60 protein-coding genes and 5 tRNA genes (1 of these 65 running past the window's edge) are annotated in these 57,671 nt (G+C 31.6%); 17 read left to right on the top strand and 48 right to left on the bottom strand.

What is annotated here, in order from left to right; all coding sequences use genetic code 11:
• The 13 genes from ACYQ19_RS07745 to flgB form a co-directional block, all read right to left on the bottom strand.
• On the bottom strand, window positions 1–698 hold the 5' portion of the coding sequence (locus ACYQ19_RS07745; RefSeq protein ID WP_459978859.1) for a DNA-directed RNA polymerase subunit alpha. The gene continues 295 nt to the left of window position 1, outside the view; the window shows 698 of its 993 coding nt (coding positions 1–698); the start codon lies at window positions 696–698; the stop codon falls past the left edge of the window.
• Between the two features lie 13 nt (window positions 699–711).
• Window positions 712–1,338 carry a 30S ribosomal protein S4 gene (gene rpsD / locus ACYQ19_RS07740; RefSeq protein ID WP_459978858.1) on the bottom strand — a complete coding sequence of 209 codons (627 nt, stop codon included), beginning with the start codon at window positions 1,336–1,338 and terminating at the stop codon, window positions 712–714.
• Between the two features lie 2 nt (window positions 1,339–1,340).
• Window positions 1,341–1,733, bottom strand: a complete 393-nt coding sequence (gene rpsK, locus ACYQ19_RS07735; RefSeq protein ID WP_459978857.1) for a 30S ribosomal protein S11 — start codon at window positions 1,731–1,733, stop codon at window positions 1,341–1,343.
• A gap of 10 nt (window positions 1,734–1,743) precedes the next feature.
• Window positions 1,744–2,112 carry a 30S ribosomal protein S13 gene (gene rpsM / locus ACYQ19_RS07730; protein WP_459978856.1) on the bottom strand — a complete coding sequence of 123 codons (369 nt, stop codon included), beginning with the start codon at window positions 2,110–2,112 and terminating at the stop codon, window positions 1,744–1,746.
• A 3-nt stretch (window positions 2,113–2,115) separates the two neighbouring features.
• Window positions 2,116–2,229, bottom strand: coding sequence for a 50S ribosomal protein L36 (gene rpmJ, locus ACYQ19_RS07725; RefSeq protein WP_041361679.1), 114 nt, complete (start codon window positions 2,227–2,229; stop codon window positions 2,116–2,118).
• A gap of 357 nt (window positions 2,230–2,586) precedes the next feature.
• The gene (locus tag ACYQ19_RS07720) at window positions 2,587–3,873 is read right to left on the bottom strand and encodes an NCS2 family permease (RefSeq protein ID WP_459978855.1); all 1,287 of its coding nucleotides are present in this window, start codon (window positions 3,871–3,873) and stop codon (window positions 2,587–2,589) included.
• 122 nt (window positions 3,874–3,995) lie between these two features.
• Window positions 3,996–4,418 carry an Hsp20/alpha crystallin family protein gene (locus ACYQ19_RS07715; protein WP_459978854.1) on the bottom strand — a complete coding sequence of 141 codons (423 nt, stop codon included), beginning with the start codon at window positions 4,416–4,418 and terminating at the stop codon, window positions 3,996–3,998.
• Between the two features lie 79 nt (window positions 4,419–4,497).
• Window positions 4,498–5,838 carry a hypothetical protein gene (locus ACYQ19_RS07710; protein ID WP_459978853.1) on the bottom strand — a complete coding sequence of 447 codons (1,341 nt, stop codon included), beginning with the start codon at window positions 5,836–5,838 and terminating at the stop codon, window positions 4,498–4,500.
• Window positions 5,831–6,922: a mechanosensitive ion channel family protein gene (locus tag ACYQ19_RS07705; RefSeq protein WP_459978852.1), complete on the bottom strand. Its 1,092-nt coding sequence runs from the start codon at window positions 6,920–6,922 to the stop codon at window positions 5,831–5,833. The genes ACYQ19_RS07710 and ACYQ19_RS07705 overlap by 8 nt, the downstream gene beginning before the upstream one ends.
• A 1-nt stretch (window position 6,923) precedes the next feature.
• On the bottom strand, window positions 6,924–8,630 hold the full coding sequence (locus ACYQ19_RS07700; protein ID WP_459978851.1) for a peptidoglycan D,D-transpeptidase FtsI family protein: 1,707 nt from the start codon (window positions 8,628–8,630) through the stop codon (window positions 6,924–6,926).
• On the bottom strand, window positions 8,630–8,920 hold the full coding sequence (gene fliE / locus ACYQ19_RS07695; RefSeq protein WP_459978850.1) for a flagellar hook-basal body complex protein FliE: 291 nt from the start codon (window positions 8,918–8,920) through the stop codon (window positions 8,630–8,632). The genes ACYQ19_RS07700 and fliE overlap by 1 nt, the downstream gene beginning before the upstream one ends.
• Before the next feature lie 10 nt (window positions 8,921–8,930).
• Window positions 8,931–9,428 carry a flagellar basal body rod protein FlgC gene (gene flgC / locus ACYQ19_RS07690; protein WP_459978849.1) on the bottom strand — a complete coding sequence of 166 codons (498 nt, stop codon included), beginning with the start codon at window positions 9,426–9,428 and terminating at the stop codon, window positions 8,931–8,933.
• A 9-nt stretch (window positions 9,429–9,437) separates the two neighbouring features.
• Window positions 9,438–9,869: a flagellar basal body rod protein FlgB gene (gene flgB / locus ACYQ19_RS07685; protein WP_459978848.1), complete on the bottom strand. Its 432-nt coding sequence runs from the start codon at window positions 9,867–9,869 to the stop codon at window positions 9,438–9,440.
• A gap of 133 nt (window positions 9,870–10,002) precedes the next feature.
• Between flgB and ACYQ19_RS07680 the strand changes: the two genes are divergently transcribed.
• Both ACYQ19_RS07680 and murG read left to right on the top strand, forming a co-directional pair.
• A complete protein-coding gene (locus ACYQ19_RS07680; protein ID WP_015902605.1) occupies window positions 10,003–11,142 on the top strand; it encodes an FtsW/RodA/SpoVE family cell cycle protein in 1,140 nt (379 codons plus the stop codon).
• 23 nt (window positions 11,143–11,165) lie between these two features.
• A complete protein-coding gene (gene murG, locus ACYQ19_RS07675) occupies window positions 11,166–12,185 on the top strand; it encodes an undecaprenyldiphospho-muramoylpentapeptide beta-N-acetylglucosaminyltransferase (protein WP_459978923.1) in 1,020 nt (339 codons plus the stop codon).
• Here murG and gmhA read toward each other — a convergent pair.
• From gmhA to waaC, 21 genes are all read right to left on the bottom strand, one after another.
• The gene (gene gmhA, locus ACYQ19_RS07670) at window positions 12,165–12,722 is read right to left on the bottom strand and encodes a D-sedoheptulose 7-phosphate isomerase (protein ID WP_459978847.1); all 558 of its coding nucleotides are present in this window, start codon (window positions 12,720–12,722) and stop codon (window positions 12,165–12,167) included. The two genes, murG and gmhA, sit on opposite strands and share 21 nt — an antisense overlap.
• A 71-nt stretch (window positions 12,723–12,793) precedes the next feature.
• A complete protein-coding gene (gene rfaE1 / locus ACYQ19_RS07665; protein WP_459978846.1) occupies window positions 12,794–14,218 on the bottom strand; it encodes a D-glycero-beta-D-manno-heptose-7-phosphate kinase in 1,425 nt (474 codons plus the stop codon).
• Window positions 14,211–14,579 carry a four helix bundle protein gene (locus ACYQ19_RS07660; RefSeq protein ID WP_459978845.1) on the bottom strand — a complete coding sequence of 123 codons (369 nt, stop codon included), beginning with the start codon at window positions 14,577–14,579 and terminating at the stop codon, window positions 14,211–14,213. Before ACYQ19_RS07660 ends, rfaE1 begins: the two co-directional genes overlap by 8 nt.
• A gap of 19 nt (window positions 14,580–14,598) precedes the next feature.
• Entirely contained in the window at window positions 14,599–15,594 is a 996-nt protein-coding gene (gene rfaD / locus ACYQ19_RS07655; protein ID WP_459978844.1) for an ADP-glyceromanno-heptose 6-epimerase, read from the bottom strand.
• The gene (gmhB, locus tag ACYQ19_RS07650; RefSeq protein WP_459978843.1) at window positions 15,591–16,079 is read right to left on the bottom strand and encodes a D-glycero-beta-D-manno-heptose 1,7-bisphosphate 7-phosphatase; all 489 of its coding nucleotides are present in this window, start codon (window positions 16,077–16,079) and stop codon (window positions 15,591–15,593) included. The genes rfaD and gmhB overlap by 4 nt, the downstream gene beginning before the upstream one ends.
• Complete coding sequence (waaF, locus tag ACYQ19_RS07645) at window positions 16,076–16,957, bottom strand: lipopolysaccharide heptosyltransferase II (RefSeq protein ID WP_459978842.1); 882 nt, start codon at window positions 16,955–16,957, stop codon at window positions 16,076–16,078. Before waaF ends, gmhB begins: the two co-directional genes overlap by 4 nt.
• On the bottom strand, window positions 16,941–17,948 hold the full coding sequence (locus ACYQ19_RS07640) for a glycosyltransferase family 4 protein (protein WP_459978922.1): 1,008 nt from the start codon (window positions 17,946–17,948) through the stop codon (window positions 16,941–16,943). Before ACYQ19_RS07640 ends, waaF begins: the two co-directional genes overlap by 17 nt.
• The gene (gene tviB / locus ACYQ19_RS07635; protein ID WP_459978841.1) at window positions 17,945–19,219 is read right to left on the bottom strand and encodes a Vi polysaccharide biosynthesis UDP-N-acetylglucosamine C-6 dehydrogenase TviB; all 1,275 of its coding nucleotides are present in this window, start codon (window positions 19,217–19,219) and stop codon (window positions 17,945–17,947) included. Before tviB ends, ACYQ19_RS07640 begins: the two co-directional genes overlap by 4 nt.
• Window positions 19,216–20,292 (bottom strand): glycosyltransferase, encoded by a 1,077-nt coding sequence (locus tag ACYQ19_RS07630; protein ID WP_459978840.1) that lies wholly within the window; start codon window positions 20,290–20,292, stop codon window positions 19,216–19,218. Before ACYQ19_RS07630 ends, tviB begins: the two co-directional genes overlap by 4 nt.
• Window positions 20,267–21,376 carry a hypothetical protein gene (locus tag ACYQ19_RS07625; RefSeq protein WP_459978839.1) on the bottom strand — a complete coding sequence of 370 codons (1,110 nt, stop codon included), beginning with the start codon at window positions 21,374–21,376 and terminating at the stop codon, window positions 20,267–20,269. Before ACYQ19_RS07625 ends, ACYQ19_RS07630 begins: the two co-directional genes overlap by 26 nt.
• Window positions 21,377–21,480: 104 nt before the next feature.
• Window positions 21,481–22,554, bottom strand: a complete 1,074-nt coding sequence (locus ACYQ19_RS07620) for a glycosyltransferase family 4 protein (protein WP_459978838.1) — start codon at window positions 22,552–22,554, stop codon at window positions 21,481–21,483.
• Complete coding sequence (locus ACYQ19_RS07615; protein WP_459978837.1) at window positions 22,551–23,111, bottom strand: acyltransferase; 561 nt, start codon at window positions 23,109–23,111, stop codon at window positions 22,551–22,553. The genes ACYQ19_RS07620 and ACYQ19_RS07615 overlap by 4 nt, the downstream gene beginning before the upstream one ends.
• Entirely contained in the window at window positions 23,098–24,138 is a 1,041-nt protein-coding gene (locus ACYQ19_RS07610) for a glycosyltransferase family 9 protein (RefSeq protein ID WP_459978836.1), read from the bottom strand. Before ACYQ19_RS07610 ends, ACYQ19_RS07615 begins: the two co-directional genes overlap by 14 nt.
• On the bottom strand, window positions 24,122–24,832 hold the full coding sequence (locus ACYQ19_RS07605) for a glycosyltransferase family 9 protein (protein ID WP_459978835.1): 711 nt from the start codon (window positions 24,830–24,832) through the stop codon (window positions 24,122–24,124). Before ACYQ19_RS07605 ends, ACYQ19_RS07610 begins: the two co-directional genes overlap by 17 nt.
• Before the next feature lie 284 nt (window positions 24,833–25,116).
• Window positions 25,117–26,052: a glycosyltransferase family 9 protein gene (locus ACYQ19_RS07600; RefSeq protein WP_459978834.1), complete on the bottom strand. Its 936-nt coding sequence runs from the start codon at window positions 26,050–26,052 to the stop codon at window positions 25,117–25,119.
• Window positions 26,049–26,804: a polysaccharide deacetylase family protein gene (locus ACYQ19_RS07595; RefSeq protein ID WP_459978833.1), complete on the bottom strand. Its 756-nt coding sequence runs from the start codon at window positions 26,802–26,804 to the stop codon at window positions 26,049–26,051. The genes ACYQ19_RS07600 and ACYQ19_RS07595 overlap by 4 nt, the downstream gene beginning before the upstream one ends.
• On the bottom strand, window positions 26,801–27,856 hold the full coding sequence (locus tag ACYQ19_RS07590; protein WP_459978832.1) for a glycosyltransferase family 4 protein: 1,056 nt from the start codon (window positions 27,854–27,856) through the stop codon (window positions 26,801–26,803). Before ACYQ19_RS07590 ends, ACYQ19_RS07595 begins: the two co-directional genes overlap by 4 nt.
• Window positions 27,853–28,914 (bottom strand): putative lipopolysaccharide heptosyltransferase III, encoded by a 1,062-nt coding sequence (rfaQ, locus tag ACYQ19_RS07585; RefSeq protein ID WP_459978831.1) that lies wholly within the window; start codon window positions 28,912–28,914, stop codon window positions 27,853–27,855. Before rfaQ ends, ACYQ19_RS07590 begins: the two co-directional genes overlap by 4 nt.
• The gene (locus tag ACYQ19_RS07580; RefSeq protein ID WP_459978830.1) at window positions 28,911–29,618 is read right to left on the bottom strand and encodes a glycosyltransferase family 2 protein; all 708 of its coding nucleotides are present in this window, start codon (window positions 29,616–29,618) and stop codon (window positions 28,911–28,913) included. Before ACYQ19_RS07580 ends, rfaQ begins: the two co-directional genes overlap by 4 nt.
• On the bottom strand, window positions 29,611–30,441 hold the full coding sequence (locus ACYQ19_RS07575) for a lipid A biosynthesis lauroyl acyltransferase (protein ID WP_459978829.1): 831 nt from the start codon (window positions 30,439–30,441) through the stop codon (window positions 29,611–29,613). The genes ACYQ19_RS07580 and ACYQ19_RS07575 overlap by 8 nt, the downstream gene beginning before the upstream one ends.
• A 28-nt stretch (window positions 30,442–30,469) precedes the next feature.
• Window positions 30,470–31,417, bottom strand: a complete 948-nt coding sequence (gene waaC / locus ACYQ19_RS07570; RefSeq protein ID WP_459978828.1) for a lipopolysaccharide heptosyltransferase I — start codon at window positions 31,415–31,417, stop codon at window positions 30,470–30,472.
• 75 nt (window positions 31,418–31,492) lie between these two features.
• Between waaC and ACYQ19_RS07565 the strand changes: the two genes are divergently transcribed.
• Window positions 31,493–33,193: an ABC transporter ATP-binding protein gene (locus ACYQ19_RS07565; RefSeq protein WP_459978827.1), complete on the top strand. Its 1,701-nt coding sequence runs from the start codon at window positions 31,493–31,495 to the stop codon at window positions 33,191–33,193.
• On the opposite strand, the gene ACYQ19_RS07560 is transcribed toward ACYQ19_RS07565, so the two are convergent.
• The 7 genes from ACYQ19_RS07560 to tig all read right to left on the bottom strand — a co-directional run bounded on the left by ACYQ19_RS07560 (window position 33,185) and on the right by tig (window position 40,127).
• A complete protein-coding gene (locus ACYQ19_RS07560) occupies window positions 33,185–34,564 on the bottom strand; it encodes an NAD(P)H-hydrate dehydratase (protein ID WP_459978826.1) in 1,380 nt (459 codons plus the stop codon). The genes ACYQ19_RS07565 and ACYQ19_RS07560 overlap by 9 nt on opposite strands.
• A 77-nt stretch (window positions 34,565–34,641) precedes the next feature.
• Window positions 34,642–35,268, bottom strand: a complete 627-nt coding sequence (locus ACYQ19_RS07555) for a metallophosphoesterase family protein (protein ID WP_459978825.1) — start codon at window positions 35,266–35,268, stop codon at window positions 34,642–34,644.
• The gene (locus ACYQ19_RS07550; RefSeq protein WP_459978824.1) at window positions 35,269–36,744 is read right to left on the bottom strand and encodes a YifB family Mg chelatase-like AAA ATPase; all 1,476 of its coding nucleotides are present in this window, start codon (window positions 36,742–36,744) and stop codon (window positions 35,269–35,271) included. It abuts the gene before it with no gap.
• Entirely contained in the window at window positions 36,708–37,232 is a 525-nt protein-coding gene (gene def, locus ACYQ19_RS07545) for a peptide deformylase (RefSeq protein WP_459978823.1), read from the bottom strand. The genes ACYQ19_RS07550 and def overlap by 37 nt, the downstream gene beginning before the upstream one ends.
• A complete protein-coding gene (locus tag ACYQ19_RS07540) occupies window positions 37,232–38,248 on the bottom strand; it encodes a GGDEF domain-containing protein (protein ID WP_459978822.1) in 1,017 nt (338 codons plus the stop codon). The genes def and ACYQ19_RS07540 overlap by 1 nt, the downstream gene beginning before the upstream one ends.
• Complete coding sequence (gene clpP, locus ACYQ19_RS07535) at window positions 38,248–38,838, bottom strand: ATP-dependent Clp endopeptidase proteolytic subunit ClpP (RefSeq protein WP_459978821.1); 591 nt, start codon at window positions 38,836–38,838, stop codon at window positions 38,248–38,250. The genes ACYQ19_RS07540 and clpP overlap by 1 nt, the downstream gene beginning before the upstream one ends.
• Complete coding sequence (tig, locus tag ACYQ19_RS07530) at window positions 38,838–40,127, bottom strand: trigger factor (RefSeq protein ID WP_459978820.1); 1,290 nt, start codon at window positions 40,125–40,127, stop codon at window positions 38,838–38,840. Before tig ends, clpP begins: the two co-directional genes overlap by 1 nt.
• A 50-nt stretch (window positions 40,128–40,177) precedes the next feature.
• Between tig and folE the strand changes: the two genes are divergently transcribed.
• The 9 genes from folE to ACYQ19_RS07485 all read left to right on the top strand — a co-directional run bounded on the left by folE (window position 40,178) and on the right by ACYQ19_RS07485 (window position 46,962).
• Complete coding sequence (gene folE / locus ACYQ19_RS07525) at window positions 40,178–40,756, top strand: GTP cyclohydrolase I FolE (RefSeq protein ID WP_459978819.1); 579 nt, start codon at window positions 40,178–40,180, stop codon at window positions 40,754–40,756.
• Window positions 40,757–40,820: 64 nt separating this feature from the next.
• Window positions 40,821–42,119, top strand: coding sequence for a flagellar protein export ATPase FliI (gene fliI / locus ACYQ19_RS07520; protein WP_459978818.1), 1,299 nt, complete (start codon window positions 40,821–40,823; stop codon window positions 42,117–42,119).
• Window positions 42,120–42,151: 32 nt separating this feature from the next.
• The gene (locus tag ACYQ19_RS07515; RefSeq protein ID WP_459978817.1) at window positions 42,152–44,632 is read left to right on the top strand and encodes an EAL domain-containing protein; all 2,481 of its coding nucleotides are present in this window, start codon (window positions 42,152–42,154) and stop codon (window positions 44,630–44,632) included.
• Between the two features lie 43 nt (window positions 44,633–44,675).
• Window positions 44,676–44,753 (top strand) — tRNA-Pro (locus ACYQ19_RS07510).
• 44 nt (window positions 44,754–44,797) lie between these two features.
• Window positions 44,798–44,874: transfer RNA gene (locus tag ACYQ19_RS07505), tRNA-His, on the top strand.
• 17 nt (window positions 44,875–44,891) lie between these two features.
• Window positions 44,892–44,968, top strand: a tRNA-Arg gene (locus ACYQ19_RS07500).
• 22 nt (window positions 44,969–44,990) lie between these two features.
• Window positions 44,991–45,067, top strand: a tRNA-Arg gene (locus tag ACYQ19_RS07495).
• A 10-nt stretch (window positions 45,068–45,077) separates the two neighbouring features.
• Window positions 45,078–45,162 (top strand) — tRNA-Leu (locus tag ACYQ19_RS07490).
• A gap of 96 nt (window positions 45,163–45,258) precedes the next feature.
• Window positions 45,259–46,962 carry an ABC transporter ATP-binding protein gene (locus ACYQ19_RS07485; protein WP_459978816.1) on the top strand — a complete coding sequence of 568 codons (1,704 nt, stop codon included), beginning with the start codon at window positions 45,259–45,261 and terminating at the stop codon, window positions 46,960–46,962.
• Here the strand turns inward: ACYQ19_RS07485 and ACYQ19_RS07480 are convergent.
• The gene (locus ACYQ19_RS07480; RefSeq protein ID WP_459978815.1) at window positions 46,940–48,037 is read right to left on the bottom strand and encodes a hypothetical protein; all 1,098 of its coding nucleotides are present in this window, start codon (window positions 48,035–48,037) and stop codon (window positions 46,940–46,942) included. The genes ACYQ19_RS07485 and ACYQ19_RS07480 overlap by 23 nt on opposite strands.
• An 88-nt stretch (window positions 48,038–48,125) precedes the next feature.
• On the opposite strand from ACYQ19_RS07480, the gene ilvD reads away from it, so the two are divergent.
• The 3 genes from ilvD to ACYQ19_RS07465 are packed head-to-tail and all read left to right on the top strand — an operon-like array spanning window position 48,126 to window position 52,315.
• Window positions 48,126–49,814: a dihydroxy-acid dehydratase gene (gene ilvD / locus ACYQ19_RS07475; RefSeq protein ID WP_459978814.1), complete on the top strand. Its 1,689-nt coding sequence runs from the start codon at window positions 48,126–48,128 to the stop codon at window positions 49,812–49,814.
• A 32-nt stretch (window positions 49,815–49,846) separates the two neighbouring features.
• Window positions 49,847–51,430 carry a sensor domain-containing diguanylate cyclase gene (locus ACYQ19_RS07470; RefSeq protein WP_459978813.1) on the top strand — a complete coding sequence of 528 codons (1,584 nt, stop codon included), beginning with the start codon at window positions 49,847–49,849 and terminating at the stop codon, window positions 51,428–51,430.
• A 45-nt stretch (window positions 51,431–51,475) separates the two neighbouring features.
• Window positions 51,476–52,315 (top strand): nucleoside recognition protein, encoded by an 840-nt coding sequence (locus ACYQ19_RS07465; protein ID WP_459978812.1) that lies wholly within the window; start codon window positions 51,476–51,478, stop codon window positions 52,313–52,315.
• Here ACYQ19_RS07465 and ACYQ19_RS07460 read toward each other — a convergent pair.
• From ACYQ19_RS07460 to ACYQ19_RS07440, 5 genes are all read right to left on the bottom strand, one after another.
• On the bottom strand, window positions 52,312–52,815 hold the full coding sequence (locus ACYQ19_RS07460) for an ATP/GTP-binding protein (protein ID WP_459978811.1): 504 nt from the start codon (window positions 52,813–52,815) through the stop codon (window positions 52,312–52,314). The genes ACYQ19_RS07465 and ACYQ19_RS07460 overlap by 4 nt on opposite strands.
• A gap of 102 nt (window positions 52,816–52,917) precedes the next feature.
• Complete coding sequence (gene amrA, locus ACYQ19_RS07455) at window positions 52,918–53,490, bottom strand: AmmeMemoRadiSam system protein A (RefSeq protein ID WP_459978810.1); 573 nt, start codon at window positions 53,488–53,490, stop codon at window positions 52,918–52,920.
• A 57-nt stretch (window positions 53,491–53,547) separates the two neighbouring features.
• Window positions 53,548–53,829, bottom strand: coding sequence for an EscU/YscU/HrcU family type III secretion system export apparatus switch protein (locus tag ACYQ19_RS07450; RefSeq protein ID WP_459978809.1), 282 nt, complete (start codon window positions 53,827–53,829; stop codon window positions 53,548–53,550).
• Window positions 53,804–54,274, bottom strand: a complete 471-nt coding sequence (thpR, locus tag ACYQ19_RS07445) for an RNA 2',3'-cyclic phosphodiesterase (RefSeq protein WP_459978808.1) — start codon at window positions 54,272–54,274, stop codon at window positions 53,804–53,806. The genes ACYQ19_RS07450 and thpR overlap by 26 nt, the downstream gene beginning before the upstream one ends.
• Window positions 54,271–54,480 (bottom strand): DUF2905 domain-containing protein, encoded by a 210-nt coding sequence (locus tag ACYQ19_RS07440; RefSeq protein ID WP_459978807.1) that lies wholly within the window; start codon window positions 54,478–54,480, stop codon window positions 54,271–54,273. The genes thpR and ACYQ19_RS07440 overlap by 4 nt, the downstream gene beginning before the upstream one ends.
• A 60-nt stretch (window positions 54,481–54,540) precedes the next feature.
• Here ACYQ19_RS07440 and leuC point away from each other — a divergent pair, with 60 nt between their 5' ends.
• Entirely contained in the window at window positions 54,541–55,818 is a 1,278-nt protein-coding gene (gene leuC / locus ACYQ19_RS07435) for a 3-isopropylmalate dehydratase large subunit (RefSeq protein ID WP_459978806.1), read from the top strand.
• 80 nt (window positions 55,819–55,898) lie between these two features.
• On the opposite strand, the gene ACYQ19_RS07430 is transcribed toward leuC, so the two are convergent.
• Window positions 55,899–56,366, bottom strand: a complete 468-nt coding sequence (locus ACYQ19_RS07430; protein ID WP_459978805.1) for a rhodanese-like domain-containing protein — start codon at window positions 56,364–56,366, stop codon at window positions 55,899–55,901.
• A gap of 89 nt (window positions 56,367–56,455) precedes the next feature.
• On the opposite strand from ACYQ19_RS07430, the gene ACYQ19_RS07425 reads away from it, so the two are divergent.
• A complete protein-coding gene (locus tag ACYQ19_RS07425; protein ID WP_459978804.1) occupies window positions 56,456–57,415 on the top strand; it encodes an agmatine deiminase family protein in 960 nt (319 codons plus the stop codon).
• The last annotated feature ends 256 nt before the right edge of the window (window positions 57,416–57,671 follow it).

The raw sequence follows: 57,671 nt of genomic DNA, 5'->3' as shown, positions 1-57,671 counted from the left end.
TTTTGTTCAAGTTTAAATTCTTTTGAAAATACGCTAAATTGATTTAAATAGTTGTTAACTGCGTTTTTGAATGCATCAATCGGGCTAATTTGTCCGTCAGTTTCAACTTCAAAAATTACTTTTTCAAAATTTGGATCGTCTTCAACTAAGATATTTTCAATATTGTAAACTACTTTTTTAATAGGGCTGAAATATGCGTCAAGTCCTATGAAACCTTCTGGAATTTCATCTCTAAAGTTTTCAACGGCAACAAATCCCATGCCTTTTCTGATAATTAAAGTCAGTTTAAGTTCTGCTTCTTCATTTAATGTTGCAATGTATTCGTTAGGTGTAACAATATCAACTAAATCGTTAGCTAAATCGCTACCTTTAATCTCTTTAGGACCTACAAACACATAATCAACTACTGCTTCATCGCCCTCTTTAATTTTAAATCTGATGTTTTTAAGGTTAATAATAAAACTTGCAACATCTTCAAGCATACCTTTTAATGAGTCAAATTCATGTTTTACACCTTCTATTTTAAGTGCAATAGGTGCAAAACCAGGCGTTGAAGCTATAAGCGTTCTTCTAATTGGATGAGCAACGCTTACTCCAAAACCTGCTTCAAAAGGATACACTTCAATTGTAGCTTTGTTTCCTTCTTCTTTGAAAGAAACATCGCTTGGAATTAAAACTTCTGTTTTTATTTTATTCATTTTTTAGCCCCTATTATTTAGAGTACAACTCAACTACTAGTCTCTCTTCTACCGGAATATTAACTTCTTCTCTTTCAGGTATTCTTTGGAATACACCTACTAATTTTTCTCTGTCAACATCAACCCATGGAGCAATACCAGTTTGCTGAGATAACTCAAGCGCTCTTTGAATTTGAACGTTATTTTTAGATTTTTCTTTAATTTCGATTCTGTCACCTTCTTTTACTAAATAAGAAGGAATGTTTACTTTTTTACCATTTACTAATACATGCCCGTGAGTAACAAGTTGTCTTGCAAATCTTCTAGTAGTTGCAAATCCCATTCTGTAAACTACATTATCAAGTCTTCTTTCAAGAAGTTTAATTAGGTTTTCCCCTGTGCTCCCCTCTTGTCTGTTTGCTTCTTTAAAGAATTTTCTAAATTGTTTTTCTAAAACACCATAATAATATTTGATTTTTTGCTTTTCTCTAAGCTGTAATCCGTATTCAGAAATTTTTGTTCTTCTTTGTCCATGCTGTCCTGGTGCGTAAGGTCTTTTATCAAGTGCTGATTTACCTGCTAATCTTCTTTCACCTTTAAGTTCAAGTGAAACACCTAATCTTCTTTCTATTTTTTCAACTGGTCCTGTATATCTTGCCATCGTTACACCCTTCTTCTTTTTCTTGGTCTACATCCGTTGTGAGGTAACGGAGTTACGTCTTTCATCCATAATACTTTAATACCTTCAATCGCACCTACAGTTTTAACTGCAGTCTCTCTACCACCACCAGGTCCTTGAACTTTAATACCTACTTCTTTAATTCCGTATTCTTTAGCTTTAGCCATAGCATCTTCTACAGCTTGCTGTGCTGCGAATGGTGTAGATTTTTTACTACCTTTAAATCCTAGCGCACCTGCACTGCTCCAGCATAATGCATTACCCATTTCATCAGTTACAGTAATCATTGTATTGTTGAATGTCGCTGAAATATATACAACCCCGCGACCTACTTGTTTTTTAATTTTTTTCTTTTTAGTTACTTTTCTTTTTGCCATCTCTCACCCTTTATTTAGCTTTTGCGCCAACAGTTTTCTTTTTACCTTTTCTGGTTCTAGCATTTGTTTTAGTTCTTTGACCTCTAACAGGCAATCCTCTTCTGTGTCTAAGTCCTCTATAGCATCCAAGGTCCATAAGTTCTTTAATGTTAAGCTGAACGATTTTTCTAAGTTCACCTTCAACAATGTAATTGTTTTGAATTTCTTTATTTAATGTTGAAATCTCATCTTCAGTAAGTTCATAAACTCTTTTGTTTGGATCAATTCCAGTGTCTTTTAGAATTTTTCTACTTGTAGTAAGACCGATTCCATAAATATATGGAAGTGCATATTCGATTTTTTTCTTTTTAGGTAAGTCTATCCCTGCAATTCTCGCCATGTTTTATCCTTGTCTTTGTTTATGTCTAGGATTTTCACAAATAACTCTTACAATCCCTTTTCTTTTTACCACTTTACATTTAGGGCAAATTTTCTTAACTGATGCTCTAACTTTCATAACTTCTCCCTTTGTTTTGGTTCCAGGTTCCGGGTTCCAAGTTCCAGGTTTCATAATTACTCGGAACTTGGCTACTTGAAACTCGGATACTTATCAATTACCCCTTAGGTCAAAGACCAGCTCTTGCAATTAGTCAGCTGCGATTTTGCAAAGTTTCTGATAATATTTTCACAACTTCACAATTTCACAACTTAATTACTTACTAATTGCAAAACCTCTTTTACGTTCAGGGGGATGGAATTATATCATATAAATATATAATAAAGTGAAAAGTGGAAAGTAAAAAATGAAAAATGAAGGAAATTTTTATTCTATTATTTCCTTAAAAAAAGGAAAAGAGTTTAAAACTCTTTGTTTTTAATGAAATATAAATGCCATTAAACCAATAATTGCAAGTGTAATTGTTCCAATATTTATTTTATCAAATTCTTTTCTAAACGCTGCAAGAATCAAATAAAGAACAAATCCAGCACTAAGTCCAAGCGTAATTGAGTAAGTAAGAGGCATTAAAATAACTGTTACAAAAGCACTAACCGCTATAGTTGTATCTTGAAAATCAATATTTTTAAGCTCACTAAACATCAACACACCAACCATTACTAAAATAGGATAAATCGCATTTTCCGGAATAGCTTTATAAATCGGTAAGAAAAACAGAGTAGTAATAAAAAGAAGCCCTGTAACTACAGCAGTAAGTCCGGTTCTTCCCCCTTCTTCAACCCCAGCTGCACTTTCAATAAACGAAGTGGTCGTTGAAGTTCCTAATGCTGCACCGATAACTGTAGCAGCAGCGTCAGCTTCTAGAGTTTTTTGAAGTTCTTTACTTCCGTCTTTAAATAAACCTGCTCTCATTCCAATACCAGCGAGTGTTCCGATTGTATCAAACATATCCGTAATTAAGAATGTAATAATTACAGGGATCAAAGATAAAGTTAATGCACTCATCAAATCAAATTTAAATACAATAGGTGACATACTTGCCGGAAGTGAAACGATACCATCAGGCAATTTCGCAAGTCCAAATACCCATGCGACAATAGATGTGATTAAAATAGAAAAAATAAACGCGCCTTTAACCCTGTATGCGTAAAGAATTGCAGCTACGGCAAATCCAAATATTCCAAGTAATACATTAGGGTCATGTAAATTACCAAGCCCTACAAGAACGGCATCATTATTTACAATAATTTTCATTCCTTGAAGACCTATAAACGCAATAAACGCTCCAATACCCGCACTTATTGCACGTCTAATATCAATAGGAACAGACTCAAGAACCCAAACTCTAAATTTGGTAAAAGACAAAAGTAAAAAAATCAAACCACTAATCATAACAATTCCAAGAGCTGTTTGCCATGGAATTCCCATGCCTTTAACTAAACCAAACGTAAAATACGCGTTAAGCCCCATTCCTACACTCATAGCAACAGGTGTATTAGACCAAAATCCATTAAGAACTGTTGCAATAATTGTAACAACAGCTGTAGCAGTAATTAATGCGTCAAACGGCATTCCGGTTAAACTCATTATACCTGCATTTACTGGGACAATATACATCATGGCAAGAAATGTGGTAAACCCGGCCCTTACTTCAGTTGATACATTTGTGTTTTTCTCAGAGAGTTTAAAGAGTTTTTCAAACATTTTCACTCCTTGATTTATTTCAAGGAGATTATAACAAATATGAATTAGATATTAAATAGCTACAAAATAAGTCTTATTTAGTAAAGGATTAAGGATGAAGGATGAAAGTGGAAGGCGGAAAGTTATTTAATTTCGATTTTTTTACCTTCCGGCTTAGGACGTTTTGGAATAAATAGTTTTAATACACCATTTTCATATTTAGCTTCAATATTATCTGCGTCAGCATCTGCTGGCAATTTAAAGCTTCTTTCAAATCTACCAAAGAAACTTTCAATTCTTGTATAGTTTTCTTTTTCTTCTTTTCTTTCAAGTTTTCTTTCACCTGAAATTGTTAAAATTCCTTCATTTACAGAAATTTCTATATTTTCTTTTTCTACCCCTGGAAGGTCTATTTCTAAATAATAACCTTTTTCATCTACTTTTTCATTAACTGCTGGTGTAAAACTTTCTACTTTTTGCACAGGTCTGTTTGAACTTAATACAGCTCCTATTCTTCTTTCAATGTCTTGTAATTCTTTAAAAGGATCAAATACTGTTGGCCACATTATCCCCTCCTTTAAAGAATTATTATTTTTTACAATGTAATTATACAAGATTTAGGAAGAAAAGTCAAGAAACTTGATATTAGAAGACTAATATTTTATTATCTCTTTCTCTAAAATCTCTTTTTTCTAATACTTTAATGATTCCGTTTTTTAATAAAATTTTAAATACATTATTATCCTTTCTTAAATACAACACAATATCGTATTTATCAGGATAAATAAATTTTCCTTTTTTAACGCTTAAAGATATATTTTGATTAGTGCTTAACATATCAAAAATAACTCTATCTTTATCAAAATGTCCTTTAAAAAATACTTTTCCGGTGTTTTCTTTTGAAAGATCTATACCTATTAAATATTTTAATCTATTAGTAAAATTATTTTTAGAAAACTTTGTATCATTACTTACGATATCAAATGTTCCAAATTTATCATTTATTTTGATTGTTCCGGATATTTTTCCATCCAAAATATTCAATATTCCAAGATATTTAAAAAATTCTTTTCCATTCATTTTAAAGGTTAATTCTATTTTAGAGTCCGCAAACCCTTCAAAATTTTTACCTTTAAATTTTAATACATCATTTGAGGACTCGTATGCACCAGTAAAATAAGTTATTTCTTTAAATGGATATAATAAAATAGGTTTTAATTTCAATAAATCTATATTTGTAGCTTTAAATTTATAACCCCATTTTTCATTATGCACTTCACCATTCAAACTTATAATTCCAATTTCCGAATTTATTTCTGAATCAAAATTTAAATTATCTTTATGTTTCATTTTTATATTAGTAATAGCTTTAAACTTAGTATTAACTCTTTTTTTATATTCTCCGTCCGTTTTAAAAACCACATTAAATAAAGAATTCTTTTCCTTGTCTATTTGAATATCGGTTTTACCTTCAACCCAATGATAGTTTATTTTTAAAATATATAATAATCTTTTTAGGTCAAAATCACTTCCTTTTGCCTGCAGACTAACTTTATCATTCAATTTAACTTTAAAATTCATATATCCGTTAGCAAAAAAGGACATGCCTTCAATTACAAAATCATCTCTATCAATGAATATTTTTCCACTTAAATTCATTTTACCCTGATAATAAGGTGAAAGTTCCGATAAATTTTCAATATTGCCTTCAAACATAGCATTCAAAGGAAAAATTGCACCGTAAACCTTTACTATATTATGACCTTTTTTTGCGGCCAAAGAAAAATTATTAACCCCATAATCCAAATATGTAATTTCAGCCCCGGGTATGTATCTATCGATTTTAGATTCAATTACTTTTTTTAATACTCCACTCCCTATTGGAGTAAGCATTAATAAAATTAGAAGAATAACAGCACCTATTCCTATTAAAAAACCTAAAAAAAGTTTATAACCTAATGTTTTTTTATATAATTTTTTAAGCATGTTCAATCCTTACCGGCGTTTCAATATACAAACTATTTGAAGGGAATGCAAATGAAGCGCCGTTTTTTTCTACTATTTCTTTTATTTTGAAATTAACATCTTCCCTTATTTTTAAATAATCGTCCCAAACCGCAGTTTTTGTAAAAAAATAACAAAATATGCTGAGTGAGCTGTCCTGATATTCATCAAAATATATCAAAATAGGTTCATTGTGTATATCGGGATGATTTATAAGCATTTCTCTGATTTCATTTAAAATCTTTTCCATGGTTTCAAGCGTAGTATCGTATGTAAGTCCCAATCTCATCATAATCCTACGTCTGTCACGCCTGCTGAAATTTTCGACATTTGAATTGGCAATTACTGAATTTGGCACTACAATAAGCCTTTTATCAAATGCTCTTATTTTAGTTGTTCTCATTCCGATATCTTCGACTATTCCTTCCGCATTTCCAATTTTAACCCATTCACCTATTTTAAAAATATTATCGGTTAAAATGGCAATACCCCCGAAAATATTGGCAGCCGTATCTTTTGCAGCCAACGCAAACGCCAAACCTCCAAGTCCAAGTGAAGCTAAAAACCCAGTTACATTAATACCCCAGTCCTGAAGAAGAGCAACTACACCTATTGTAATTATAAAAACTTTAGTAAGTTTGATTAAAAAAGAAGCAAGTTCTCTTGAAGCTTTTCCGAATTTACCCAATATATGATACACATAATCTTCAAATTCGGTTATAACATTATAAATCATCCAAAACAGATCGAATATCAAAAGACCTTTAAGTAAATGATTTAAAATCGCACCGTTTGCTTCCAGGAAATAAAAAAGAAAATATATTCCCGCAATAATAAATAGAAACCTCAAAGGATTTCTAATAGCATGTAAAAACTTATCGTCAACTTCCGTTTTTGTTTTCGAAACAATTTTTTTTAGAAACGATAATACTATTAAAGTAAAAAACTTCCTCGCAAACAAAAAGAAAAAAAATACAAAAAAAGCTATTAATATTTTATATATTGGCAACGATAAAAATTGATAATTAAGCATATCAAGCAGCGCTTGAGGAAGATTTTGAGCCATATTAATCCCCTATTAATTTTTCATCCTTCATTATTATAACAATTTTTTTGAATAATGGTACAGCACTTTGAGATGCAAAGTAGTTAGGAAAAGGGGCTTTGATATCTAAAAAAGTTACTCCAATAGTGTATTTACGGGACTTATCGTTTGCAAAACCGAAAAATGAAGAATTATATATTTTTTCGTATTTATTATTAACGCTTACATGTGCTGTTCCGGTTTTACCCGCTGTAAAAATATCTTCAATATATGCGTTTTTAGCAGTCCCTTTTAAAACTATCTTTCTTAAAATTCTTAGCATTTCATTTGCCGTTTTGGCGCTTATTACCCTTTTAGATTTCGTTGGAACATTGGCAATTTTAGGCGTTACTTCAATTCCGTTATTGTTAAACGCGTTATATGCTTTTAAAAGCTGAACAAAATTAACCATAATCCCATAACCATATGCCGTAGTTGATTTATAAATCGGGTAATTAAGCTCTCTTAAACTTCTGATTACACCTTTTAATTCATAAGGCAGGTCAATTCCGCTGTATTTTGAAAATCCGAAATTTTTAAGCCCCTCGTAAAATTCTTTGGGTGTGAGTCTTAATGCAAGCTGCGATATAACGATATTACTCGAATACACAAGAGCATTTTCCGCACTAAGCCATGCAAAAGCGTCGTCATCCCTAATATATGTTTTTCTCCATTTAGGTTTCCACTTTCCGTTATATCCGTTTAACACCTCATAAGGATTTACTTTTTTGTTTTCAAGCAAAATCGCAAAAGTAATCGGTTTCATAACAGACCCGGGTTCGTATAAATATCTAACAGCACTTATTTTCATATTAGGAATGTCTTTTTTAGTAATATGGGAAGGATTATACCTGTTTGAAGAGGCAATTGCCAAAATTTTACCTGTTTTAGAATCCATAACAGCAGCCATTACCTCTTTTGCTTGATAGAGAGATTTTGCCTCATCTAGAAGCTTTTCTATTCTTCTTTGAAGAACCAGATTAATATTAAGTTCTATATTTTTCCCATTTATTGGATATTCTATGACAGAATTTTTATCATAAATTATATTTCCGCTAACATCCCTGTATCCTACGATTTTACCATTTTTCTGAGGTCTTAATATATTGTCATAATAATCCTCTATACCATTATCACCTCTTCCTTTGTCCTTAAGGTATCTTCCTAAAAACGGCTCAAACGTATCTCCGTAAGGATAAAGTCTTTTAAAAAGTGCTTCATATTTATTCTTACCTACATATACTACACTTTCAATATCATAAGCTCGTCTTACACCATTTATAGAAGTAAAAACCCTGTAATAATCAAGAATTCTTCTAAGATACACAAGCTGCTGCTTTGTTTTTAAATCTACTTTGGCAAGAAGAATTCTTTTTTTATGTTTGTTTAGTTTTTTATAAAGAGTTTTTTTATCCACACCTGTATAAATACTGAAAAGATCTATAAACATTCTTTTTTTTGTTTTTTCTATATAAGCCGGATTTATATACACGCTGTAAATTTTTTCACTTTTCGCCAAAGTGAAGTTCTTGGTTTTTATACTTCCTCTTATGGCGCTTTCTATTTTTGTTATTTTGGGATTGAAATAGCTTTTGGGTTTGGTAACACTAAAGAACAAAAAGGCACCGAAAAGTGCCATTACAAGAAGAAAAAAAATTATATAAATTACGGGGATTTTAGTGTTTTTCATTAAATTTGTGTTTTTAGAAGCTCTTTGTAGGCGTTAATGGCTTTGTTTCTTACTTCCAAAACCATTTTCATTTGCATTTCCGCTTTTTGAATCGTAATAGAAGCTTTTGCCAAATCCTCAACTTTTCCCGTAGCTATATCCGCTTCGGCTTTTTCGGCATTTTGCATCATATTGTTAGTTGTATCGAGTTCTTTTTTTAACAAATCCTCAAAACTGCCGTCGGCTTTGTTTTTATTATTAACAATATTTCCGATATTGTTTGCATTTTCAACTTTATTTATAAAAGCCATTTCCTATTCCTTAACTTTGTAAAATATTAATAGCGCTGTTCGCCATTGTCTTCGCACTTTGAAACGCCGCTACGTTCGCCTGATAAGCACGTGTGGCTTCTAATAAATCGGCCATTTCTATAACGGGATTAATGTTTGGATAAGCGACATATCCATTTGCGTCCGCATCCGGGTTAGACGGATCGTATTTTAAAATAGGTTTGGAATCGTCTCTTACCACTTTGTCAACCACAACCGTTTCAATCGGAGGCTTCGCCACCGCGTAATTTTCACCTTCTTCATCAAGAGGGTTTTCATACTGATGGAATTTAGAGCTTTGTTCTATTTCCTGATTTAGCTGTTCTTCAAACGGAACAGCTTTAAAAATCACTTCTTTTCTTCTGTAAGGTCCGCCTTCATCTGTTCTTGTAGTATTTGCATTGGCTATATTTTCGGAAATTATATTAATTCTAAATCTTTGAGCCGAAAGCCCGTATCCGGAAATATCAAAACTGTTAAAAAATCCCATCATTTACCCTTATATATTTTTGCTTGAATCTATTACGGCTTTAAAGATATCAATATCTTTTCTCAAAGCCTGAATCGCAGCGTTATACGCTATATTGTTTTTAGCCATTTCAGTCGTTTCAACGTCTATATCCACACTGTTTCCATCGTTTCTTGCCAAATGCCCGTCTCTGTAAAACACAATCGGTTTAGCATCTGAACTCTCATCTGGAGCTGACATATGTCCGGGCTGTGTTTTTGCAAGCTCGAGTTTTGGAGCCGATCTTATATTAAATTTTTTATCAACTTCAGCCTGCAATGCTTCTTCAAATCTGATGTCTTTAGGTCTGTAATAAGGAGTATCGGCATTTGCGATATTGCTGGCAATCATATCCTGTCTGATTTTTCTGTAATGAAGTGATTTTTCAAGGATATCGAAACTTTTGCTTATCTCAAATGCCACTTTTACTCCTTTTTATTTTTACAAGCAATTTTTATTCCGTAATAATGCGTTATTTACAATTTTCTATTTTCCCACTTTTTTCATTATAAATTTGTTAAAATTCTATCAATATTATACTTCATAAAGGTGAAATTTGCAAAAAGTCGACTCCCTTATATTCATAATTGTCGGTATACTGATGCTAATCGGGGCTCTTTTTTCATATTCCCTGCCTGTTTACCTCGAACATGCCAAACATTTAAGCGAATATCACTTTGTAATGCGTTATATCGGCTTCGGAATATTGGGATTTGCAATAATGGTCTGGTTTGCCAAACTTGATCCGGATAAGTGGTTTGAAAGAATAGGCTGGAGTATTCTTATAATATCCGCTATTTTGGTTATCGCCATGCCTTTTTTGCCTGAAAGCATTGCTCCCGTAATTAACGGAGCCAAAAGATGGATTAAAATAGGTCCTTTTAAATTCGCACCGGTTGAGTTTTTTAAATTAGGTGTAATTTTTTTCCTATCATGGTCTTTCACAAGACAGGTAAAAGGTCACAGAACCCTAAAGGAAGAATTCCAGCTAATTATCCGTTACATCATAATACTCGGAGGCTTTTGGTATCTTATTTTGGCATATCAGTCAGACCTTGGACAGGTTATGGTTATGGGTCTTTTATTTGCATTTTTGCTTTTAATAGCAGGAGGTAAATTTAAAACTTTTACGATTATTTTAGCAGGAGGTATTTTCGTATTTATAGCCGCAATCCTCTCTTCCGGATACAGATATGCAAGATTTAAAGCATGGCTTCACCTGATGACTAACAATTTTTTCCCGGATATTACGGTAGAAAGTTCAATGAGTTACGGACAGGTTGAGCAGTCTCTAAACGCCATCTATCACGGAGGAATTATCGGTCAGGGAATCGGAAACGGCATATTCAAATTAGGTTTCCTCTCAGACGTGCATACGGACTTCGTCTTGGCGGGAATTGCGGAAGAGACGGGAATTATAGGTATAAGCGTTATAGTTATACTAATGCTCGCACTCGTCTACAGAATATACAAAATCGCAAACCGCAGCGAAAAAAAAGAGTATCAGCTTTTTGCTTTCGGTGTAGGAACGCTTATTATGATCCAGTTTATATTCAACGGTCTTGGTGTAACATCACTTATTCCGATTAAAGGTCTTACCGTTCCTTTTTTAAGCTACGGGGGTAGTTCGCTTGTGGCTCTTTGCACCGCAATCGGAATGGTTTTAATGATCAGCAAAAAAGCAAAACTGAATTGAGAATGGAGAATTGAGAATTGAGAATTAAAAAAATTGCAATAACCGGGGGTGGCACCGGAGGGCATCTGAAAATCGCAAAAGTTATAAAAGAAGAGTTCAACAAAAGAGGCATAAAGCCAATATACATCGGTTCAACATCAGGTGCAGACAAAGCGTGGTTTGAAAACGATGAAGGATTTGAAGCCAAATACTTTCTTCCTTCAAGCGGCGTGGTAAACAAAAAAGGCTTAGGTAAAATAAATTCGCTAATACACATCCTAAAACTCTCGTTCAGGGCAAAAAAACTGCTAAAAAAACACAATATTCAAGCTGTATTCAGTGTCGGAGGATATTCTGCGGCACCTGCGAGTTTTGCCGCACTTTTTAACTTCATCCCCTTATTTATTCATGAACAAAACGCACACATAGGCTCGCTCAACAAACTCTTAAAACCTTTTAGCAAAAGATTTTTCAATACTTTTTTTTATAAAGACCCTTATCCGGTTGAAAATATTTTTTTTGATACGGCAAGAATAAGAAAAGAATTAAAAACAATCATCTTTCTTGGCGGCAGCCAGGGGGCTTTGGCTATAAACGATTTGGCGATAAATCTCGCACCTAAATTAAAAGAAAAAAACATACAAATCATCCACCAGACAGGAAAAAGGGATTTTGAAAGAATAAAAAATTTTTACACACAAAATAAAATTGACGCTGAGGTATTTGACTTTGATCCGAATTTGGTTCAAAAAATATCAAAAGCGGACTTTGCGATAAGCAGAGCCGGAGCTTCCACTCTTTTTGAACTTGCGGCAAACCGGATTCCGGCTCTTTTTATTCCGTATCCATACGCCGCGGGAGATCACCAATACTATAACGCTAAGTTTTTAGAAGATAAAAATGCCGGCTTTGTAATCAGACAAGACGAAATTGATATCGAAAAAATAGAAAGTCTGATATTCAATGCCGATCTGGAAAAAATATCTCAAAATTTAGCCGAAATAAATAAAAAAGAAGGGGCGAAACTTATTGTTGACGAAATATTAAAACCCTTCGTCGATTAAAGCGCAGATCATATGCCCGACCATAATATGCATTTCCTGAATTCTTGGTGTGTCGTTTGAAGGGATTACAATATTCACATCACCCATTTCTTTCATTTTACCGCCATCTTTTCCGCTTAATGTTATAACTTTTATTCCTGTTTTTTTTGCACTTTCAATAGCTTTTATTACATTAGGGGAATTACCGCTTGTGGATATGGCTATTAATACATCTCCCTCTTTACCCAATGCTTCAAGCTGTCTTGAAAACACATATTCATACCCATAATCATTCCCGATAGCGGTAAGTGCCGACGTGTCGGTCGTTAGCGCTATTCCTGCAAGAGGAATTCTTTCTTTTTTAAATCTTCCGCTAAGTTCCGCCGCAATGTGCTGAGAATCCGCCGCACTTCCGCCGTTACCGCAAAGCATTACTTTGTTACCGGTTTTTAAAGCACTTAGACACAATTCCCCGGCCTCTTTAATCAAAGGAAGCAGGTCTTGCATTTTTTTTGCCGTTTGTATATGTTCTTGCAAACACTTTTTTAAATTATTCATTCTCTATTCTCCATTCTCAATTTTTTTACAATCCACCTTCATCCTTTAACCTTCTGCCTTCTTCCTAAACTTTATCCCTTCACCCTTCTAATTATACTTGTGGTGCTTCTGCCTTCAACAAAATCTATAAGTTTTACTTCTTTTGCTATATCGCTTCCGACTACAACTTTTCCTTCGTAGTCTTTACCTTTAACCAAAACATCCGGTTTTATTCTTTTAATAAGCTCATAAGGAGTATCTTCATCAAAAACTACTACAAAATCAACAACTTCAAGACTTGCTAAAAGATACGCCCTGTCGTATTCGTCATTTACCGGTCTTTCAGGCCCTTTTAATCTACTAACGGAATCGTTTGAATTAACGCCTACTATTAGTTTATCTCCAAGCGCCTTTGCTTTTTGAAGATACTTAACGTGCCCTAAATGCAGAATATCAAAACATCCGTTGGTAAACACTATTTTTTTATTCTGAGCTCTCAAATCATTTGCAATATGGGCAATTTTTTCAAAATTCACTATTTTATAATCCACGCTGTTGTCTATTCTTCTTTCTGTCTCTTCAATCTCTTCAAGGGTTACCGTTGCGCTTCCTATTTTACTCACAACTACAGCGGCAGCGGCATTTGCAAAATTCATAGCCTCAACTAAATCTTCACTTTTACTCAAATAATACCCAAGACTTGCCAAAACAGTATCACCGGCACCCGTTACATCATATACTTCTTTTGCAATTGTAGGAATTTTTATATATTCCTCTCCAAAAAGAGCCATTCCTTCTTCACTGAGTGTTACAAGAAGAAAATCAAGATTTAGCTCTTTTTTAACTTTCCATCCGGCTTTAATTAGATCTTCTTCAGTATTTATATCCATTCCGGCAGCTGTTGATAATTCTTTTTTATTAGGTTTAATCATCCATGCGTTTATATATTTAGAGAAATCTTTTTTAGGGTCTATTATCAGTTTTTTATTGTTTCTGTTTGCAAGTTTTATTATTTTTTGAGTTAAAGACTTCGTCAAAACACCTTTTTCATAATCACTTAGAAGTATCAAATCTATTTTTTCTATATTTTCATTGAGATAATTTAATATTTTCTCTTCATATTCGGAAGATATAGGAGTCTTTGTTTCTTTGTCGTATCTTATTACCTGATGATTGCTTGCAATTACCCTGCTTTTTATAATAGTCTCACGGCTTTCATCAATAAAAATCCCGCTTGTATCTATATTTTTTTCTTTTAACAGCTCTAAAAGCCTCTCGGAATTTTTACCTATAACCGTAGATACCAGGACATCGCTTCCGAGTGCCAAAAGGTTATTCACAACGTTTCCGGCTCCGCCCAGTCTGTCTTCTTCTTTAATCACTTCCACCACAGGCACGGGAGCTTCCGGTGAAATCCTGTCACTCCTGCCCCACAGATAATGGTCTATCATAAAATCACCTATTACAGCAATTTTAGGTTTAAGTTTCAAGGTTGAAGGTTGAAGGTTGTTATTCATTATTATCCTTTTTAGAATTAATTAATGCATTAATCATTTTTTCTATTTCTATCGATAAAGTATCAATTGCGTCAAAATTCTTAACAAAACCGAGTTCATAAGCAAGTTTCAATTGCGTTTGTAATTCATACAAAAAACCCAAAGTAATATATAAAAAATATATAAAATCTTTATTTGTCCCCCTCCCTTTCCCTTCTGCAATATTGCTTGGGACGGAAACAGCGGCTCTTTTTATTTGAGAAGTAAGCCCGAACTTTTCTTCATCTGGAAATGCCATAGTGATTTTATGTATTTCTTTTACCAATTCCATAGATTTTTGCCAAACTATCAAATTTCTGTAACTGTTCCTTCTCCCCTTCACCCTTCTGCCTTCACCCTTACTACCTAACTTCTTCTTCATATATCCTGATAATTTCAGGTAAATACGCTTTTATTCCTTCTTCTAAAGAAAATCTCGGCTCATATCCAAGGTATTTTTTCGTATCTTCAATATCCGCCTCGGTAAAAAACTGATACTGACCTATGTAAGGGTTTGGAATATATGTATCGTCTCTTATAATTTCAAGCTCTCTTTTTAAAATATTTACAATATCCTGAAAACTTCTAGCTCTTCCCGTTCCCACGTTATATACGCCGTTTTTATCAGTTTCACATGCTTTTATATTTGCCTGAATTACATCTTCAACATAAATAAAATCCCTCAGTATATTATCGCTTCCCTCAAAAAGCTTGGCACTTTCTCCCTTTAGCAGTTGAAGTCCGAACTGAAGAACCATTGATGCGGTTTTATTTTTGAAATATTCCCTTGGTCCGTATACATTGAAATATCTGAGTCCCACTATTCTAATTTTGTCGAAATACTCTTTTGCAAGATTATCCATCATCAGTTTACTAAACCCATAAACATTGTTCGGCTTTTCATGCCCTACTTTAAAAATAGTGCTGTTCCCGTACGTTGCTGCGGATGATGCGTAAATCATCGAAGCGTTTTTCTTAACGGCCAAATCACATAAATCTTTAAAAGCGTTTACATTTGTATCAATCATTATTTTCTGATCGGCAACAGTCGTATCGGAAATAGCGGCTTCGTGGAAAATATAGTCAATATCGTATTCTTCAAGTCGCGCCAAATCCTCTTTATTGTTTATATCCCCGCTTATAATAATGCCGTTAAATCCGAGCAGGTTTTTAAAATGACCGAAACTCTTAAGGTTTCCGTTGCTAAACGTCTCTTCGCTTCTAAATTTATCAAATACTATAACTTTACAATTCGGATAGTTTTCCTGAAAATAAAAAGCGAGATTGCTTCCTATAAATCCGGCACCGCCCGTAATTACAACGGTTTTATTATTAAAATCTATATCAGAGTATTTCACAAAAACTCCTTTTTTATTTTTTTAATTATATCATATAAGTTCTCTTCAACTTTGAACGTTTTTTCTATTCCGGCTCGCTTTGCCGCTTCTATATCCCTGTCACTGTCACCAATCATTATAGAATTTTTAAGGTCAATATTATATTTTTCAGCCAAATCCAAAATCATTCCGGGTTTGGGTTTTCTACATTCACATTCCCCCGTAATGTCGGGATGATGGGGACAAAACCGGACATCTTTTATTTCAATGCCTTCTTTTTTAAACTTTTCTTTCATCCATTCCGTCAGTTTATAAAAATCCTCTTCACTGTAATAACCCCTTGCTATTCCGCTTTGATTTGTCACTATAAAAAGGCTAAATCCAAGATTTTGAAGCAGTTTTAAAAGCTCAAATATTCCGTCCTTAAACTTAAAATCTTTAATGCTCCCAACATATCCAGTATCGATATTTATAACTCCGTCTCTATCTAAAAACGCCGCTTTCACACAAGCTCCTTTACAGCCTTTACTACATCTTCAGCTTTAATTAGTTTCATACATTCATGATGTCCTAAAGGACATTCCCTTTTCATACAGGGAGCACATTCTAAATCTTTTGTAACAATTTTATAATTACTACTCCAAGGAGACGTTTCTTTGTAATTCGTAGGACCAAAAATCGCAACAATCGACACATTATAAGCTGCAGCTATATGCATAGGACCGCTGTCGTTTGTTATAAACAGATCAAGCCCTCCGATATATTCACAAAGTTCTTTAATAGTTAATTTGCCGCATAAATTTTTATAATTTGAAATTTCGAGATTTTTTTCTATATCTTTTGCTATATCCTCTTCCCCCGGACCTCCGAATATAATTACGTCATATTTCTCACCCAAGGTATTTGCAACTTTAGCAAACTCTTCCGGATACCATCTCTTTGCGCTCCCGTATGTGGCACCAGGATTTATTCCAAGTGTCGGTTTTTGAAAATATTTAGGCTTATACGGCAAAACAGGTGAATAAACTTTATTTTTTCCGATTATAATATTTACGTATTTAGAATATTTTTCAACCATATGCCCTGAAAGATTTTTATCAAAATAAAAACTTTTTTTTGCCTTCAATCCCAAAATTTTAGAATACAAACTCGTCCTGAAACTAATAAACATATCAGCTTTCGGAAAATCCTTAAATTGTTTAAATTTATGCTTTTTATCAATTAGTATCACTTCATCAAACCACTCTTCTAAAAGCTCAGTCGCTACAAAACTTCCGAAAATTACAGACTTTTCAGGTCTAAGCTCATCCAAAATGGCTTTTATCGCTCCGCTTGCCATTACGGCATCACCCAGCCAAGTTGGAGGTTCAATTAATAACTTCATTTATAACCTTAATTGTTTCATCTACGTTTTTTTCTATGCTGTAATTTTTAGATATATCTTTTGCCTTTTTCTTTAATTTTTCAAGTTTTTCATTATTATTTAAAAGTTCCTGAATTTTATTTATAATATTTTCATCTATTATCCATTCTTCAGGCAAAATTTCACTTGCACCGTTCATTTTTGTAGTAAACACTACATTTTCAAAATTCAAAGCTTCCAAAACCACATTGCTAAAAGGCTCATATTTTGTCGGAAATATAAAAATATCCGCCATAGAATAAAATTTATCCACATCACCTCTCGGACCTGTAAAGATAACTTTATTTTCAACTCCTAAACTTTTCGCATAATTTTTATACCATTCGATATTTTTTTCTTTTCCTACTACAAATAATTTAAAATCACCCTGAAGCTCAGAAACAATATTAAGTGCTTCTTTTACCCCTTTTCTTTTAAATCCACTACCAACATAAAGCAAAATTTTTTCATTACTAATACCAAATTCTTTTTTGATATCCTCAAAAAAAACTTTTTCTTTTAAAGGTATCCCGTTATATATCACTTTGATTTTTTCAGGTTTAATATCATACGTATTTATGATTTGATTCTTTACCATATTTGAATTAGCTATAATTTTTTTGGCATTTTCAAACATTCTTTTTTCTATATACAAATAAACCAAATGCAAAGGGTTCAACTTTGATTTTTTTTCTATTTCCAAAAAAACTTTATGAACCCCGTCACCTGCCCGATATATATCAGGACACGTTATTCTTTCAAGGGAAAAATAAAATTTATTTTTTTTAACAAAACACACCTCAATATTAAACCATATAGCTTTAATCCAGCTTGCCAAAAATTTAGGTGCGGTTGAATATCTAATCTCAAAAACTATATCTCTTTTTTTTAATTCTTCAGTTAATCTTTGAAGATACTTCTCTGCCCCTCCAAACTTATTTGGTTTTAAACGTAAAAAAGTTATTTTCACTATAATCTTCCGTCCACAAAAGATTTATCAAAGAAACTTTTAATATCATAAATAACAGGTCTGTTTGTTGTTAATGCTTCTAAATCTTTTTCTATCTCTTTAAACTCTTGATGTGCTACTGCTAAAACAATTCCATCATAATTTGACAATTGTTGATAGTTGATTGTTGATAGTAAATCTATATTATATTCTAGTTTAACCTCTTCTTTGTCTGCCCATGGATCATACACATCTACATTCACACCAAACTCTTCAAGCTCTCTTATTACGTCTATTACTCTAGAATTTCTTATATCTGGACAATTCTCTTTAAATGTTATTCCTAATACCAATACTTTACTTCCTTTTATAGTATGTCCCTTTTGTATCATTAATTTTATTACCTTATTGGCTACGAATATTCCCATATTATCATTTAATCTTCTACCTGCTAAAATTATTTCCGGATGATATCCTATCTCTTTTGCTTTATATGTTAAATAATAAGGATCTACTCCTATACAATGACCACCTACTAATCCCGGGGTGAATTTTAAAAAGTTCCATTTTGTCCCTGCAGCTTCAAGCACATCTTTTGTATCAATATTTAATTTATCAAATATAAGTGCTAACTCATTTACAAACGCTATATTTATATCTCTTTGGGTGTTTTCTATTACTTTCGCGGCTTCTGCTACTTTTATACTTGGTGCCAGATGTGTTCCGGCTTCTATTATACTTGCATATAACTCATCTATTTCTTTTGCTATTTCTGGTGTGCTTCCTGATGTTACTTTAAGTATCTTTTTTACTGTATGTTCTTTATCCCCGGGATTAATTCTCTCTGGTGAATATCCTACAAAAAAATCTTCATTATATTTTAAACCACTTGTCTGTTCAAGAATTGGAACACAAACCTCTTCTGTGCATCCTGGATATACTGTAGATTCATATATTACGATATCACCTTTTTTTAATACTTTTCCTATTGTCTCACTGGCTTTTTGTAAAGGTGTCAAGTCAGGATTTTTATGGCTGTCTATTGGTGTCGGAACTGTTATTATATATATATTAGCATCTTTTATTTCTTCAAGTTTATTTGTGAATTTAATTCCTCTATTTAATGCCTCTTTTAACTCTTTCTCGCTTACTTCTAATGTTCTGTCATATCCTTTATTTAGCTCTTCTATCCTCCATTCTGCTATATCATATCCTATCACTTTATACTTCTCACTAAATGCTACCGCTAATGGTAACCCTACATAACCTAGGCCTATTATGCTTATTGTCTTCATTTATCTGTCCTTTTTTCCAATTCATTAAAAAAGTTGATTATTTTTTTTGCTCTATTTGCCCACGTAAATTCTTTGCCAGTATTATAAGCATTTTTTGAAATTTCTTCTAGTTTAAAACTATCAAGTGATAAAATATATTTTAATTTATTGACAAAATCTTCATTATTACCAGACTCAAATAAAAAGCCGTTTTGGTTATCTTTTATAATTTCTTTTACCGTAGGCATATTTGCGCTTAAAACAATATTCGAACTCATTAAATACTCAAATAATTTAATTGGAGTTGAATATTTATTATAAACAGTTGGTATGTTTGGAATAATTGTCACTTTGGATTCTTTTAAAATATTTTTTATTTCATTATGCGTTTTAAAACCAAGGAATTCAATATTTTTTAAATTAAATCGCTTTATTATATCCAGTATATTTTCCTTATCACCATCTCCAACAATTTTTAATGTGATCTCAGGAAAAAATTTCATATTTTCTACTAAAAACTCTACCCCTTTCCACTTTTGGAAACTTCCAATATAATATATTTCATCTATTTTAGAAAAGTCTTTTTTAATAAAATCAAACTGAAATCCACACCCGCTATATGCTATTGTATATGGTTTTTTGATATCAAATGTTTTTTCGACTTCAGCTTTTAAAGTATAATTGGTATATACTATACCTTTTGAATTTTTTACAACAAAACTTTCTAATTCTTCGATTTTCTTATTTGTTGTTGAAAAAATCTCATGATATTCAAAAATAATATCCAATCTGTTTTTTATTAAATATTCCGCGGTTTTTAAATGTCTTACATAAATGTAATCAAAGTTTTTTAAGTGTTTTTTCAAATTAAAATTAAAAATTTTATTACTTCGTATTATAAATTTTTTTGAAATCGGTTTTAAGTTTAACCTTTCACATTCCAAATTATAAAATTCTAAAATATTTTTACCACTTTTTTCATAAAAAAGAGTAGTATCAGTTAATTTAGATAACTCACAAGAAGTATTTACAACTGAAACGCTTCTTGCTTTTTTACTTGGAAGTTTTTCAGGATAAATGTATGCTATTTTCATTTGTTGACTCTTTAATAATTAAAAATAATGTTAAATATACTAGTATATATTTAAAATTTCTACCTTCAACTAAACCTCTTATAAAATAATAACCTACATATGAACTAATTATAGAAACAATAAATAATTTATACTCTATCGAATAATTAATTTTTAAATATTTAAACATTATCAATAAAAACATACCACTGAAAAATAAAAAGCTCATCAATCCTAAGATTCCCTCTTTATAAAATATTTGTAACAAAAAAGGTTCATCAGCCCAATAAAAAAATTCTTTTTCTTTTGATAATCCATACATTTTAGGAGCATTATAATCATTTAAAAATTTATTATATTGATAATTTCCTGGACCTCCTATTCCTAATAAAAAATTACCATGTTTTATAAAAATCGGCAATCTTGTTTCAACAATTACATCTCTGCCATTAGGTGATAATCCTTGATTGATTTTTTGTTGAAATAAAGAAGAATATTTATAAAAATACAAACCGACAAAAATAATTATAAATAATCCACCAATAATATAATATAAAAACTTTTTAAAATACTTTCTTTCTAAATATAAAAGAAAAATTATTGTTTCTATTAAAACTTCAATCCATGCACCTCTTGCACCCGTTAAAATTAATTCGAAAAAAGCAAATAACAAAAATATTATTACAATATATTTAAATTTATTTCTTATTATAAAAATACTGGCTAAAATAAATGGATATAAAATTTCAAAATAATTACTAAAACTTCTATTCAATCTAATTGACCAATTAAGCTCAGGATTACTAAGATAATACATATAAGCAAATTTAAAAACATCGAAACAAAATGCTAAAATCAAGCTATAAAAAAATACTTTAAACAATAATTTTTTGTCTTCGATCCATAAACTAATTAACATAAATATGCCTATATTTAAAAATTCTACTCTAAACTCTTTTAAACTAGGTCTTAAATCTGAATATGCAAATATAATAGATAATATAATAGTAATTAGTAATACAAAAAAACTAAAAAATAAATATTTATTTTCAACAAATACCTTTTTTAGAGTTAAAATATTTTTATATAAAAATAAATCAATCAAAAAAAATAAAATTGCTCCATATAAACCTATATATTTTATAAAACTAAACCCTTCAATAAAAAAACCAAATAAATAAATACCCAAAAAAAATATTAATAAATTTCTCATTTTTTAATTTGCCCTAACAATTTATCAACGGTTTTTTTCCAAGTAAAATTATCTATAACATATTGCCTAACATCTTTAAATTTGTGATTCAAAGCATTTTTTATTTTCTCTTTTAAATTTTCAATATTATTTACTTCAAAAAAGAAACCATTTTCACCATCAACAATAATATCTTTCATTCCACCATTATAACTTGCAATTACTGGCAGTCCACAAGCCATTGCTTCTACAATAGTAATACCAAACGCTTCATGTCCTATACTTGGCTGAACAAAAATATCACCCATATTTAAATATTTATAAAGCTCTTTATTAGAAACACTACCTAAAAACAATACTTTATCATCTACTTTTTCTTGTTTTGCTAATTTTTTTAATTCATTTAAATATTCTCCATCACCAATCAACACATATTTCACATCTAAATCTCTAATAGCTTTAATAACTAATTGATATCCCTTCCAACCTACAATTCTTCCAACACTTAATAAAACTCTGTTATTATCCAGTTTATATTTTTTTCTATATTCTATCCTAATACTTTCATCTTTTCTAAATAGTTCCGTATTTACTCCATTATGCAGTATCTGAACATCTCTTTTATATCTATTTTTTATAATATTGGCATTATCACGACTTACCGCGAACATATAATCAATATATTTACTAAAAAATTTATCAAACCCGTAAAAATCCTCCCCACCTGATATAAATATTACTTTTAAATTCGGATTTATTTTTTTCATAAAATATGCAGTAAAAAAATCCAACGGCTTATGAATTAAAAAAAAATCATAATGTTGATTTTTCAAATACGAATAAGCATTTTTAAAAAAACTAATTCTTTCTCCCCATTTTTTAAATCTATTTCCTAAATCTATTATTTTATTCCTACTTGTAAAATCAAATTGTTTTAAAGGTATATCAGGATATTTTATAAAATTGCCTTGTCCAGAAATTAACTCTACTTTTATCCCTCTATCTTGCAATTCTTTTGCAACTTCCCAATAAAAAGTTTCTATTCCTCCCTGTTTTATTGCAGTTGTCACATTATATAAACAAAACTTCATTTTCTTTCCTTTATTTTTTTAGCAGGAACACCAGCAACTACCTCATATTCATTAACATCCTTGGTAACAACACTTCCCGCACCTATAACTGCACCTCTTTTAATTGTTACACCTGCTAAAATAATACTGCCCGCACCTATCCAAACATCATCTTCAATAACAATATCTTTTACAATATCACCCTGCTCTTTAATAAGTTTATTTTTATTTAAATATATATGCTGATAAGTTATAATATCTACTCTAGGTCCAATTAATACATTATCACCAATTATAATGTTCCCTCTTCCATCCAATTTAGTAAAATTATTTATTTCCGTATTATTTCCAATGATTATTTTACCTTTTGTAGCTTCTAGATATACATATCTATTTAATGTAACATTATTTCCTAATTTTATTCCATTCTTTCCTGCAATAATTGTAACATTAGATAAAATTTTACAACCTTCCCCAAGAAAGACATTTTTAGGATTTTTAATATAAATATTAAAATTAATTTTATTATTTTTTAATTTGTTTTTAAATACAAACTTAAGTTTTTCAAAAAACCTCATTGAGTTCCTTATATTTTCTATAAACTTCTTCAACACTAATTAATTTCATTGCAGTATCATCTCTTTCTTTTTTAGGTAATTTTTGTATAAAAGAACCATTTTTTTGTATTATTTTATGAATTTTTAAATCTTGATAAGGTCCAATTCCTTTTGAAGATGTAGGTGAAAATAATGATATTGTAGGAACTTTTAATGCAATGGCCAAATGCATAGTTCCTGTATCATTAGTTACCAATATTTTTAATTGTTTAATCAAATAAGGCAGTTCATTAATTGAACATTTTCCACACATATTGATTACATTTGGACACTCTTTGACAATTTTTTCACCTAATTCCCATTCAGATTTGACCCCTGTGATCAATATTTTTTCATCTTTCATTCTCTTTGCTAATTGTATAAAATTTTCAATAGGCCACATTTTATATTTATCTGCTGCACCTATTTGAAATCCTATATAATTTTTATATTTTTTATATTTTTGTAAAAGCTTTTCATTATTTAAAGGCGAAATTTCCATCGTTTTATCTATTTCTTTCCCACCTATTAATCTTACCAGATCTAACCTATCTTCAATAGTATGCTGATCTTTTTTTTCAAAATTAAATGAAAGATATTTTTTTAAAGGCGTATTGGTAGGATGTTTTAAAATAAATTCTATTCCACTTAATACACTAAGCCAAATATCAAAAGGTGAATTTGAATGAAATATAAGAGCTGCATCAATGTGTTTTTTTCTTAATTTAAAAAGTGTTTTAAAAAAACCTTTTACATTGCCATCATATTCAATAATTTCATCAATATATTTATAATTTTTAAACAGAGGTGAATATGAAGATTTTAATATTGCAATTATTTTAGAATTTGGAAAAGATTTTTTTAAACTTTTAATTGCAGGGGTAGATAACAATGTATCCCCTAATGCTGTATTAGAAATCACTAAAAATGTGTTAGGTGTTTTTAATTGATCAATAGATTTTATCTGTTTTTTTTTCAAAAAAAATATAAACTTAATAAACGCTTTCAATATTCTCCTTTTTTATAGGGCAATTATAAATTAACTTTGTTCTTTTAGTTTCCAAAGTATATTTATCAAATCTTTCTTTAATAAAATCCAAACAAATTGCTTCATTGCAAGTTTTATCTTCACATTCTACACCATATAACACATTATTTCTAACAGGTAAAACATATTTATCACTATTTAACACTCTCCTTGGACTTGATGAAGAAAAAAATGCAATAATTTGCTTGTCATATAACATTGCAATATGAAGTGGTGCACTATCTACACACATTATTATGTCACTTTTTTTAATTAAATTTAAAAATTCTTTCGAGTTTTTTTTTGAAAACAAAAATTGGTTTATATTTTCATTTATCTTAATTTTCTTATTTACTGCTAATGTTATATGCTTATCTTTATATTTATTTATTAAAAATTTTATTTGCTCAATTGTTAAACTTCTTCTATTTTCACTCGATTCTGGACAAATCAAAATATTCTTGAAATCATATTTAATATCATATAATTTGATTTGTTTTAATTCTAATTTTAAATATTTTCTCATTATATTATAATAATTATCATAAAAATAAAATTTTTGATTTTTAAAAAAAGAAAATTTTTTTGCAAAGGTAATAAAAAATTCACTTTCATCAGACCATGAAAAAGGATTAAAAGCTAAATCAGGATGCAATTTATATAATTTATTTAACAAGTATATTAATTTTAATATATTGTTTTTTTTAAATGTGAATATTAATACATTATCCATATCTTTAACACATTCATATATATAAGGATAATGCTGTGGAGAAACTATAAAAACATATTTCTTATTAGGATATTTTTTAATAAACTCTAAACAAATAGAAAAACCTATTATTACATCACCATATCTACCAAACATACTAAATAAAATAGTTTTTGAACTTTTTATATCTTCTAAGGTAACTTCATAATCTTTTATATGTTTTCTATTCCTTTTTTTATACAAAAACTTCACAAATTCTCCTCAATTTTATTAATTATCAAATCATTATTAATATTCTCAGCTATTTTACTTTTATCTTGAAGCACTAAATGTTTATATCCCCATGGATACCACTTATTCATATTTGTTTTACCACTCAGCGCAATGGTTTTTACACCTAGTGCTGGTGCCATATGCATAGCACCACCATCTAATGTCACAAAAAGTTTAGAATTTACTATTACACCACCTAAATCCAATAAGGATGAAGTTTTTACAAATGTTGCTTTAGAGTTTTCTTCTAACCATTTAGCCATTGAAAAATCATTAGGTTCTGCAGTAATAATTATTTTCTTATTCAATTTATCAAAGATATTCTTAAATTTTTCTTTTGAAATTTTATTCTCTTTAACTCTACTAGATATATGAAATAAAATATACTCACCTAAATTTTTGTATTTTTCAATATACTCATTTTCCAAATAAAAAAATGTTTTTTCATTATTATATTTGACGTCTAAAGGCTCTAAACAATCAAAACAAAATTCAACCTCATGATGATCCGGATTAAGCTCAATATGATGCGTAAATTTATCTCTGTTTTTTTTATCTTTTACGCCTATACGCATTTTAGCACCGCTTATATTGCTAAACTGCTCGGCCGAGCTTGAATATCCGCTTCTAAAAACTACACTTATGTCGTATTTTTCTTTTCTTATATCATTAAAAATTTTAATTTTTCCAAATAATGCTTTTAATTTATTAATAATTCCGTTTACATGTTTTGGCTTGGTATAAACATATATCTTGTCTATAAAAGGATTGTTTCTTATTCCTAAAAAATTATAACTATTTACAACAATATCAATTTGAGCATCAGGATATTTTTTCCTTAACGCTTCAATTGCCGGTGTTGTGCAGATTAAATCCCCTAAATTATCATTTCTGACAAGTAAAATTTTCAATTTTTCACCTTTGAATATATACTTCCTAAAACATCATTTTTGAATATAAAAAGTTGCTTTTTTAGCCATTTTTCATCTTTTTTTACTGATATCCTTTTAATTTCATCAAGTTTATTATCAGGTTTGTTAATACCTCTTTTGGTCGTATATAAAACCTCATAACCTATTTTTTTAGCAAGTTCGATGTCTTTATTATTATAGACCCCCCTTGGCCAGCATAAATGAGTAGTGTTTTTTCCTAAATTTTGTTTAATTTTTTCTTTTGACAAAACCAGTTCTTCTTCTAATGAAATTTTACCGAAATAATCATCCCTGTGAAAATGTGTATGAGAGTGTATATCAAAAACATCCTGCATATTTTCAACTTGAGTCCAGTTAAGTATTACTTCATTTGGACGTTCTTTTACTATACGTTTACATTCACTGTGATTTCTTTCAACAAAAGGATATTCCTTTTCACTTGCCTTGTCCACCCACCCGGTTACTATAAAAAGCGTGGCTTTTAAATTAAATTTTTTTAAAATCGGATAAGCTAATTCCAAATTGTCACGCCATCCGTCATCAAAAGTTATTAATACGCTATTTTTAGGAATACTTATTTTCCCTTTTTTAAACTTTTCAAACTCTTCGCTTGTTAATGTTTTGTAATTTTTTGCAATAAAATACATCTGTTTTTCAAAATTGTCTATCCCTGTCGCAATAAAACTATCTTTACTTAAAACATGATGATACATCAAAACGGGGACGCTCATGATTTTTTCCCTATTTTTTTATATAGATCTTCAGTTTCTCTAACCATTTTTTCAACAGAAAAGTTTTGTTTAATAAAATCCCTTGCATTAGATTTAAAATACTCATATTTTTCTTTATTATTAATCATTTCAAGTAATTTTTCTTTTAAATCATCAGAATTCATTGCTTCAAATAATAAACCATTCTTATCTTCCCTTACACATTCGGCAATACCTCCGATATTGCTTGCCACCACGGGAACACCGCAAGCACTCGCTTCTAAAATACTAGTCCCAAGCGCTTCTTCTTTTGAAGGGAGAACAAAAAGGTCCAAATCTGGCAAAATTTCCGCCACGTCGTCTCTTCTGCCCGTCATTATAACTTTATCTTCTAAATTTTTTTCTTTTATAAACTTTTGAAGATTATCCCATTGAGGTCCGTCACCTATAATTATTAGATTCACATTTCCATCAATTTGTGAAACTGCTTCAATTAAATCTTTATGCCTTTTAGCCGCCCTTAACACAGCAACAATTCCAATTAAAAAAGTATCATCACTTATATTAAATTCTTTTCTTAATTTTTTTAGATTATTAGGTTTATATAAATTTGTATCAATTCCGGTATAAATTGTAGTTGTATTTTTAACTCCCATACTTTTAAGATAATTTTCAACGGCTTTTGAAACGGCAACCGTTATGGTGCTGAGATTATAAGATTTTGGCGAATTTATTTTAGTTAATAAATGTCTTGTCCTAATTACTGGAGTATTAGTCAGTTTACCTACAATCGCTCCAAGCCATGCATCTTTTCCGGAATGAGTAGAAATAATATCTATATTATATTTTTTCACAATATTTATCAATTTTAAAATAGTCACAGGATTATAAATATGTTTCATTTTTAAAGGTAATATCGTAGCTTTTATTTCATCTTTATGTTTTACAATATTGCTATCAGGTTGAGCAACGTAAAACACTTCAAACTCATCACTTAAATTATTAATAAGCCTAACAGTTCTTTTTTCCTGTCCGCCCCATCCTTTTGAATATTCCATTTCTAAAATTCTCACAATCTCTCCTCAATAATTTTATAAATTTTTTCCATATCAAACTGCATTAGACAATCACTGATTTTACTTCCGTCACATCCATCTTTTCCGCATGGAATGCAATCCCAGTCATGTTGTATCACAATATGTTTACCCATAGTCTGAATTCCATTCTTTTTCATATATCCACTCTCCATTAATTCATTATCCCAAGGTCCCCAGTTAAACGCACCGCTCGGACCGAAAAATGCCACAACAGGAGTATCCACAGCGGCCGCCATATGCATAACGGCCGTATCCACTCCAACAAAAAGTTTAGATTTGTTAGAAAGATAAGCAACTTGATTCAAACTAAGCTTCCCGCTTAAATTTAAAGGTTTACTTTTACAATATGAAAGTATTGCATCAACTTTTTTAATCTCTTTTTTATCAGGACTTGCGGTAATTACAACTTCATACCCCTTGGATTTTATAAAATCAATGATTTTTGCCATTAATTCGTCTTTTATACATTTAAAAAGCCATCTCGAAACCGGATGAATATGCACAAACTTTGTTTCCGGCAGCAACTCTTTAACTTTTTTCTCATCTTCTTCATTCCAATAAATATAAACTCTTTTTTCATATATGTCTTTTTCCAAAACTCGAACCGCATCCAGGTTGTTTTCTATTATATGTCTTAAAAGAGGAGGTTTTGGCATTTGGAAATTAAAAACATTCTTAAGCATTCTGTTTTTTTTGACAGGATACCCGACTTTTATTTTCGCATTAGAAAATTTTGCAATAAAAGCCCCCCTGTCACCTTCGGTAGTATTAATAACGATATCATAATTTTTAAAACTTCTTAAAAACTTATACTCTTTTATTAATCTTTTCACTAAAGGTAATTTTTTATATTCATCCCTGTTATAAGTATAAACTTCGTTAATATCGGGATTATGTTTTAGCATTGCTTCCGTGCCTTTATTAACCACAACATCTATTTTCGCATCTGAAAAATTTAATTTAAGATTTTTTATAAGAGGCGTAGTTAAAAGAACATCTCCAATATTTCTGAATTTTATTACCAATATTTTCATTTTTTATCCTTAATATATTTCCAAAACGTATATTGTGAATAAAGTTTGGCAATTACAAACCCGTTCCAACCCTCAAGAAATCCGAGTTTAATAAAATATAATTTAAAAAATGTCCAAAAAGGCGAAAAAATTGCTTTTATTTTATTAGGTTTAGCACCTATGGAAGAATATCTGTTTTGCTTAGCTATAAACTCTTCTATACTTTCATAAGCAAGATGTTTCATAGGATTTTTCAAATATCCCTTTTTACATTTACATTCAACACTTTCATGAACGTCTCTGTCGTTAAACCTTGCTTTTTTCCTGTTAAACAGCCTTATCGAATAATCAGGATAAAGCCCGAGGTGTTTTATATCCCTGCCCCAAAAATTATTCAACCTCGCAACAAAATACGCATCATATTGAGGGTTTTGTAGTTCATTTATTATTTCATCTCGTAATTTAGGCAAAATCCTCTCATCTGAATCCAGCACAAACACCCAGTCGTTTTTAGCCAAATCGACTGCTTTTTGTTTTTGTTTCCCAAATCCGAGCCACTCTTGATATTCGACTCTGGCCCCCAAACTTTTAGCTATTTCACAGGTTTTATCACTACTTCCGCTATCAAGAATTAAAACCTCATCTGCAAAATTAGCCGACTGAATAGCTTTACTTATAAACTTTTCAGAATTTTTAGTAATAATAACTACACTTAGTTTATTCATATTTATCCTCATAATAGTGCTTAAATCTTCTGTGAAACCAATACCAAAGTTCTGGATATTTTTTAACTTCTTCTTCAATTATTTTAGATTGTTTATCAACGCAGCTTTGAATATCTTCACAAATAAACACCTCTTTAAAACTTATAGCCCATTTATCATCTTTTTTTTCGGCAAAGCCCATTACAATTGGGATTTTAAATTTTTTACTAAGCAGTGCAGCACTTGGTGTTTGAAGCACTTTTTTATCAAAAAATATAGTATCAACACCTTCTTCTTTTGCAGTATTTTGATCAATTAAAATTCCTATACTTCTTCCATTTTTCAAATCTCTCATTAAATTTTTAAGTGCACCTTTTTTCCCATATATTTTTACATTAAATTTTTCACGTATTTTTCTTATTCTTTGATTTAACTTCGGATTGTCTATTTCACGAACAACTGCACTTACCGGGGTAATAAAAGCCCCAATTGCAAGTAAAGAAATTTCCCAGTTTCCAAAATGTGCCCCCGTAAAAATCACAGGACCTTTTTGAAGCTCATTTTTTACTATTTCAAGATTCTCAAATTCAATTTTTTTAGCCAAGTCCTCTTTACTCATTTTTGAAAGTTCTATAAATTCAAATAAATTATTTATAAAATTTTCGTAAACTTTTTTTACAATTTTTTCTTTTTGCTCTTTTGAAAGAGTATTCCCGTAAGCTAAATCAAGATTGACAAACACTATTTTTTTTCTTTTTGTATCAAACTTATAAAACAGAAACGTCAATAATTTTTTTAAATATCTTTTCACAAATTTTGGTGATATTTTTAATATTTGTTCCAAAAAAATATATCCATAATACAAAAAGTTATTAAAACTCATCAATTTTCTCCAAAATTTCTTCAACATCAATATCTTTAATGGAAAAATCATTTTTATCAAGTTTATCCAAATACTTAGCCGTTTTACTTTTTATTATTTTTGTTGTTTTATTTTCATAAATCCTGCTAATAGGTGTAGTTCCATATAATAAAATAGTCGGAACATTATTTGCCCATCCTATATAACTGGGACCCGTATCATTACCTATAATCAAATCAGCACTACTAAGTGTTGCTTTTAATTCATTCAAACTCATTTTATCCATTATTTTCGCATCACTATTATTAGCAATATCTTTTGCTATCAGTTTTTCTTTTTCATTTCCATAAGGGATTAAAATATTTTCATTAAGCTTATTTGCAAGCTTTATCCATTTTTCAGTAGGATATTGTCTATTTGGAGCGGTGCTTCCGATTATAAACACTATATTTTTTTTGCTATCTGAGAGATATTCTTTTTTTATATGTTCCTCTTTATAAAATAAAAAAGGTTTATGATTTATAAATTCCTCTTCAGAAATATTTAATCCATATATCTCGTTTATCATATCTCTATATCTACCAATTGTATGATCAGATGTTTTTATTTTTTTATCATAAAATATTTTGGCAAGTTTTTCTCTTATATTTTCCCTGCCTATAACTTCATTGCCCAAAATTCTGGCAACAACTGCACTTTTTATAAGTCCCTGAAAATCTATGGCATTATCATAAACACCAAATTTTTTAATTTTTTTATACTCTTTAAAAATATTAGATTTAGATTTTTTAATTGATTTAAGATTAACTCTTAAAATTTTATTTATTTTAGGATTATATTCCAAAATTTCCGCAAAACCCTCTTCAACGACCCAGTCAATTTTTTCAGGTAAAAACTGAAGAACTATAGCAGTATGAATAATATCTCCAAGTGCAGAGAGCCTAACTATTAAATCCAATATAATCCTTTGTTTTAAAATATCCGTTTTTTCGATAAAATATTAATTAAAATTATAACAAATAAAGGTTTTAGAGTGTGGAAGTTTTTTAAAGAGTATTTTCCCTATTATAAAGATTATAAAAAACAGATAATTTTCGCAATAATCGGTATGATTATGGTTTCGGTATCGAGCGCCGCCGTAGCATATTTGATTAAGCCGGTGCTTGATAAAATTTTTATAGAAAAAAACGAACAGCTTCTTTATATGCTTCCGTTTGCTATAGTTTTAGTTTATTTCATAAAAGGACTCGGAAGATACATTCAAACATACTACGTCACATATATAGGCGAAGATGTGGTTAGAAAAATCAGAGATAAATTCTTAAGCTATATTTTAATGTTTGATATGGATTATTTTAAAAAAACACACTCGGGCGAACTTGTCAGTAGAATAATCAACGATATCAACAGAATACAAAGTGCCATAAGCCACGACTTAGCAAACTTTATAAGAGATATTTTAATGGCTCTGTTTTTGCTGGGTGTTGTAATATACCAAAGCCCAAAACTCGCTTTTTTTGCAATTATTATTTTGCCACTTATCATTTATCCAATAAATAAAATAGCAAAAAAACTAAAAAAACTCTCAAAACAATCCCAGGCCAAAACTGCTGATTTAAACAAACATCTAAGTGAAATATTTAAAAACATAGAAACAATAAAAGCATACAACGCAAAAATATTCGAATATGAAAAATTTAAAGAAGAAAATTTAAAATACTTAAAAATAAACCTTAAAGCAGTTCGCACTTCCGCACTTTTAAATCCTATACTCGAACTTATGAACGCAACCGTAGCAGCAATAGTTATTATAGTAGGTGGTCATGAGGTTATTACTGGACAGATGAGTGTAGGTGCCTTTTTTTCTTTTATGACGGCTCTTTTTATGATGACAGAACCTATTAAAAGAGCATCAAATACATATTCAAATCTTCAAAACGCTATTGCTGCAAACGAAAGATTAAAAGAAATTTTCAATCTTAAACCTCAGATTGTATCTGGTGATAAAAAACTTGATAATATCGAAAAAATAGAGTTTAAAAATGTATCATTAAAATACGGGGACAATATAGCTCTTCAAAATATAAACTACATTGCCAAAAAACCTATAAAAGTTGGGCTTGTGGGTGACAGCGGTGGTGGAAAAAGCTCTTTTGTAAGTCTTATTATGAGATTTTATGATCCAAACAGAGGTGAAATTTTAATAAACAATGAAAATATGAAACGCTATTCCCTTGAAGATTTAAGAGAAAAAATCGCATATATTCCTCAAAATGTCCATATATTTAACGACACCATAGCCGCAAACGTCGCTTATGGCAAGGAAATTGACGAAGAAAAAGTTAAAAATGCACTTAAAAAAGCAAATCTGCTTGATTTTGTTGAATCTTTACCTGAGGGAATAAACACTGTTTTACAGGAAAACGGCAGTAACCTCAGCGGAGGACAAAAACAAAGAATTGCCATAGCAAGGGCTCTTTATAAAAACCCTGACGTTTTAATACTCGATGAAGCGACAAGTGCACTTGATAACAAAAGTGAAGCAGTTATAATGGATGCTATTAACAACCTTAAAGATATGATAGTATTTATTATCGCCCACAGACTTCATACAATTGATAATGCGGATGAAATACTTGTTTTCAAAAACGGACAGATAGTTTGTAAAGGTAAAAAAGAAGAACTTTTGGAAAAATGTGAAGAATTTAAAAAACTTTATCAAAAATCATATTAATTTTTCTAAATTTTTAATAATTTTCATAGGAGTCAAAGCATAATTCGGATTATAATGTCCTGCAAGTGAATGAGCTAAACTTCCATGGATCGCTGCTTTTAAAGGATGCCATCCCTGAGCGAGAAGTGAGCCTATAATCCCCGCAAGAACATCCCCGCTTCCACCTTTTGCCAACGCTACATTTCCTTTAGGGTCTATAAAAAGTTTTTTATTGTAAGCTATTATTTTGTTAGCACCTTTAAGCAAAAGCACTACATGCGGAAATTTTTCACTGAATTTTTCCGCAAGTTCAAACCTTCTTTCCTGCACATCTTTTACGCTGTATTCGCCAAACCCCAAAATTTTAAGAAGACTTGCAAACTCTTTAGGATGAGGGGTAAATACGGCTTTTTTATTTAAAAATTCTTTTATTTTTTCTTTATAAAACATATCCGCATCAATAACCATAGGAATTTCAAGTTTTACTATATCATCCAAAATATCGTCAAAATGGTTATTCATACCCATCCCAAAAGCAAGTGCGCTGAAGTTTTCTATTTTTCCAGTTTGCATAATTTCATAAGGTGTTTGAATTTTTTCACGGCTTACCACACTTACAAGTCCACATCCATAATTAAACGCCGCCTGTGAGGCTAAAATTCCGGCACCAGGTTTGTCCCCAACCAATACTCCCAAATGTCCGTATGAACGTTTATGTGAATTTTGTTTTTTTCTAATAGGTGTTATTAAATCATCTTTTTCCAATATAAAATAACAGCATTTATGAATATATTTAGTAAAACTGACCCCCAGATCCGCTTTTATTATCTCACCCACATAATCTTTTGCCGCGTCGCTGTATAAAGAAATTTTTTCGGCACCCATCGTTACCGTCAAATCAGCCTTAAATGCAATGGGACGTAAATTACCATTATCATCTATTCCCGTAGGAATATCACATGCTATTTTTAATGCTTGTAAATGGTTCATTTTATTTATAATTGACACTATTTCTTCACTCAAATCCCTTTTAAGCCCGCTCCCGAAAATAGCATCCACAAGGCAATCACAATTTTTGTATTCATTTTCAACCACGCCGCCTACGGCTTTATATCTTTCAAGTTGCAGTTTACACATCTCGGATTTTGCACCAAGCGGCATATATAGATTCACATGATAATCACCAAGCAATATTCTTGCAAGAGTTACCCCATCAGCACCATTGTTGCCCGGACCCGCTACAATATTTATCACTGAATCTTTAGGCACTCTTTTATATATTTCAAGTGCCATGGAATATGCGGCATGTTCCATTAATATATCTTCTGTAAGTTTATACTCCTCATAACACTTCTTATCAAACGTATATACTTCTTTAAATGCGGGTTTCATATCGACTCCTTAAATGTAAGGCTTAAAAGTTTTCTTATTTTATTGTAACAAGTTTATATTTATTTTCAACAAAGCAATCATAAAAGTTCAAAAATTTCAAGAGGTTTAAAATCATTTACTTCCAAACATGCATTTATACATCGTTTATCCGCAACCATATATGAATGCGTATGTCCGTGTATATTAATATCGCAGTTACACAAAGTAAAAATCTCTTGTAACAATTTTGAAATATCTTTAAATTTTTCATCGTAAGGATTATCGTTAAATACAGGATAATGTGAAAAAAGTATTTTTTTACCGCTTATTTCTTTTACCAGACAAGCTGTCTTTGAAGTTGTTTTTTTATCATATTTATATTTTAAATATTCAAACCAGCTTTTATCTATATCTATTTCAATCCTTATATCCTCAATTACATCCCAGCCTAAAGATTTATAAAATTCGATATGTTTTTGCTTATCGTGATTGCCTTTGATAAGCGTGATTTTGCCGTTTAATTTTTTTGCCAAGGTATATTTATCTCCAAATGCAACATCTCCCAAATGCAAAACTTCATCATCTTTTGAGATATATGAATTAAGATGTTCAATTAAAAACCGATCAAAATTTTCATAACCTTCCATTCTCGCTTTTTGCATTCTTACGGGTTCATATAATAATATATTATCGTGTCCAAAATGAGTATCGGCTATTATTTTCATCTAACGCCTTCTAAACTGAAGTGCTTTTAAAAGATCTTCTTTATGAATTTTATTTCTTTTATTTATATTTGCAACGGTTTTAGCGACTTTTAGCAGATTAAATTCACTTCTTTTGCTAAGCCCAAAATTAACAATCGCCTTTTTCAGTATATCGTAAGCACCATTTTCCATATCGAATTTATAATTTTCAGGAAGATTTGCGTTAAATTCACCCTTTTGCATCTCAAACGCCGTTAAAACTTTTTCAAACAGCTCTTTACTTGAAATAGTATCTTTTGAATCATCTTCAGTCATTTGCAGATATATTTCTATCCTGTCGTATAAAGGTTCACTGATTCTGTTTTTATATCTTTTAATTTCTAGATCCGTGCATCTGCACTCTTTATTAATGCTCAAAAGATTTCCACACGGGCACGGATTCATGGCAGCCGCAAAAAGTATATCGGTTTCATATTCTATTTTTGAATTTACACGGCTAATGAGCACCTTTTTATCCTGCAGTGGAAGCCTTAAATTCTCAAGCACATCTTTTTGAAAATGCGGAAGCTCGTCAAAAAAGAGCATTCCTTTATTCGCAAACGCAATCTCCCCTATCTTCGCACCCCTGCTGCCGCCTCCGAATATCGCCGCCTTTGTAGACGAATAGTGGGGCGAACGGAAAGGTCTTAGAGGTTTAAACGTAACTTCTTTGCCTTCAAGGGAATTATACTTTTCTACTTCTAATATTTCTTCTAAACTCATAGGAGGTAAAATATACCTCATCCTGCCGATTATCATCGATTTTCCGACCCCCGGGCTTCCTTCAAACAAAATATTATGAAATCCGGCCGCAGAGATCAAAGCCGCCTCTTTTGCCTGGTTTTGTCCCAAGACATCTTTAAAATCAAGCTCGAAATTTTCAAGATAATAATATTTTTTGTCATCTATTTTTATGTGGATGTAGTTAAAGCCGTTATTTTCCACTTTTTTAGGATCAAACTCTTCAAATTCTTTAATATGCGAAAAAGCATAAACTTCAACACCCGGTATTTTGCTCACTTTCTCGGCACTCTGCAGAGGAATAATCACTTTTTTTGGTTTGAGTGACAGAATAATAGGAAATATTGAATTTGTATCTTTCAAACTCCCATCAAGCCCGAGTTCTCCAAGAACAAGATATTCTCTTAAATCAATATTTTTTTTATGATATAAAATACTAAGAGCTATGGGAAGATCTAACTGCGAACCTGATTTTGGCAAATCAGCCGGAGCTAAATTAATAGTAATTTTAAGTGGGGGAAATTCAAAATCGTTGTTTAAAAGAGCCGATTTTATTCTCTCTTTACTTTCCTGAATTGCCTGTGAGCCGAGCCCAACTATAGCAAATCCGGGAAGCCCTTTAGTAAAAGAGCTTTCAACCTCTACTTTTTGGGCATTAAATCCATCAAGCGTAGCTGAATTTATTTTTTTCGTTTTTGTTTTAGCAGTTTTTTCCACTCTTTTTCAAACTTCTTTCTTTTAATATAATCAAGTCTTTCCACAAACAGATGTCCGTCAAGGTGATCCGTTTCATGCTGGAAAGCGACACTCAGCAAACCTTCGGCTTCCATAACGTGTTCTTTTCCGAATCTGTCGAAAAATTTAACTTTTACATTTTTGTATCTCTCAACTTCATCAAAATAATCAGGAACGCTTAAACACCCTTCAGTGTCTTTTTGCGTGCCGTCCCACGTTAAAAATTCAGGGTTTATAACTTCAATAAGCGTATCTTTGCTCTGCTTACCCTCTTCATCTCCAATATCTATTAAAAGAGCCCTGATAGGAACAGCCACCTGAATTGCTGCAAGTCCTACTCCATTATTTTTTATCATTGTTTCATACATATCATCTAAAAGTTTATGCAAATCTTTATCAAATCTCTCAACAGGCTTTGAAATCTGTTTTAATATTTTATTTGGATATGTAACAATATCTAATACAGCCATTAATTTCCTTCATAAATATAATATAACACATCATCATTTTCGGCTTTTTCCATCATCATAAGTGCATGAGAAAGACAAAGTTCTACATCTTCATCACTCATAATTTCCACAATACCGGATACAATCTTAATATTAATTTCTTCACCTTCTAAAAATATTGCAGAATTACTTATTACATCAGAAAGTCTTTCAACTGTTTTACATGCTCCTACTCTGTCAGTATGTTTTAAAAGCATTGCAAAAACACCTTCACCCAAATGAGCGATAATATCAGTTCTTCTAGATGTTTTAAGCATTATTTTTGCAACGCTTCTGTTTAATAAAATTTTTGATTTTTCCGATTTTAAAGATTCAACTACACTATTTTTTATTTTTAAAACTACAACACTACTTTTGTGTTTAAATTTCTTAATTAGTTTAATTTCTTTTTGAAGTTCTTTTAAAAAGAATTTTTTATTATAAATTCCATATCTTGCGTCAAATATTGAATTACTCTCTATATCTTTTAATATTTCGACATTTTTTGAATAAAGCAGCTTTATTTGATTCAGTTCATTTTCGAGTTTTTCATTTATTTTTTTAAGTTTTTCTTCAAATCCATTTATTAATCTTTCAAAAAGTTTAGGATTCGCAATATGTGCTGTTTCACTTTTATATCTTTCAAAAATTTCTTTAATAGCCTGTGAATTTTTATATAAAACTGCAGTATGTTGAAGCAATTCTTTAGAATATTTAAATGATTGCTTTAGTTTTTTCTCAATTTCTAAATCTTTTTCAAGTTCATTAGTTTCTTCTAATGTAATATATTCATATACTTGATTTTTAAAGTTTTCGGGTTCTTCATCAAGCATATTCAAAAAATACATTTTATAATAATAAGGAATTGGAGGAACATTCTCTTCAATTAATTTATCAAAAACTTTCTTAGCAAATTCCTCAAGAGGTGAGGAAGGTTCGTTTAAACCTGAAACAACATCATTTACCGATGAAAATTTATCATTTTTTTCACTTATCATTAGTTTTCTCTTTTTTTAAGAACCTTATCTATTAATCCGTATTTAAGAGCCTCTTCTGCACTCATAAAAAAGTCTCTTTCAGTATCTTTTTCAATTTTTCTCACACTCTGACCCGTGTTTTCAGCTAAAATTTTATTAAGCTCTTTTTTCATTCTTAATATTTCTTTAGCATGAATCTCAATGTCGGTTGCCTGACCTTGAGCACCCCCAAGAGGTTGATGTATCATAATTCTTGCATGTGGAAGTGCAAATCTTTTGCCTTTGGCACCACTAGAAAGTAAAAACGCACCCATACTTGCAGCCTGTCCCATACAAATGGTAACTACATCGGGTTTTATATAATTCATAGTATCATATATCGCCATTCCGCTGGTAACAACCCCGCCCGGCGAATTGATATAAAGATAAATGTCTTTTTCAGGGTTTTCAGCTTCCAAAAACAGCATCTGAGCCACTATTATGCTTGATACATGATCGTTAATTTCACCTTGCAGCATAATAATTCTGTCTTTTAAAAGACGAGAGTATATATCGTATGCTCTCTCACCTCTTCCTGTTTTTTCAATAACTGTAGGAATTAAAATACTCATTAATCGTTACCTTTTATTTTATCCTCTAAAAGTTTATTTAGAAGTTTTTCTTCAATCAGATTCATTTTAATTATTGGAAGTAAATTATTCTCTTGATAATATTTTACCACATCTTGAGGATTTTGTCCTTGCATAATTGCTTCATAATATAAAATTTGAGTAAGTTCCTGATCGCTTACGTCAACGCCTTCTTTTTTAGCAATAGCGTCAATAATAAATGTAAGTTTAACTCTGTCTTTTGCTTCAGGTAAAAGTTTTTCTTTAAGTTCTTTTACTTTTTCAGGGTTTTCCTGAAGTTCTTTAAGTTCAGCCGGACTCATTTTCTGAGCTTCGTTGTTAATCATAATTTCAACTTCTTTTTCTACAACGCTTTCAGGAAGATCAATTTCATATTTTTTAACTAAACACTCAAGAATCTCTTCTTTTTTAGGTGCAAAAGCTTCAGCTTTTTTTCTGTCTTCTATTGACTTTTTAATCATTTCTTTTAATTCATCCAAAGTTGCATCTTCTTTTGCCATATATTTTTTAGCAAGTTCGTCATTAATTTCCGCAGGCACTTTTTCCTGAATTTCTTGAAGAGTTACGTCAAACTCAGCTTCTTTCCCTGCAATTTCTTTTGCTCCGTAGTTTTCAGGGAAAGTTACTTTAATTCTTTTACTTTCACCTACTTTCATTCCTACAAGCTGCTCTTCAAATCCAGGGATGAAAGAGTTGCTTCCAATTTCAAGAGGATACGCTTCAGCGCTTCCATTTTCCATTTTTTCACCATCGATATAACCTGTAAAATCGATTACTCCGATAAGACCTTCTTTTAAAATTCTTTTTCTTGAAACTTTAGTTTCAGCCTGAGCTTCAGCGATTTTTTTGATTTCTTCTTCTACTTCTTCGTCAGTTACTTCAGGAACCTCAACTTCAGGAACACATTCTTTGTATTCATCACCGATTTCGATTTCAGGTCTTGTGTATACTTTAATTTCTACTTCGATTTTGTCGTCTTTTTTCTCAAATTTAGTTACTTCAGGTTCAGCAATCATATCAGTAATTCCAAGCTCTTTCAAACCATTGTCAAGCACTTCTCTTACAGCTTCGCTGATTGCGTCTTGCTCGATATCCGCAGCATACATTTTTTTAACAACTTTCACAGGAACTTTACCAGGTCTGAATCCTTGAATTTTAGCTTTTTTTGCGATTTGTTTTGCAATTTTGTCTTTTTTAGCTTCTAAGTCTTGATTTTCGATTACAGCTTTGATTATACTATTGGCAGTGTCAATTTTTTTTGCTTCTAACATTAAAATCCTTTTTTTAAAGGGTATAATACCAAAAATTTTAAAGGATAACAATGAGCGTTGATTTAGAAAAACTTGAATTAGCCGCCAAAATGATTCTTGAAGCAATCGGTGAAGATGTCAATAGAGAAGGGCTTGTAAAAACACCTAAAAGGGTTGCCAAAAGTTTCGAATATATCTGCAGTGGGTATTTTAAAGACCCAAAAGTTGTGCTTAACGACGCACTTTTCGAATCTACAAACAACGAAATGGTTGTGGTTAGAAATATTGAATTCTATTCAATGTGCGAACACCACATTTTGCCGTTTTTCGGAAGAGTTCACGTAGCTTATATTCCTGATAAAAAGGTTGTGGGGCTTAGTAAAATCCCAAGAATGGTAAACGTATTTGCAAGAAGACTGCAAATTCAGGAGCAGCTCACAGAACAAATAGCCGATGCGATTATGGAAGTGGTTCAGCCAAAAGGTGTAGGTGTAGTAATTCACGCAAGACACATGTGTATGGAAATGAGAGGCGTTGAGACCAAACACTCTTATACATCAAGCAGTGCTTTAAGAGGAATATTCCTCGAAGAAAAAACCAGGGAAGAATTTTTCAATATTATAAACGCACCTATACAGACACACTTTTAACAAATGGAGAATTAAGAATTGAGAATTGAGAATTTAATAAACTTTTATCCGTCAAAGGATATGAATGGCTCTTAGCAGCATAAAAGACAAAATCGGCAAAAAGCCTCTTTCAAAGCCGTTTGGGATTGTTAAAAAAATAAACCCTACCAATCTCATAGCTACAGGGCTAAATCCTTCTATCGGAGATATTGTCAAAATCTGCTCAGGAAATCACGAAATACTTGGAATGGTAACGGCACTTGATGAGAATTCATTTGTGGTGACTCCTTTTTCGTTTCTTGAAGGTTTTAAAATCGGAGACAAAATCTATATTGACGAAAACGGAATGCAAATTCCCGTGGGCGAAGGACTGCTCGGAAGAGTCGTAGATCCTTTTATGAACCCGATTGATGATAAAGGCGATATATTTTTTGAAACTAAATATCCTATTATGACCAAACCCATCTCACCTATGAAAAGAGGTGTGATAAACGAAGTTTTTGAAACAAAAGTAAAAGCCATCGACGGCCTTTTAACATGCGGTAAAGGTCAAAAGCTCGGTATTTTTGCCGGAAGCGGTGTGGGTAAGTCCACTCTTATGAGTATGATCGTAAAAGGCGCGAGTGCCGATATTAAAGTAATAGCACTTATTGGTGAGAGAGGCCGCGAAATTCCCGAATTTATCGAGCATCAACTCGGAGGGGATCTTACAAACACCGTAATAATTGTAGCAACTTCGGATGATTCGGCTTTAATGAGAAAATACGGTGCTTTCAGTGCAATGGCGGTGGCTGAGTATTTTAAAGACAAAAACAAAGACGTCCTGTTCTTAATGGACAGCATTACGCGTTTTGCAATGGCTCAAAGAGAAATTGGCCTTGCTATGGGAGAGCCCCCAACATCTAAAGGATACCCGCCAAGCGCTATAATGCTTCTTCCCCAACTTATGGAAAGAGCCGGAAAAGAAAAAGACAAAGGCTCAATCACTGCATTTTTTACCGTTCTTGTAGAAGGCGACGATACATCCGCCGATCCTATTGCCGATCAGGCCCGTTCAATTCTTGACGGGCACTTTATCTTAAGCAGAGAACTTACAGACAGCGGAATATATCCACCTATAAATATCCTAAATTCAGCCAGCAGGGTGATGAACAACATCGTAACACAAGAACATTTACAAAAAGCCCAAAAATTTAAAAAGCTTTATTCACTTTTAAAAGAAAATGAAGTTCTAATAAGAATAGGCGCATATCAAAAAGGCGTAGATCCGGAACTTGACGAAGCTATTAACAAAAAAGAAGCAATGGAAAACTTTTTAAAACAATCTCCTAATGAATTAATTCCTTTTAACAAAACACTTGATATTTTAAATAATATTGTATAATTAAACACGAAATATATTTTTAGAGGAAAAAAATGGATTTTAACCAAATTCTTGAAATTTTCAACAAACAACCTTATGTTGCGATAATGCTTTATAAAGAAAAAATAATCTATGCAAATAAAAAACTTCAAGAATTATTGGGATTCACATATGAAGAACTTTTAAATATGTCTGCAGAAGAAGTTTTCCCTCCAGGTCCTAAAAGAAATAAAATCAAAGAAGTGGTAAAAAAAAGATTAAAAGGTGAAGATTTTCCGGCTACTTATGAACCACTTGAAATTGTAAATAAAAACAACAAACGTTTAATAATGAAATTTTTTACTCAAACTATAAAGCTTAATGATGGCTCTTATGCAGGATTAGTTTTTGGAATAGACGTGACAGATGAATATAAAAAAGAGTTTTTAATAGATATTCTAAAAGAAATAAATCAAACAATAATTACAAAAGACAATGAAGAAGAAATATATTCAAAAATTGTAGAACAAATATATAAAAAAGGAAATTATGAATTTGTATGTGCTTCTATAAAAAAGATAGATTCCTCAGAAATGGATCCTAAATATTGTATTGGAAATTATGATGAGCAATTTTTAGATTTTTTGCGTAAAATTTTTAAAGCTGACCCTAAATATGCTAATAAATGTATGGCTACAAAATATATGCTTGAAAATAAATTCATGATAATAAATGATTTAACAAAAATTGACTTTCCGAATAAAGAATTAATAAACACATTACTTGAACGTAATTTCAGATCTATTCTTTTTTTTCCTATTTTTAAAAACAACCAACTATATTCGGCAATTGGAATTTGCTCGAGATATACTTATGATTTTGATAATACATCACTTTCTATTTTTGAAGAAGCTAAACAAGATATTGAATTTGCTTTAAAAAAATCTGAAAATATTACATATTTAAAACTACTACAAGAAGCTTTAGATAAAGCATACTCATGGGTTATTATTACTGATGAAGATGCAAATATATTATATGCAAATAAAAGCGTTGAAGAAATAACAGGATATAAATTAATTGAACTTTTTGGTCAAAACCCAAGAATCTTTAAATCAGGTTACCATTCGGATGAATTTTATCAAAAGTTATGGGAAAAACTTCTTAATAATGAAGTAGTAGAAACAATTTTAATTAATAAAGATAAAAATGGGCATATTTTTTATTTAAAAGATAAAATTGTCCCAATAATAGCCCCTAATGGCAAAAAATATTACATTTCATTAGCCATCGATATTACACATGAAAAAACGCTTCAAAACAAACTAAAAAAAGATATATTAACAGATTTACCAAACCGAAATGAATTTATTAATTTAATTTCGAAAAAAATTGATCCTAAGTATTCCTATGCATGTATTATAATTGACTTAAGAGATTTTAAAATTTTTAATCAATTAAACGGAAATGCCGCCGGAGATTATCTGCTTAGAAAATTTGCTGATTTTATAAAAACAATATTTTACGAAGAAGACATTATCTCAAGAATTGGTGGTGATGAGTTTGCTGTATTTGTTAAATATAATTCAATTAATGATTTATATTCCATAATTCATAAAATTTTATATAAAGTAAAACATCTAGAAGATTTTCATAATAAAATATCCGTTAATATAGGTATATCATTATATCCTAAAGATTCAACAAATATAACCGAATTAATAGAAAAAGCGTTTTTAGCTCTTGAAATTGCAAAAGAAAAAGGTGATTTTACATATGAGTTTTTCAACCCTCAAATTAACCAAAAAATAATAGAATACTCCGATATTAAAAAATTAATCGTTAATGCAATTAAAAATGAAGAATTTTTATATCATTTTCAACCTTATGTAGAATCGAAAACATTCAAAATTGCTGGCGCCGAAACATTATTGAGAATTAAACATAATAATGAAATTATTTATCCAAATACTTTTATTGATTTTGCAGAAAACAGCGGTTATATTAAAGAAATAGAAAAAATAATGTTTCCAAAATATTTAAAATATTTAAAAGAAATTGAAATTCCACTCTCTTTTAATATTTCCGGTAAATCATTAACAGATCAAAATCATATTAAAGAAATGTTTGAAAATGTAAATAATCAGCCTATAATAATTGAACTTACTGAACGCGAAATAGCTGGTAACATAGAATATACCAAAGAAATTTTTAAATTTTTTAAAGAAAAAAATTTCAAACTTTCAATTGATGATTTTGGAACAGGATATTCATCTTTAACATACCTTAAAGATTTACCAGCAGACTTTTTAAAAATAGACATGTCATTTATAAGAAATATTGAATCATCTGAAAAAGACTTAGCAATTGTGGAAACAATTATCAATTTTGCACATAAATTTAACTTAAAAACCATAGCTGAAGGGGTTGAAACTGAAAACCAAGTAAAAATATTACAAAAGTTTAATTGCGATTATTTGCAAGGATTTTATTTTGCTAAACCTATGCCTATTGAAGAATTTAAAAATTTCTTAATTTCCCAGAAAAATTCTTGACAAAAAAAATTTTTTTACATATAATTTCAGTCCACAAAGCTTACGGAGTGTAGCGCAGTTTGGTTAGCGCACCTGGTTTGGGACCAGGGGGTCGGGGGTTCGAGTCCCTCCACTCCGACCATTTAAGCCACTATAAGTGAGAAGCTTGCGGGCTACCCACTTGTGGTGGGTGTAGCTCAGGTGGTTAGAGCACCAGGTTGTGGCCCTGGGGGTCGCCGGTTCGAGTCCGGTCATCCACCCCATTGTTCTATCTAATTGAGCGTCCGTAGCTCAATTGGATAGAGCAACGGACTTCGGATCCGTAGGTTGTAGGTTCGAGTCCTACCGGACGCGCCAAACAACAAAAGCTCTCAAATAAGCGCCCTTAGCTCAGCTGGATAGAGCAACGGCCTTCTAAGCCGTAGGTCGCAGGTTCGAGTCCTGCAGGGCGTACCACTTTTCATCTGCGGGAGTGGCGGAACTGGCAGACGCGCTAGACTTAGGATCTAGTGCCGCAAGGCGTGGAGGTTCGAGTCCTCTCTCCCGCACCACTTTAAAAACTTCGCTAGTTAGTGTCTGTCACTAATATGCTTTACTTGATTCTACATTATTAGTATAATTTTCATAAAAACTCCCAAAGGTTGAAATTGTATACATTCAAACATCTGATAAAAGAGATCAAAAAATACAAACGTGAATTCATCATTGCACAAATTATAGCATTAATAGCAACAATAATTTCAATCCCTATTCCTATGCTCATGCCTCTTCTAATCGATGAAGTTCTGCTTAAAAAGCCGGGATTATGGATAGAAAACCTAAGCAATATATTCGGGCAGTGCTCGGCATTTTGCTACGTAATCGTAACTCTTATAATCGTGCTTGTTTTAAGGAGTATGTTTGTGGCCCTAAACGTGGCACAGACCTATTTTTTTGAAAAAATCACAAAAGACATCACCTATAAAATCAGACTAAGGGTTTTGAGCCATCTAAAAAACCTCTCAATCAACGAATACGAAAACCTGAAAACCGGGGATATAGCCAGCCGGCTTATCAGTGACGTAAACACAGTTGAAGAGTTTTTAATCAAATCTGTCTCCCGCTTCGTAATTTCCGCCCTTACGCTGATAGGAGTCGCTATAGTTTTGCTTCTAATCAACTGGAAGCTCGGGCTTTTTATATTGATACTTAACCCTTTTGTGGTGGTGCTTTCGGGTAAAATTGCAAGAAAGGTAAAAAAATACAAAGCCGCCCAAAACCGCTCTATTTCCATATTCCAAGAAGCACTCATCGAAACGCTTGAGCTGTTTGAACAGATAAAAGCATACAACAAAGAGGACTTCTTTTTCAAAAAACTGTTCAATCTCACAAAAGAGCTTAAACAAAAAGCGTTTGATTTCAGCTACAAAGTTGAAGCGTTTAACAAACTAAGTTTCCTGGTGTTCTTGATAGGTTTTGAAATATTCAGAGCCGCGGGGATTTTAGCCGTAGCGTATGACAACCTTACAATCGGGCTTATGCTGGCTGTTTACAGTTATCTGTGGTTTATGATGACGCCTATTCAGGATATTATCTCCATACAATACAGCTATTTCGCCGCAAAAGCCGCGCTTGATAGGATCAACGAAACACTTGAGCTTAAAACCGAGCCTAAATTCCCGCATAAACAAACCCCTTTTGAAAACCCGGTACAAGTTAAAATTCAAAACATCTCATTCAAATACACTGAAAGCGACTGGATACTGAAAAACGCTTCGGCAGCCATCCGTCCGAATAAAATCACAGCCCTTATCGGTGCGAGCGGAGGCGGTAAAACGACGCTTGCTAAAATAATCGCCGGATTTTTTACACCAAACGAAGGCGATATAAAATATAACGGGGTCAGTTTTAAAGAAATCGGACTTGATAAAATCCGCGAGAATGTCAGCCTCATACTCCAAGAAACCAGACTCTTTAACGACACGCTTCTATTTAACCTGACACTCGGAAAAGAGTTTTCGGAAGATGAAATATGGAATGCCCTTAAACTTGCCGAGCTTAAAGAAACAGTCGAAAAGTGGCCTGAGAAACTAAACACTTATGTAGGTAAAAACGGCGTAAAACTCAGCGGCGGACAGAAACAAAGAGTCGCTATAGCCAGAGCCCTGCTTCATAAACCCAAAATCATCATACTTGACGAATCAACCTCAGCCCTTGATATTGATACGGAAGAGAAAGTTTTCAAAAACATAGAAAGTTTCCTAAAAGAGAGAACTTCAATCATAATCGCCCACAGAGCCGAAACGATAGCCAAGGCGGAAGATATCTTAATGATCAAAAACAAAGAGATTATAACCCTAAAAACCTCTTAGCGTTTTTTAGCTTTTTGGTGTTGTTTTCAACCCATTGTCTTATCGTCTCACGGGGTGGCTGTTTTTTTCTTTTTTTATACGCTTCGCTTAATATTGCGTAAAAAGGATGGTTTTGATACTTTTCTTTAAATTCTTTCAAAGTCCCCTCAAAAGAATCTATTATCCCAATAAGATCTTTTTGAAGGTTATCGTATTTTTCACTGAATCTGTCGTGTATCTCTTTTACAAACTCATACTTTTCGCTTTTCGGGTTTAATATTTCAAATAGATCTTTTATCTCACCGCTAAGCGTCATCTGGATAATATTGTGCTCTTTTATATCTCCCAGAATTTTATGTCTTTTTAAATATTCGTCCGTTTTTACCTTTACGAATTTCATATCCTCAAAAACCAGAATCCACCCCTCTTTGCTGACACACACGCCTTTGTTTTTAATATAATCGTTTAAAGGCTTGTTTTCGCATATTCCGGCGTATTCCACACCGAACTTTTCAGCCATCTTTTCAAAATCCAGCAAATAATTACCCTCCGAGTCCCTCACCTGTGTAAGTATCAGGGCTTCTTTATTGTAATCCATAACAACCTGCGATTTTTCCGAAATATATTCAAACATAGGGAAAAGCCCGTTATCAAAGCAGTGCTTTACGAACTTTTTTATATTTTCGCTGCTTTCATAAATCTCCTGGCTTCTCAGAGCCTGATACGAATCAAACCTCAGCTTGCTTTTAAAATAAACTTCCCCTCCTACAATTACGGGATGAACAAACGTGCCGTCTATTTTTTCACTGACTTTTATCACCCTTTTGTCTTTGAGATCCTCTTCCATCCATCCCGGAGCCTGATTTAGCTCAAAAAATTTGTGAATAGCCGGAAACCTATTCCATTCACTGCCTTCTTTTACAAACGTAAGACCTCTAAGCTCCCACGCGTTAAATTTTTCAAACTCCTCAAAATTGCCCTGTTTATAATGATATACGGCAATTTCCCTCTCTTTAAACGTAAAACTTTTACAAAAAAACTGCTTTGAGTTTGCAACAATCTCATCGCATTCATCTTTACTTGGTAAATAAAACATAAACTAAAACCTTTAATATTTTTTAGCGTAATTATATCAAATTAAAATCCTTAAAATTGTGATAAAATAACGATAAAAAAGGAAACCCATGAGAAGTGATGAAGTAAAAAAAGGATGGCACAGAGCCCCTCACAGAAGTCTGTTCAGAGCTACGGGACTTAAAGACGAAGATTTTGAAAAACCGTTTATCGGTGTTGCAAACTCTTTTATCGAAATAATCCCGGGACACTTTTTCTTAAACAAATATGCCGAAATCGTTAAAGACGAAATCAGAAAAAACGGATGTGTGCCGTTTGAATTCAACACAATCGGCGTTGACGACGGTATCGCAATGGGTCACGACGGTATGCTTTATTCTTTGCCGAGCCGTGAGATTATCGCAAACTCAATCGAAACTGTTATGAACGCACACAAACTCGACGCACTTATCTGTATCCCTAACTGTGACAAAATTACACCGGGTATGGTAATGGGAGCTCTTAGAGTGAACGTTCCGTCTATTTTCGTAACTGGCGGACCAATGAGAGCGGGACACATGCCTGACGGAACTCCGATTGACCTTGCTACGGTATTTGAAGGGGTAGGTAAATTCGAAAAAGGTGAAATCGACGAAGAAACACTTTACAACCTCGAATGTCTTGCATGTCCGGGAGGCGGAAGCTGTTCGGGTATGTTTACGGCAAACTCTATGAACACTTTAATAGAAGCTATGGGTATCGCGCTTAAAGGAAATGGAACCGTTTTAGCTCTTACGCCTGAGAGGGAAGAACTTTTAAGAGCTGCAGCCAGAAGAATATGTGAAATCGCTAAAGACGAACAGCTTACAGAACAATACAGAATCAAAAATATTATTAACGAAAAAGCAATTCACAACGCATTCGTGGTAGACATGGCAATGGGTGGAAGCTCAAACACGGTTCTTCACATGATGGCTATCGCAAAAGAAGCGGATGTTGATTTTGATTTACACAAACTAAACGAAATCGCAAGACACACTTCGCATATTGCAAAAATTTCCCCGTCACTTCAAACGGTTCATATGGAAGATATCCACAGAGCCGGTGGAATGAGTGCGGTTATGAAGGAAATCAGCAGAAGAAGCGATACTATCCTTTACCTTGACAACCCTGTAATCGAAGGTGGAACGGTAGCTGATAGAATTAAAGACGCAAAGGTTAAAGACCCGGAAGTAATACACCCTATCGAAAATCCTTACAGCAAAGTGGGAGGTCTTGCGATACTTTTCGGAAACCTCGCGGAAGAAGGATGTGTTATTAAAACAGCCGGAATTACGGGTGAGAGAAAATTTAAAGGCCGTGCTGTTTGCTTTAACTCTCAGCAAGAAGCAATTGAGGGAATTACAAGCGGCAAAATCAAAAAAGGCGACGTTGTAGTTATCAGATACGAAGGTCCTAAAGGGGGGCCTGGAATGCAGGAAATGCTCGCACCTACTAGCTTAATTATGGGTATGGGGCTCGGAAGCGACGTTGCGTTGATTACGGACGGAAGATTCTCAGGTGCCACAAGGGGGCTAAGCATCGGTCACGTAAGCCCAGAAGCGGCGGAAGGCGGTATGATCGGGCTTCTTAAAGATGGTGATATTATCGAAATAGACGTTGACAATTTCTCAATAAACGTCGATTTATCCGAAGAAGAAATTGAAAAAAGAAAAAAAGAATTTAAACCGATTAAAAAAGAAGTTCCTGGTAAATGGCTAAAACAATATAGAATGCTTGTAACAAACGCAAGTAACGGGGCAATTTTAAAAGCAGAATAATTATTTGCCCTTTTTGGGCATAAAGGTTCAATTTGAGAATTAAAATTTATATATCTATATTTTTAATGTGCTGTTTGGTAATTGGCACTTCAATTTATTATACAAATAAAAGTATAAATATTCTTTCAAAAGAAAAAGCTGAACAAATATATAATATAAGAAAAAATGAATATAATGTAATCCTTAAAGATAAAAAAAACTTCTTGAATTCATTTGCAAAATTTATATCTTCTTCTAATATTGTCATTAAATCTTATTTAGATAATAATAGAACAGAACTCATTAATTTTGTAATACCTTTATATAAACATTTACATTCTTCAGGATTATTAGAAGAAATTCATTTTTTTAAAAGACCTGCAATAAGTTTTGTTAATTTTGCAAATTTAAAAGCTTTTAACATGGATGTAAGTAAAGCAAGAGCTGATATTGTATGGGTTAGCACATCATTTTCACCTTCCACTCATTTTTATGTTTGCCGTCTTTATCCAGGGCTTAGAGCCACTTACCCTATTGTCTATAAAGACAGATTATTAGGAAGTGTTTCATTTGGTATTAATATAAAAATCTTCAAACAATTATTTAAAAATTTAGGTGTAAAAGATGTAAGTATCTATTTAAACAATGAAGAGCTAAAAAAATCATTACTTCCAAATAAATATACATTTTTTAAAAATTTACCTTCCTTTAAGGATTGGAAAGTTTTAGGAGATATTTACAATATTAATTTAAAACCTGGATTAGAAACAAAAAATGGATTTGTTTTTACAAAAATTGAAATAAAAGATTTTTTTAATAAACCAATGGCTTATTTAGTTATAAAAGATGATATATCTTCAAGTCTTCATATGCTTAAGCAAAGAGCTTTAAATAAAATGAGTCTTGAAGTTTTTAGTTTTTTATTTATTTTTGCAATAATATTTATGCTTTTCAAATGGCTGTTTGATAAATTAAACGAAATGAATCAAATATTATATTACATAAAAACACAACAATTTGAAAAAATTCCTGAAAAAACAAAAGAAAAAGATGAACTTGACATATATAAAAATAATCTTATAGATGTTGCTCATGATATAAAAGCATATATTTCTTTACTTACACAAAAAGTTAAAAAATATTCAAATAAAGCATATAAAGATGGCCTTACAGAAATATTTAACAGAAGATTCTTAGAAGAAAAAGCAAAAGAGCTATTTTTACAATACAAAGTATCAAAAACACAAGTGGGAATACTTATGCTTGATATAGATGATTTTAAAAAAATTAATGATACATATGGGCACGATATAGGTGATCTCGTTTTGATTGCATTAGCAGATACCATAAAACAAATCATAAGAAAAAATGATATTTTTATTAGATACGGAGGTGAAGAATTCATTATTATTTTACCAAATTCAAATATAGAAAATACATATAAAATAGCAGAAAAAATAAGACGTGAAATAGAAAAAATAAAAATCGATATTGGTCAAAAACATTTGGAATTCACTATAAGTATAGGTGTAAGTGAAATAAGAGATAATGATACTTCAATATTTGACGCAATTAAAAGAGCTGATATTAATTTATATAAAGCTAAAAGAAATGGTAAAAATAGAGTTGAAGTATAAAAATTTATTTAAAAAGCTTGATATAATTCCTTAAAAAGAATATAAATGAATCCCTTGATAAACCAGGCTTTAAAAACAGCTCTTTTAATCATTAAACTTGTAATACCATTTTATCTTTTAGCTGATATTCTGATTTATCTCGGAATACTTCAAAAAATATCATTTATTTTTGAACCGATTACTTCTATAATGGGGCTATCCCCCGAAGTTTCACTTTCCATTGCGGCGGGAGTGCTTTTTAATCTCTATGCAGCTATAGCATTCGCCGCGCCTTTGGGATTAACGCCTTACGAATGGACGATTCTCGGACTTTTTTTAGGTATTGCTCACGCATTGCCCGTTGAAAATACGATTATGAAAAAACTATCAATGCCTCACTGGTATTCGACTCTACTAAGAATAGGTGTCGGAATAATCGCCGTAATAGTTTTCCGACTTCTTCCAATTCACATAGAAGGTAAAACTCTTCAAAAAAAGATAATTCTACCGCATTACGATTCGTTTTGGGAATTGCTCAGTAATTCTTTATATAACGCATCCGTTTTAGCAGTTAAAATTATTATATTGATTACTATTATTATTTTTATAATGCATTTTATCAGAACAAAACTCTTTAAAAACAAAAACCTGAGCGCTTCATTTTCAATTATTACAGGAATTATTTTAGGAATTACTTACGGAGCGGGCGTGTTAATAGCCGAAAAAGATAAACTCACAAAAAAAGAGCTTTTATATGTCGGAACGTTTCTTATGATAGCCCATTCTTTAATTGAAGATCCTCTTTTATTCGTTTTGTTTGGTGCAAATTTTTGGATATTAGTCGGAATAAGGCTTATTTTGGCTGTTATATTTTCATATCTTGTTGTGAAATTTTATAAGGCTTAAGCAAAAATTTCCAATTTTTTAGAATCGTCAAAAAGCCTGTCAAACAGCTTTTTCGCTTTTTTTACCTCATCAAGTGTGGCCTGAATCTGCTTTAAAACAGCATCAAACGTTTTTACACCCTCGTTTTTAATCGCATTTGCATGATTTTCGTCTTTGGGTTTAGGAAGGTATGCTTTTAACATCTGAGCGGTGTTTATCATAACCTTTTCATTTGCTTCTTTTTGTTTCATAAATTTTTCAAAAAGAGGTTTTATTTTTTCAAAAGCCTCTTTTATCTCTTTAAGGTCCTGCTCACTAAGCCCGTTGCCTTCGTAATGAAACTCATATCCATATTCATGTTTTATTGTAAATTCTTCAGATTCAAATTCTCCACCTATTTTATAAGAACTGAATGCTTCTATCGAATCATACATTTTAAGATCAATTTTATCACCTTCACTGGTTGTAAAAGAAAAATTAAAACTTGCAGAATTCAATCCGTATCTCTCGATGCTTAACATATAATACCCCAACTCTTTTATACCAAATCGGCAAAATCGTAAATCCTTTAAATTTCAGTTCTGTTAAAAGTATTTTTTTACCCGAAAAAATTTTTTCGAGAATTATTCTTCCTCTTCAACTTCTATTGCCTGATATGTATAAATCACCGGATGATACATCAGACAATCACCAGGCAGCCCTGCTTTCATACAAAGGTGTGCAAAGAAAAGCTCAAACGCCGGTAGTTCTTCCCAAACACTCGGAAGGAAAGTGGCCTGATGGTTTGCAAGCTGTAAAATTACCCCGTCAACCCCCGGACGTATTTTTCTCATTAGGTCTTCTTTATCCTCATATTCAAGTTTTTCCGGAATTGTAAGTATACTTACTTCAATTTTCACCCTCTCAAACTCTTCAGGCGTTAAAGGCGGAAATCTCGGATCTTCAAATGCAGCTGCTTTTGCATTCGCCACCACATCATCAATCAAAGGCCTGTAAGGAAGAATTGATCCTATACATCCTCTAAGATTACTTCCTCTTGGTTTATCTTTCATTTTAAGTGTAACAAAACATGCCCTCTTTTCTGCCAAAAAAGGATATTTTTTTATCCATTCTTCTTTATCAATAAGTTTTTTTCCTTCGAACTCTTCCAATATGGACATTCTTGCAAGTTTCAATAATACTCTTAAATCTTCCATTTTCCCCTCCTTATATTTTATATATTATATCATAATTCTTTAGTCATTTCCACTAAACTACTTGCTTAATTGTGCCTTTTCCTCAAGTTTATAAAGCCATATAAAAACATCCACCACGGCCTTATACATTTTCGGCGGTATTTCTTCTCCAATTTCAACATTTAAAAGCATATCCGCAAGAGTTTCATTTTGAAAAAGAGGAACATCGTAAAGCTTTGCTTTTTCTATAATCTTTTTTGCAATTTTCCCTTTGCCTTTTGCAATTACTTTAGGAGCGTTTTCTTCATAAGCTTTATATTTTAACGCCACGGCTTTATTCATATTTGTAAATTTTTTCATATACAGGACCTTTTTTTGTCAGTGTGGATTTGTAAAGATATACCTCAAGAGGTATTTCAAATTCAATGTTTTCATATTTTTTAAGCTCGTCCCAGAATTTTTCATCTTTAATATTTTTAATTCTACAAAGCGTTATGTGAGGTTTAAAGGGTTTGTCGTTTTTTAAACCGAATTTTTCGTTTATCTGTCTGTTTATATCGTCACTGACATCCACTTTTAAATATATAATTTTATTACCGAATGTTCCAATCCCTTTAACTTTTAACATTTCATTTTTCACTTTTAATTTTGTTTTATATTTTTCAGGTTCGTCATCCCCTATGAATTTATGCGTCAGGTGAAGATTCCATCCTTCTACCCATTTACCCTCCACATATTTTGAAAGCGAGTTTTTAATAGCTCCGTATATTGGAAATTGCACAGGCGTTGCAATAAAAAGTCTCATTTTAAAAACCTTGAGACTATACTAAAGATTATACTTAACACAATACTTATAATAATTGAAGAAGTAATCGGAAAATAAAATTTAAAATTTCCTTTGTCTATTACGATATCACCCGGAAGCCTGAAAAGCGGAAACCCTTTAAATACATACAAAATCAGACCAATCAGAATAAAAACAATTCCTATAAAAATGAAAATTTTAGCCATTTTCACCCTTTTTTATATATTATAGCAAATTAGTTATAATTTCATTAAAAAAGGATACATATGCCTATGACCATTACTGAAAAAATTTTTGCTGAGCACATAGGTCGTGAGGTTAAACCCGGCGAAATTATTATGTGCGATGTGGACATGACAATCGGAAACGATATTACAACTCCAATTTCTATCAGAGCTTTTGAAGAAAGCGGTGCCGAAAAACTTGCCAAACCTGATAATTTCGCAATAGTTTTAGACCACTTTATCCCTCCAAAAGACATAGCAAGCGCAAATCAGGCTAAAATAAACAGGGATTTTGCATATAAACACGATCTTAAAAACTTTTTTGACGAAAAAGATATGGGAATCGAGCACAGATTGCTTCCCGAAAAAGGTCTTGTAATTCCTGGTGACGTTATTATCGGTGCGGATTCTCATACATGCACACACGGCGCTTTAGGAGCTTTTTCTACGGGTATGGGTTCTACCGATATCGCATTTTGTATGATTACCGGAAAAAGCTGGTTTAAAATTCCTGAGAGTATCAAAGTCATATTCAAAGGTGAAAGACAGCAGCACGTTTACGGAAAAGATCTTATTTTAGAACTTATCAGAAGAATAGGCGTTGACGGCGCATTATACAAAGCTCTTGAATTTACGGGAGAAGTTATTGAAAACCTGCCGATGGATGACAGAATGAGCCTTTGTAACATGGCTATTGAAGCGGGAGCCAAAAACGGAATCGTAGCTTATGACAAAATTACCGAAGCATTTTTAGAAGAAGTAAAAAAATACAATCCTTTAAGAAGCGAACCAAAAATCCACTATTCAGACCCTGACGCAAACTATTCTCAGGTAATCGAAATAGATGTAAACAAACTTGAACCGCTTGTAGCGTATCCGTTCCTTCCAAGCAACGGCAAACCTATTAGCCAGGCTGTAAAAGACGATATTGAAATCGACCAGGTATATATCGGAAGTTGTACAAACGGAACACTTAGTGACCTTAGAATCGCCGCTGAAATACTTAAAGGTAAAAAAGTTCATAGAAGAGTAAGATTAATCGTTACTCCTGCAACTCAAAGAATTTACAAACAGGCCGAACACGAAGGAATCCTTGATATCTTAATTGACGCAGGTGCAGTTGTAGCCAATCCTACATGCGGTGCTTGTCTTGGAGGATATATGGGTATTTTAGGTGATGGAGAAAGAGCCGTAGCCACTACAAACAGAAACTTCAGAGGAAGAATGGGAAGCAGAAGCAGCGAAGTATACCTAAGCAACTCCGCAGTTGCTGCAGCAAGTGCAATTGCAGGTAAAATCGCAGATCCAAGAGACATTTAATGTCTCTTTCTATTCATATTAAAAAATTAGAATTAAAGTGACAGACACTAAATATTTATCATACCCAAAAAGGGTAAAAATTATTTTTGAAGTTGTATTTTCACTGGACCTAATTTCATAGCATTAATAACTGTTCCACCATTTTGGATCCATGCTTTCATTCCGCCTTTTAGAACATATACATTATCAAATTTATACCATTTTTTAAGTGTGGCCGCTGCAAGTAATGCTCTATGTCCTGTTCTACAGACAGTTACAATTCTTTGATTTGGTTTAATTTTACCTTTTTTTACAGCCCCATATATTACACCCCTTGGAATCAATACTGCACCTTTAATATGCCCTGCCATAAACTCCGGACCTTCTCTAACATCTACAATTTTAACATTTCCTTCATTAATCCATTTTTTAAGCGTTTGTGCGGTTACAAAGTTGCTCCCTACGATTTTTAAAGCTTCCGCTTTTTGTGCTTTTACACCATCTAATGGATTGTAAGCAAATAATAATCCCATACTTAATAAACTACCAAATACTAATTTTTTTAACATAAAAGCTCCTTCAGTTTTTTTTTCAAAATTAAGTATAGTATAATTTTCATATTCTTTTAATAATATAAGCAAATTTTATAAGGTATCTAATGAACTATTTAATACCAGAATGGGAAAAACAGGAGTTTGTGCAATTAGTTTTCCCTCACAAAAATACAGATTGGAATTGTTGTTTAAATGAAGCTATTAACACTTTTACAGAAATAGCTTATGCAATAGCACAATATGAAAAAGTATTAATATGTTATGAAGACAAAAACACAATTTCTCACTTAAAACATAAAAACTTCATATTTAAAAAAATAAAAAACAATGATACATGGGCAAGAGACTTCGGTGCAATTAGTATAAAAAAAGACAATGCAATAAAACTGCTTGATTTTAAATTTAATGGTTGGGGACTAAAGTTTCCTGCAAATTTAGATAATCAAATTTCTAGAAAATTATTTAATATAGATAAAAGCTATAATTTTGTTCTTGAAGGTGGAAGTATCGATACTAATGGTAAAACATTACTAACAACTTCACAATGCTTACTAGAACCAAACAGAAATTATCCTATAACGCAAGAGGAAATAGAAGAATTTTTAAAAAAAGAGCTTTTTGTAGATGAAATAATATGGGTAAATCACGGCTTTTTAGAAGGAGACGATACTGATTCTCATATAGATACACTTGCTAGATTTATCAATGAAAATTCCATTGTTTATTGCAAATGTGAAAACAAAAATGACATTCATTATGAGGAACTTTTTTTAATGGAACAAGAACTTAAAAAAACTAAGTTTGAGATAATTCCATTACCACTTCCTGAACCAAAAACATGGGACAATCAACGTCTCCCTGCAACATATGCTAATTTTTTAATAATAAACAATGCTGTATTGCTTCCTATATATGAAGATAATAAAGACAAATATGTATATGATTTATTTTGTGAAATATTTCCGAATAGAGAAATAATTCCTATAAATGCAAATACCCTAATTAAACAACATGGCTCAATTCATTGTATTACAAAAGAATATTTTTCAAATTGCATAAAATAATAAAAATTATAAAGATATATAACTTATAACAATTAATTAGTTAAATTTTTAACTTATAATAATTAATAACAAATATCAATATAATATATTGAATAAAATAAAGTTGAAAAAAAGATTAAATATAACTCTAGGATAAATAAAAAAAACAATTAATTAAACAAATTTTAGGATTTTGACAATGGATAATATAGGGATGTAAAGTAAAAAATTATAATGGATTGAATCAAACATGTGCCAGACCCAATTAGTATTAAAA

Source organism: Nautilia lithotrophica, assembly GCF_054656815.1.
The sequence above is the reverse complement of the archived record's forward strand: the minus strand, read 5'-3'. Positions and strand labels throughout refer to the sequence as shown.

What these genes read in the sequence shown, in the direction of transcription:
- rpsD (WP_459978858.1), bottom strand. Translation starts at nt 1,338, where the DNA reads ATGGCAAGATATACAGGACCAGTTGAAAAAATAGAAAGAAGATTAGGT.
- rpsK (WP_459978857.1), bottom strand. Translation starts at nt 1,733, where the DNA reads ATGGCAAAAAGAAAAGTAACTAAAAAGAAAAAAATTAAAAAACAAGTA.
- rpsM (WP_459978856.1), bottom strand. Translation starts at nt 2,112, where the DNA reads ATGGCGAGAATTGCAGGGATAGACTTACCTAAAAAGAAAAAAATCGAA.
- rpmJ (WP_041361679.1), bottom strand. Translation starts at nt 2,229, where the DNA reads ATGAAAGTTAGAGCATCAGTTAAGAAAATTTGCCCTAAATGTAAAGTG.
- ACYQ19_RS07720 (WP_459978855.1), bottom strand. Translation starts at nt 3,873, where the DNA reads ATGTTTGAAAAACTCTTTAAACTCTCTGAGAAAAACACAAATGTATCA.
- ACYQ19_RS07715 (WP_459978854.1), bottom strand. Translation starts at nt 4,418, where the DNA reads ATGTGGCCAACAGTATTTGATCCTTTTAAAGAATTACAAGACATTGAA.
- ACYQ19_RS07710 (WP_459978853.1), bottom strand. Translation starts at nt 5,838, where the DNA reads ATGCTTAAAAAATTATATAAAAAAACATTAGGTTATAAACTTTTTTTA.
- ACYQ19_RS07705 (WP_459978852.1), bottom strand. Translation starts at nt 6,922, where the DNA reads ATGGCTCAAAATCTTCCTCAAGCGCTGCTTGATATGCTTAATTATCAA.
- ACYQ19_RS07700 (WP_459978851.1), bottom strand. Translation starts at nt 8,630, where the DNA reads ATGAAAAACACTAAAATCCCCGTAATTTATATAATTTTTTTTCTTCTT.
- fliE (WP_459978850.1), bottom strand. Translation starts at nt 8,920, where the DNA reads ATGGCTTTTATAAATAAAGTTGAAAATGCAAACAATATCGGAAATATT.
- flgC (WP_459978849.1), bottom strand. Translation starts at nt 9,428, where the DNA reads ATGGGATTTTTTAACAGTTTTGATATTTCCGGATACGGGCTTTCGGCT.
- gmhA (WP_459978847.1), bottom strand. Translation starts at nt 12,722, where the DNA reads ATGAATAATTTAAAAAAGTGTTTGCAAGAACATATACAAACGGCAAAA.
- rfaE1 (WP_459978846.1), bottom strand. Translation starts at nt 14,218, where the DNA reads ATGAATAACAACCTTCAACCTTCAACCTTGAAACTTAAACCTAAAATT.
- waaF (WP_459978842.1), bottom strand. Translation starts at nt 16,957, where the DNA reads ATGAAGTTATTAATTGAACCTCCAACTTGGCTGGGTGATGCCGTAATG.
- tviB (WP_459978841.1), bottom strand. Translation starts at nt 19,219, where the DNA reads ATGAAGACAATAAGCATAATAGGCCTAGGTTATGTAGGGTTACCATTA.
- ACYQ19_RS07630 (WP_459978840.1), bottom strand. Translation starts at nt 20,292, where the DNA reads ATGAAAATAGCATACATTTATCCTGAAAAACTTCCAAGTAAAAAAGCA.
- ACYQ19_RS07620 (WP_459978838.1), bottom strand. Translation starts at nt 22,554, where the DNA reads ATGAAGTTTTGTTTATATAATGTGACAACTGCAATAAAACAGGGAGGA.
- ACYQ19_RS07615 (WP_459978837.1), bottom strand. Translation starts at nt 23,111, where the DNA reads ATGAGGTTTTTTGAAAAACTTAAGTTTGTATTTAAAAACAAATTAAAA.
- ACYQ19_RS07595 (WP_459978833.1), bottom strand. Translation starts at nt 26,804, where the DNA reads ATGAGCGTCCCCGTTTTGATGTATCATCATGTTTTAAGTAAAGATAGT.
- rfaQ (WP_459978831.1), bottom strand. Translation starts at nt 28,914, where the DNA reads ATGAAAATATTGGTAATAAAATTCAGAAATATTGGAGATGTTCTTTTA.
- ACYQ19_RS07580 (WP_459978830.1), bottom strand. Translation starts at nt 29,618, where the DNA reads ATGAATAAACTAAGTGTAGTTATTATTACTAAAAATTCTGAAAAGTTT.
- ACYQ19_RS07560 (WP_459978826.1), bottom strand. Translation starts at nt 34,564, where the DNA reads ATGAAACCCGCATTTAAAGAAGTATATACGTTTGATAAGAAGTGTTAT.
- ACYQ19_RS07555 (WP_459978825.1), bottom strand. Translation starts at nt 35,268, where the DNA reads ATGAAAATAATAGCCGATACTCATTTTGGACACGATAATATATTATTA.
- def (WP_459978823.1), bottom strand. Translation starts at nt 37,232, where the DNA reads ATGGCTGTATTAGATATTGTTACATATCCAAATAAAATATTAAAACAG.
- ACYQ19_RS07540 (WP_459978822.1), bottom strand. Translation starts at nt 38,248, where the DNA reads ATGATAAGTGAAAAAAATGATAAATTTTCATCGGTAAATGATGTTGTT.
- clpP (WP_459978821.1), bottom strand. Translation starts at nt 38,838, where the DNA reads ATGAGTATTTTAATTCCTACAGTTATTGAAAAAACAGGAAGAGGTGAG.
- tig (WP_459978820.1), bottom strand. Translation starts at nt 40,127, where the DNA reads ATGTTAGAAGCAAAAAAAATTGACACTGCCAATAGTATAATCAAAGCT.
- folE (WP_459978819.1), top strand. Translation starts at nt 40,178, where the DNA reads ATGAGCGTTGATTTAGAAAAACTTGAATTAGCCGCCAAAATGATTCTT.
- fliI (WP_459978818.1), top strand. Translation starts at nt 40,821, where the DNA reads ATGGCTCTTAGCAGCATAAAAGACAAAATCGGCAAAAAGCCTCTTTCA.
- ACYQ19_RS07515 (WP_459978817.1), top strand. Translation starts at nt 42,152, where the DNA reads ATGGATTTTAACCAAATTCTTGAAATTTTCAACAAACAACCTTATGTT.
- ACYQ19_RS07480 (WP_459978815.1), bottom strand. Translation starts at nt 48,037, where the DNA reads ATGTTTTATTTACCAAGTAAAGATGAATGCGATGAGATTGTTGCAAAC.
- ilvD (WP_459978814.1), top strand. Translation starts at nt 48,126, where the DNA reads ATGAGAAGTGATGAAGTAAAAAAAGGATGGCACAGAGCCCCTCACAGA.
- ACYQ19_RS07465 (WP_459978812.1), top strand. Translation starts at nt 51,476, where the DNA reads ATGAATCCCTTGATAAACCAGGCTTTAAAAACAGCTCTTTTAATCATT.
- ACYQ19_RS07460 (WP_459978811.1), bottom strand. Translation starts at nt 52,815, where the DNA reads ATGTTAAGCATCGAGAGATACGGATTGAATTCTGCAAGTTTTAATTTT.
- amrA (WP_459978810.1), bottom strand. Translation starts at nt 53,490, where the DNA reads ATGGAAGATTTAAGAGTATTATTGAAACTTGCAAGAATGTCCATATTG.
- ACYQ19_RS07450 (WP_459978809.1), bottom strand. Translation starts at nt 53,829, where the DNA reads ATGAAAAAATTTACAAATATGAATAAAGCCGTGGCGTTAAAATATAAA.
- thpR (WP_459978808.1), bottom strand. Translation starts at nt 54,274, where the DNA reads ATGAGACTTTTTATTGCAACGCCTGTGCAATTTCCAATATACGGAGCT.
- ACYQ19_RS07440 (WP_459978807.1), bottom strand. Translation starts at nt 54,480, where the DNA reads ATGGCTAAAATTTTCATTTTTATAGGAATTGTTTTTATTCTGATTGGT.
- leuC (WP_459978806.1), top strand. Translation starts at nt 54,541, where the DNA reads ATGCCTATGACCATTACTGAAAAAATTTTTGCTGAGCACATAGGTCGT.
- ACYQ19_RS07430 (WP_459978805.1), bottom strand. Translation starts at nt 56,366, where the DNA reads ATGTTAAAAAAATTAGTATTTGGTAGTTTATTAAGTATGGGATTATTA.
- ACYQ19_RS07425 (WP_459978804.1), top strand. Translation starts at nt 56,456, where the DNA reads ATGAACTATTTAATACCAGAATGGGAAAAACAGGAGTTTGTGCAATTA.